The sequence below is a fragment of the Ancylobacter rudongensis genome (assembly GCF_900100155.1).
In the GTDB taxonomy this organism is placed as follows: Bacteria; Pseudomonadota; Alphaproteobacteria; order Rhizobiales; family Xanthobacteraceae; genus Ancylobacter; species Ancylobacter rudongensis.
Map to the genome: position 1 here is coordinate 57,672 of NZ_FMTP01000001.1, position 57,069 is coordinate 114,740.

The window sequence follows — 57,069 nt, forward strand, 5'->3', positions numbered from 1 at the left end:
GCGCTCATCCTCGGCACCAGCCTCGCCCTGACGCTCGGCTTCGTGCGGGCCGGCGCCGTACTGTTCTGGGCCAGCGGGCCGGCGGGCGAGGGGCCGCGCCGGCGGCTCGCCCCCCTGCCGCTGACCGCCATCGTTCTTCTTCTCGCCCTCACCGGCGCCTGGACGGGGGCCGCCGGCCCGGCCATGGTCTGGATGGAGGGCACCGCCCGGCAGGCGCTCGACCGCGCGGCCTATGTCGAGGCGGTGCTGGGCCCGACGAACCACCGTTCCGCCGGGCGTGGGGAGTGAGACGATGATAGCGCGGCTCCTTCCTCATCCGGTCCTGTCGGTCGTCATCGCCGTGGTCTGGTCGCTGCTGCTGAACGAGATCAGCGCTGGCGGCGTCCTTCTCGGCGTGGCGCTGGGCCTGCTCATCCCCTGGTACACCGCCCGTTTCTGGCCGGACCGGGTGCGGCTCAAAGCGCCGCTCACCATCGCCGAATATGTCCTCATCGTGCTGTGGGACATCGTGGTCTCGAACGTGCAGGTGGCCTGGCTCATCCTGTTCCGGCGCGGGGAGAGCCTGCACTCGCGCTATGTCACCGTGCCGCTCGACCTGAAGACGCCGGAGGCGATCGTGGTCTTCGCCGGCACCATCACCATGACCCCCGGCACGGTGAGCGCCGATATCAGCGCCGATGGCCGCGCGCTGCTGGTGCATTGCCTGGAGGCCTCGGACCCGGACGAGGTCGTCGCCACCGTCAAGAGCCGGTATGAGCGCCGGCTGAAGAGGATCTTCGAATGATCGCCACCGCCGCGATGATCGCCGTGGGCGCCGTCGGCCTGTCGCTGGTGCTGACGCTCTATCGGCTGCTCAAGGGGCCGCACGCTCCCGACCGCGTCCTGGCGCTGGACACGCTGGCGATCAACGCCATCGCCCTCATCGTCCTGTTCGGCGTCCTCTTCGCTACCACCATGTATTTCGAGGTGGCGCTGCTGTTCGCCATGGTCGGCTTCGTCACGACGGTGGCGTTCTGCAAATTCCTGTTGCGCGGCAATGTGATCGAGTGAGGCGGTGATGGCATTCGTGGTGGAACTGATCATCAGCGCGCTCCTCGTCATCGGCGCGTTCTTCCTTCTGGTCGGCTCGCTCGGTCTGGCGAAGCTGCCGGACACGATGCGCCGTCTGCACGGGCCGACCAAGGCGACGACGCTGGGCATTGGCAGCCTGCTCATCGCCTCCATGCTGTATTTCTTCACCCAGCACGGCCAGCTCTCCATCCATGAGCTGCTGATCACGCTGTTCCTGTTCCTCACCGCGCCGATCAGCGCCAACATGATCGCCAAGGCGCACATCCTGCGCAGCGCGCGCGAGCGCGAGGCGATCACCCCGGCCGGCGCCGACACCGGCTGGGCGACGCTTCAGCCGCCCGGCCCGGCCAAGGGGCACTGAGAACGGCGCCGCCCGGGCCCGGGGGCTCAGCCGGCTTTTCCCTCCGTTTCGAGGCGGGAGCGAAGGTCAGCATTCTCCGCTTCCAGCTGCGCCAGGCGGTCACGCAGCGGCCGAATGGCCTCCGTGATCTCCGCCTCGGTGAAGCGCGGGGTGATGTGCTGCGGGCAGTTCCAGTCGAAGGCGTCGAGCCGCAGCCGGAACAGCCGCTCCGGCCGGGCGCGGTAGCCCTGCGGGCTCACCTTTTCCGTCAGCTCAGGCACGGCGTCGAGCGCGAGCATCTCGGCATGGGCGTAGATCTTGAGCCGGGTGCGGCGGGGATAGTCCATCAGGAACAGGCAGGCCCGGCCATTGGCGGCAAAATTGCCGGTGCTGATGTACTGGCGGTTGCCGCTGTAATCGGCAAAGGCGAGCGTGCGCTCGTCGATGACGTTGAGAAAGCCGGCCGGCCCGCCCCGGTGCTGGACATAGGGCCAGCCGGTCTCGGACACGCTGGCGATGTAGAAGCTGTCGCGCGCGGCGATGAACAGCTCCTCGCTGCGGGTGAAGCGGTCGGAGGCGCGCTCGCCCCGGAAATCCACCCAGAGATGGTCGACGCCCATCTGCTCCTGCGCCGCGCGGACGCTGGGGGTGATCGCGATGTCGAGGAAGCCGTAGGACATGGGGACCCTCTCCGCCCATTTGAGCCGGGCGCGCAGGAGGGTGGGCGGGCCGAGGCCGCCCCGCAAGGGTGCCGGCTAGATTTATCCGCCGCGTCGCGTGGCTGTGACCGGCCATCCCGGCGCGCGCCCCGCACCGGATAACCCTTCCCGCAGGCTGGCGGGCGGGCCGGGTTGAGTTGTACCCTGCAGGAGATTCGAGGACCCCCTATGGCAATGACCCCCACGAGACGCACCATCGGCTCCGCCCGCGATGTCGCCGAAGCGGCGTTCAAGAGCGCCACCGCCAAGACCGCGCCCAAACTGCCGGAGGCCGCGCCGGCGGCGAAATCCCCGGCCCTGCCGAACGCGAAGGAACTGGTGTCGCTGCGGCTCGACCGGGAGGTGCTGGAGCATTTCCAGAAGGACGGCCCCGGCTGGCAGGAGCGCGTCAACGCCGCCCTGCGCAAGGCGGCAGGGCTTTAAGCCTCCCGCCGGCGCCGCGCGCAGGCCCCCGCTGGACCTCGCCTCAGGAGGGGTCCCGGACGATGACCGGCGGGGCGTTGCACGGCAAGGTGACGCAACTCGGATTGGGGTTGAGCTGACGGGCGGCCGGGGTCGGCTGCGCTGCGGGCTGGTAGGTCTTCGGCGGCTGGCCAGCCTGCTTCGGAGTGGGAGTCGTCGCGCCCGGATTGCGCAAGCCGGGATTGCCCGAATATTGCGCCGTGACGACGCTTGCACTGGCGCAGAGCGCCAGCGCGGTGAGGATGGCCGTGACGGGAAGACGGTTGTTCATGGCATGTCCTTGCACGGTACCCGCTGACTAATCAAGCGCGCCGGCCACCCGGGTCAAGGGCCGGGATAAAGGGGCCGTCGTCAAGGGCCCGCCGTCACCGCCCGTGGCGGATGCGCGCCCCGCGCGGGCCGGCTTTCCCGGCCGCGTTCCGCTTGCCTCATCGGCCTACCTTCCCGCTCCCTGAGCCTGCCCCATCGTCCGCTCCCGGCGTGGCGAGGCTACGGAACTGTTCTGCCTAAATGGCGTTCACTCTTCACATTTTGTGATCAGAGGGCCATCAAATGAAGCACGTTCTGCCCATTCTTGCTGCGGTTGCGATCGCTGTTCCCGCCTGGGCCCAGACCCCGCCGGCCGCTCAGGATCCCGCCACCCCCGCTGTGACCACCGAGAGCGCGGCCCAGCCGGCAATGCCCGCCAAGGGCGCCAACAGCTTCACCGAGGCGCAGGCCAAGGAGCGCATCGAGGCGCGTGGCTTTTCCAATGTGACCGGCCTCGCCAAGGACGCCGATGGCGTCTGGCGCGGCAAGGCCATGAAGGCCGGCGCCCCGCATGACGTCGCGCTCGACTATCAGGGCAACGTCTTTCCGAACTGAATGTAACCAGGATCCCCGACAGGATCCGCTGGGAGGACCCCATCATGGCGACCGTTTCCGGACTTTTCGACAATTATGACGACGCCCTCACGGCCGTGAACAAGCTTCAGGCGCTGGGCATCGACCGCGCCCAGATCAGCCTCGTCGCCAACAATGCCGACGACTGGTATGGCCGCGACACCACGGCCACGCGGACCGAGACCCGCACCGAGGCGCATGACGAGAGCCATGCGGGCGAGGGCGCGGCGACCGGCGCCGGCATCGGTGCCGTGCTCGGCGGCGCCGGCGGCCTGCTCACCGGCCTTGGCCTGATGGCCATTCCCGGCGTCGGCCCGGTGGTGGCGGCCGGCTGGCTGGTGGCGACCGGGGCGGGCCTGGTCGCCGGTGCGGCGGCCGGTGGCGCCGTCGGTGGCATGGTCGGCGCGATGACCTCCGAGGGCGTGCCCGAGGAGCGGGCGCATGTCTATGCCGAGGGCGTGCGCCGCGGCGGCACCGTCGTCTCCGCCCGCGTTCCCGACGAGCATGAGGCTGAGGCCCAGGCCATTCTCGACGACGAGGCCGCGGTCGACGTCACGGCGCGCGAGCGCCTGTATCGCGACGAGGGCTGGACCCGCTTCGACCCCGAGGCGCCGGCCTATACCGCGCCGGAAGTCCAGAAGGAGCGCGCCCGCTATCGCGCGTGACGCTCGCTTCACCGATCAGGATGCCGGGCTCGAAAGGGCCCGGCATTTTCTTTTGCGCGGTTGCTGCAAGGCCAAATCTGCATCCGATTTAGGCAGGCTTAATTCTAAAGCAGACAACCAAGCTTCGCCTCTTGGCGATACTCCCCCCGGGTGTCGCGCCCTTAACCTGCCCTGCGTGTCGATGGAAGTCGGCGCGCGGATCAGGACAAAGGTGCGTAAATGACGGCGAATCCCTTCCATCTCGCCTGGTTTCTCCAGGGCTCCAGCATCCAGGCCTGGGGCGAGCCGTGGACCGGCAATATCGGCCAGGACTGGATGGGTGCCGATCTCTTCGTCGACCTCGTGCGCTCGATGGAGCGGGCCTGCTTCGACTATCTCCTGATCGAGGATTCGATCTATGTCGGCGAGAACTGGCAGAATTCGCGCGACATCTTCCTGAAGGGCGGCATCTGCATTCCCCGGCAGGAGCCGAGCGTTGTCGCCACCCTGCTGGCCGCCTCCACCCGCAAGCTCGGCATCGTGCCGACCCTCTCCACCTTCGCCTACCACCCCTACCTGACCGCCCGCATCGTCTCATCGCTCGACCAGATTTCCGGCGGACGGGCCGGCTGGAACATGGTGACCGGCTCCTCCGATTTCTCCGCCCAGAATTTCGGCATGGACAAGCTGCCCGAGCACGACCAGCGCTATGTCATGGCGGAGGAATATATCGACATCGTCAAGGCGCTGTGGGGCTCGTGGGAGCCGGGCGCCATCATCAACGACCTTGAGAACGGCGTGCTGATCGACCCGGCCAAGGTCCACACCATCGACTATAAGGGCGCCCATTACGCCTCGCGCGGGCCGCTCAATTCCGGGCCCTGCCCGCAGGGGCTGCCTGTCATCGCGCAGGCCGGCGGCTCGAAGAGCGGCCGCAAGATCGCCGCCACCCATGCCGACACCATCGTCGCCGCGCCGAACGGCGTCGCCGCGATGAAGCAGTACCGCGACGATGTGCGCGCCCAGATGGCCGGGATGGGGCGCAACCCCGACGACTGCAAGATCCTGTTCCTGCTCTCGCCCATCGTCGCCGAGACCGAGGACCAGGCGAAATGGGCGGCCGAGCAGCGCCGGGTCTCCGCCGCGCAGAATCTCGACGCGCGCATGGCCCGCTTCGGCTGGAGCACCAATCTCGACCTCTCCAGCCTCGACCTCGACACGCCGGTGAGCCAGCTCAGCCTGACCACCAATGGCCACCAGTCCTCGCTCTCGCAATTCCTCACCCGCGCCGGCGACAAGCCGCTGCGCGAGGCGATGATCGACCATGTCAGCTGCGGCTATTGCGTCGATGTCGTCGGCACGCCGGACAGCGTCGCCAGCCAGATGGACGAGATCATGCAGGAGATCGGCGGCGACGGCTTCCTCATCGCGCTGTCGGATGTCTCGCGCCGCTCCGTCTCCACCATCACCGACGGGCTGGTGCCGGTGCTGCAGCGCCGCGGCCTGACCCGCCGCGCCTATGAGCATCAGCATCTGCGCGACACGCTGACCGAGTTCTGACCCCCCAGCACCGAACCCTCGCCCCTCACCAGGACACGACGCCGATGATCACATGCCTGCCGCATCATCCTCTCCGCCGGGTCCGCCGGGCCGGTGCCTTCGCCCTCGGCGTGCTCATCGCCAGCGCCGGCCTGTCGGCCGCCTCCGCCGAAAAGCTCAAGCTGGGCAATGAGGGCGTCTACCCCCCGTTCTCCATGGTCGAGGCCTCGGGCACGCTCACCGGCATGGAGCCGGAGCTGGCGCGCGAAATGTGCAAGCGCATCGGCGCCAACTGCGAGATCGTGGTCATGGACTTCAAGGCCCTGATCCCGTCCATGCTGCAGGGCAAGTTCGACGGCATCGTCACCCAGATCTCGCCGACCCCCGAGCGGGTGGAGAAGGCCCTCTTCGCCACGCCGATCGTCTATAATCCGGCGACCTTCATCGTGAAGAAGGACAGCAACTACACGCTCACCAAGGAAGGCGTCACCGGCAAGGGCCTGCGCATCGCCCTGCAGCGCGGCGCCTCGATGGTGCCCTACATCCACAAGCACTTCGGCAAGGACACCTTCGTCGAGGTCTATTACGACAATCCCGACCAGATGAAGCTCGACCTGCTCGCGGGCCGGCTCGACCTCGTCTTCGATTCCAAGATCAACTGGACGCTGGAGCTGATCGCCAAGCCTGAGGGCAAGGACTACATGCTCGCCGGCGGCGACCACTGGCTGGGCGACCCCGCCATTCCCGAGGCCGAGCGCGGCTATAGCTGGATCTTCCCGAAGAAGAGCGAAGCGCTGGTCGCGCGCGTCAACACCGCGCTGGCCGAGATGATCAAGGACTGCACCTACACCACCATCCGCAAGAAATACGTGCCGGTGGCCACGCTCGCGGCGGAAGCCCCTTGCGACAAGTGACCTGACCCGCGCGCCCACCGGAGAACGGCGGATGACGAACCTCTCCCTTGCCGATTTGGCAGGCTATCTGCGCCAGCTCGGCGAGGGAGCGCTCATCACGCTGGAGCTGTTCCTCGCCAGCTTCACCCTGGCCTTCGTGCTTGGCGTGCTGATCGGCGTCGCGACGCTCTCGCGCAACAGGATCATCCGCGCCGCCTGGCGGGTTTACGCCTCGATCTTCATGGGCGTGCCCTCGCTGCTGGTGATCTTCCTGATCTTCTATGGCGGCAGCGCCATGCTGGCGGCGGTGCTGGGCGAGTTCGGCGCCCGGATCGACATTTCCCCCTTCGGCGCCGGCGTCGCGGCGCTCGGCATCGTCTATGCCGCCTATGTCGCCGAGCTGGTGCGCGGGGCGATCGAGAACCTGCCCAAAGGCCAGTTCGAGGGCGCCCGCGCGCTCGCCATTCCCCCCTTCATCATGTGGGGGCGGGTGATCCTGCCGCAGGTGATGCGGCTCGCGCTCCCCGGCCTCGTCAATGTGTGGAGCTTCATGCTGAAGGAGACGCCGCTGGTCTCGCTCGCCGGGCTGCAGGATCTGGTGGCAGCCGCCAAGATCGCGGCGGGCGCGACCAAGGAACCCTTCATCTTCTTCATTGCCACCGCGCTGGTGTTCATCGCCTTCAGTGCTGCCAGCCTCTGGCTGGCCAACCGGCTGGAGACCCGGCTCGACCGTGGCCAGCGCCGCGCCCCTGTCCGCTCTCCCGCGCGGGCCGAGGCATGAACGCGCTGCCGATCGATCCCGCCCTTGCCTGGGAGAGCCTGCCGGCGCTGTTTGACGGGCTGGGGGTAACGGTGTTCCTCACCGTGCTGCCGCTCCTCATCGGGCTGGCGCTGGCCTTTCCGATCTGCTTCGCCCGCATGTCGCCCCGGCGGGCTTTGGCGCTGCCGGCGGAGATCTTCGTCGTGTTCTTTCGCGGCGCGCCGCTGCTGATCCTGCTCTATCTCGTCTATTACGGCCTCGGCCAGATCGAGGCGCTGCGCAATGGCCCGTTCTGGATCGTGTTCGGCTCGCCTTTCGGCTGCGCCATCGTCGCGCTCAGTCTCAACCATGCCGCCTATATGGTCGAGGTGCTGCGCGGCAGCCTGCTCGCCGTGCCGCACGGCATTGTCGAGGCCAGCGAGGCGCTCGGCATCACAAGGCGCAATATCTTCCTCTGGGTTCGGATGCCGCTCGCTTTGCGCTACGGGCTGAAGGCCTACCAGAATGAGGTGGTGAGCTTCGTCAAGGGCACCGCCATCGTCTCGGTGGTGACGATCACCGACCTGATGGCGGTGGCCAATTCGATTTTCGAGCAGACCTATGACCCGTTCACGCCCATTCTCTGCGCCGCCGCCTTCTACTGGGCTTTCGTCAACCTGATCCGCGTCGGCTTCACCTTCTGGGGTCGCTGGCTCGGCCGTCACACCGCCGAGGACGCTCCGGTCGCGCTTCCCGGCCGGCAGGGGCTGGGCGGTCTGGCCGGCCGGGTGAAGGTGACGCCATGAGCGCCCGCGCGCACGCTCCCGACCTCGCACCCGAGCCCGCCATTCTCCTCGAACAGGTGGTGAAGCGCTACGGCGCCCATCGCGCGCTGGCCGGTGTCGACCTCCAGGTCCGGCGCGGCGAAAGGCTCGTCATCTGCGGCCCCTCCGGCTCGGGCAAGTCGACCCTCATCCGCTGCATCAACGCGCTGGAGCGGCACGATGCCGGCCGGATCGTGGTCAACGGCATCGCGCTGACCAATGATGAAGGCACGGTGCAGGACATCCGCCAGGAAGTCGGCATGGTGTTCCAGCACTTCAACCTGTTCCCGCACCTCACCGCGCTGGAAAACTGCATGCTCGCCCCGCGGCTCAACCGCGGCCTGTCGAAGGCGCAGGCGGAAAAGCTCGCCATGGCGCATCTGGAGCGGGTGCATCTGGCCGATCAGGCCCGCAAATACCCCGCGAGGCTGTCCGGCGGCCAGCAGCAGCGCGTCGCCATTGCCCGCGCCCTGTGCATGGAGCCGCGCATCCTCCTGTTCGACGAGCCGACCTCGGCGCTCGACCCGGAAATGGTGAAGGAGGTGCTGGGGGTGATCGAGGAACTCGCCGCCAGCGGCGTCACCATGATCTGCGTCACCCATGAAATGGGCTTCGCCCGCCGGGTGGCGGATCGCTGCGTGTTCATGGACCGGGGCGAGATCGTCGAGGAGGGCGACGCGGCCGGCTTCTTCGAGGCGCCCGAAAGCGAACGCCTGCGCCACTTCCTCGCGCAGATCCTGCGCTGATCGGTACGTCATCCCGGCCGAACGCGGAGGCGGCGAGCCGGGATCCTCCTCAGGCAGACGCACGCGATCCCGGATAGGACCTGCCGTCCTTCCGGGATGACGCTGGTGGAAGAGTGGTCAGCCCGCCCTCAGAACTCCCGCAGCAGCTGCCGCAGCGTGGCGCCCTCGGTGTAGCGGGTACGGGCGAGGCCCCGGCGCTGCAGGGCCGGCACCAGCCCCTCGCAGATATCGGTGATGTACTGTCGGCTGATATTGGCGGTGAACGGGCGGGTGATGAGGAAGCCGTCGCCGCCCACTTCCGCCATCACCTCGCCCATGCGCTCGGCCACCTGGTCGGGCGTGCCGATCAGCCCGTCGAGCCCGCGCGAGAGCTGGTCGGCGCAGAGCTGGCGCAGCGTCTTGCCCGAGCCGGTCTGCTGGAAGGCGTCGAGCGAGCCCTGTTCGCCATTGGTGGTGAGGTGGGGCAGGGGGGCGTCGAGGTCGAATGTGGAGAAATCGATATCGGTGATGGCGGCGATCAGCGCCAGCGCCTTCTCGCAATAGTCCGGCGCCTCGATGATGCGCGCGGCCTTCGCCTTCGCCTCTTCCTCGGTCTCGCCGAGAATGGGGGCGACGACGAACAGCACCTTGATCTCGTCCGGGTCGCGCCCGCCGGCTTCGGCCCGTGCCCGCACGTCGTCGCGATAGGCCTTCAGCCCGGCGACGCCCATGGAAGGGGCGATGATGCTGTCGGCGGTCATCGCCGCGAATTGCCGCCCGCGCGGCGAGCCGCCGGCCTGCACGAAGGCGGGGCGCTGCTGCGGCGAGGGCACGCAGTTCAGCGGTCCTCGGCTCTTGAAATACTTGCCCTCGAAATGGATCGGCCGGACCTTGGAGGCGTCGGCATAGGTGCCGGTGGCCCGGTCGCGCACCACGGCATCGGCGTCCCAGCTGCCCCAGAGCTGCTTGCACAGCTCCACATACTCGTCCGCCATGTCGTAGCGCTCCTGGCGCGGCGGCAGCTTGTCCATGCCGAAATTCTCGGCAGCGAGGTCCTCGCCCGAGGTGACGATGTTCCAGCCGAAGCGGCCCTTGCAGAGGCTGTCCAGCGTCGAGCACAGCCGCGCCAGCATGAAGGGCGGGTAGGCCATGGTGGAGAAGGTCGCCACCACGCCGAGATTTTTGGTGTTGGCGCCGATCAGCGCCGCCATCGGCGAGGGGTCGGCCTTCGGCCCCATGATGTTGTGCTTGAGATAGACCTCGTTGGTGCCGCCATAGGCCTCGGAGATCATCAGCGTGTCTTCCAGCATGATGTAGTCGAAGCAAGCGCGCTCCATAGCCTGCGCCATGTCGATGTAGAATTTGCCGTCCCACGGATCGCCGCCGCCGCCGGTGAAGGGCCGCGTCCACTCGTCGACCGCGAAATTGGTGAACCACCCGAGGTGTAGCGGTCGTGGACTCATGACACTGCCTCATCTGCCTGCTCAACACGAGGTGGCAGCCTAGGCCGGGGCGCCGCGCCGCCACCATTGCGAAAAGCCCAAGCGATGTTCCGCTCAGCGGCGGCTCAACATTGGGCAGAGGACGTCCGGGTGGGCAAACACTGTGCAAACGGCCCCGCCGGCAAGCGGCGCGCCCGGCCGCCGCGCGCTGGAAGTTCAGCAACGGCGCGCCGCCGCAGCTGCGGCGCACAAATTGCTATGTGCGCTGCACCGGGGGGAAAGGGGCATCATCGACACGGAGCGAGGCCTAGCCATGTCGCACATCAGCCAGATCTACGATATCGACCTGAAGCTGCTGCGCTGCTTCTGCACCATCGTCGAGGAGAGGAGCTTCACCGCCGCGCAGGCGGCACTCAACCTCTCGCAATCCACCCTCAGCGAGAACCTGAAATCACTGGAGATCCGCCTCGGCACGCGGCTGTGCCGGCGCGGGCCGAAGGGCTTCAAGCTCTTCCGCGAGGGCGAGGTGGTCTACAAGGCGGCGAAGGAACTGTTCGCCTCGGTGGAGGCCTTCAAGCAGAAGGCCTCGAACATCAACCAGAACACCGTCTACGAACTCTCGATCGGCATTCAGGACGGCATTGTCGAGAACCCGTCGGCGCGCCTGCATGACGCCATTCGCCGCTTCTCCGACTATTACCCCAATGTCCGCTTCCGCATGGAGGTCATGCTCGGCTTCCAACTGGCCGGGCGGGTGGCCGACGGCATGCTGCATGTCGGCATCGGGCTGGTGAACGAGCATTACGCCCAACTGAGCTATGAGCACCTGTTCGACGAGCAGGGCTTCATGTGCTGCGGCCACCGGCATCCGCTCTTCGCCATTCCGGAGGAGGAGCTGACGCTGGAGGACATCGAATCCGCCGCCTATTGCAGCCGCGGGCACCTCGAATACTACCATCCCGAGCGCGCCCGCCGCCCCGACACCTGCGGCGACATCGGCCTCGGCATCCAGTCGCAGCTGGCGCTGATCCTGTCGGGGCGCAATATCGGCTATGTGCTCGACCACACGGCGCAGCCGCTCATCGCCAGCGGCGCACTGCGGGCGCTGCGGCCAGACCGGGTGCGGATCGTCAACCCGATCACCGCAATGATGGGTCCCGCCGCCGCCGACTTCAAGCTGGCCCGCCAGTTCGTCGACTGCCTGATCGACGTGCATATGGAACTCGGGCAGAGCCGCCTGCTGCCCCGGCCGGACTATGTCACCAGCTGCGGCACGGTGGTGGACCGGGACGGGGTGTTTCGCGTGCTTTCCACCGCCAAGGCGCCGGCCTTTGCCGGTGCGTGAAGGCGCCGGGCGCGCCGTCAGCCCGTCGCGGCCGACGCCGCCGCGCGGGCGATGCGCCGGCTAAACGTGCGGTTGCATCCTCTCCGCGACATTTTTGCCCGTGTGCGCCGGCGGCGGCTGCCGGCCCCCTGAAATAGCTGAACCTTTCCGGAAGCTTGGTCGTTCGGCCGAGACGGCAGGCGCGCGCGGCGGCGCGAAAAAACACTGATTGCAATCATTGACGATGCAACCTGTAGGTGTCAGGCTGCTGCTCGACTGTTGCAGAGGCTGGGGCCGTGCATGGCGAAATTTGTCATTGATGCCAAGAGCCGAAACGGGCTCTTGAAGTATAAAAGGCCCAACATTGCCGCGCCGGCTGCGCCCGTTCCGTTCGCGCACTGGTCGAACTACCAGTTCGAGGACAGGCATCTTCCGTCACCGGATGCGAAACATGGCTATGTCCCGGTCGAGGAGCCATTGTTCAATGCATCGATCGATTTCAAGGATTTAAAACAGGAGAGGGTCGGCGATTGCTACCTTCTCTCGGCGATCAATGCGCTGATACGCACGCGTCATCCCTCGTTCTTCCTCGCAATGATGGGAAGCACCAGGACGCATGTGCATGTGCGTTTCTTCGCGCCGCGCGGGGCGGGCTTCACGCCGGTGATCGTCAGCGTTCAGCGGACAATATTGAAGGAGATCCGAGGCAGCGGTCATGCCGACATGCAGGGGCATGGTGCGATCTGGCCGTATTTCATCGAGAAGGCCTATGCGTTCTTCCGCGTCTATTACCTCCAGTATCTGCTGAATCAGGACCTGATCCCGCTGCCGGTGCGTCCGGCGCCGCTGCCGGCGCCGCCGCCCTGGCCCTTTCCGCACGCGGTGCAGCCCGTCCCACCCGCGCGCCTGAATGCGCGCTATGCCGTCGACTATAAGGAGGCGCTGGAGGGCGGGTTTTCCGACCTCGCCTATACGCATCTTTGCGGCCGGCCGATGCAAGAAATTTCGGAGCGTTTTGACTTCGTCGACGCGCATGGTGTCGACAAAACGATTGATCAACGTGTTTATCGGGCACAATTACTGCGCTTTGTACTTGACGAGACACTGCCAAGTCCCTTTGCCGAAGCCTGGGACGTTACGCTGGGCCGGTTCCTCGCCCCGTTGCATCGCACGCTTGCGAATTTGACCACGCCATTGGTCGGACCCGCGCTGCCGCCTAACGCGGACATGATCCTGCAGGGCGCGATCCAGCAGCATATATTGCAGACGCGCGCCAATAACCGGCGAGCCATATCGCGTCTGGTGTCGATGCTTGAAAGCAACATTGATCTGATCCGAGAGACGCGGACAAGCGATATACGTCGTATTACGTCGACGATAATACGAAACAATATCGATCTTAGTCTGAATGGTATGGCAAATATCGATTTCGGCGATCTGATAGATCGCTATGTGGCAGTATCATTTCCAGGTAAGCGGGGTACGGGTGAGTACACGGATTATCAGCAGCGGATATTCGATCGTATCACCGCCGTTTGCGGCCCGAATGTTGGCAATAGGGCTGCATTCGCTTCAACGCGAAATATATTTAAGATAAATAATTACTACATAATAAGGAAGGCGATCGAAGGAATGCATAAAGGTCTCGCCTCCGGACATGATTATGAGGTGTCGGGCGTCGACACCATGAATATAAAAAGAAATGGAGCAGAGGCGAGGTTAAAATTCGTATTGATCCGCAATCCATGGCGCGACTACGTCAGAAGCTACAAGTTCAATATGAACGAGCCGGGTAATATCAACCCGACACGGTCGCTTTCCGGTGTCGAGGTGGCGAAGGTGGACGACCTCTCCGAAGACCCCCTGACAAAGCTGCGCAACCAGGCGAAGGGGCTGGCGGACGACGTCAGGAAAATGCAGGCGGAGCTTTCCAGAAGCGCCCGGACGAGCGCCGCATTCCCCGTCGAACTGTCCGACATCACCAAGTTCTTCGATCTTCTTGACGTTGAGGCGTGAGGTTTTCTGTCGCCGACCTCTCAGGCCGCGACGTTCTCAGTAAAGGGCAAGCAAGATGGCCGGGGGAAAAGAGGGGAAGGGCGCGCCGGTGCTTGTCCCCGTGTCCAAGGTCGATCCGGAGCAGTTCGAAACGCTGGCGCTGAAGGATCATGGCTGCGCCCAGCTGGAGCTGTGGCTGGCCGCGCTTGCCGAGGGCGGCGCCACGGTCTCGGCGCGCCAGTTCGAACTGCCGGTCTTCGCGGAAAGCGGCGCCCGCACGCTGGCGACGCGCCTCTTCGTTTCCTCCGCCGAGCGCCGCGACGTCTGGCGCCCGGGCGATGCCTATGCCGACCTCAAGCCGGCAAAGGCCATCATCGACAAGGCGCTGGGCCTGCGCGCGGCGCAGCTTTGCTATTCCTCCTATGATTTCGGCGCCATCCACGCTGCCGGCGGCAAGGTGAGTTCCGAAGATCTCGCCCTCGTCACCGGCACGGCTCGCGAACTCCAGCCGGACTGGCCGCACGATCTGGCGCCGCTGCGCGGCGGCATCAATTTCACCGGCGAGGCGACCCTGCTGCCGGAGATCGACCCGGCGCTGCGCACGCGCTTCGGCCTCGACGGCAGCGTGCGTGTCGCCGGCAATGTCGGCAAGCTCCCGCAGGGGGAAAAGCTCCCGCAGGGGGAAAAGCTCCCGCAGGGCTACCGGATCGAGGCCAGCGCCGCTTTGTCCGTCGCCCCGCTGCAACTGCTGGGCGGGCGCCTCACCATCGCGCTGCTCCGGGCCAGCGTCGGGGCGGAAGGCGTTGGCGTGGAAGGAGAGGGCGCGGACGGCGCGACCACGCCCTTCACGCTGGCGCTGCACGGCGCCCTCGCGCTCGACCAGCAGAAGCTGGCGACCTCGATTGACGTAAATGCCCGCAGCCGGCAGCTCACGCTCATTGCCGATGCGCCCGACCCGATCAAGGCCGGCGCGCTGATCAAGAGCCTCGTTCCCGAGCTGAGCGACAAGCTCAGCGATGCTCTCGGCACCATGGACAAGGTGGTTCCCGGCCTGCAACGGCTGGAAGTGGCCACGCCGCTGGACGGGTTGGAAGGCGCGCGGCTCGCACTCTGGCTGGGCTACAGCGAAGCCTTCCCCCTGCTCGATCTCATCCGCATCACCCCCAGCCTGTACATCACCAGCACCTATAGTGGCGGGGCCTTCACCTTCGAGGCCGAGCTGACCGGCCGGGGCGAGATCGGCAGCGGGCCGCAGGCGCTTACCTTCGAGACGACACTGTCCCTGCCCGAGGGTGCCTTCCGTGCCACGCTGGTCGAGGGCAGCAAGGTCGTCCTGCCAGCGGACATCGCCGGCAAGATCGACAAGGTGGAAGGGCGCGAAAGCCTGCGGCTGATCGACCTGGCGATCAGCGCGAACACGACGACGAAGGATTATTCGTTCTCGGTCATCACCATCGGCTTTCTCCAATACCGGATCGGCAAGGGTTCGCTGCTGATCGGCGATGTGCGCTTTGAAATCGACAAGAGCGCGGGCGGGAGCGTCACCGCCCTGCTGGAGGGCACGCTGGTCGTCGGCGATGTCGAGGCCGAGGTCTCGATCAACATCGACAACGGCCTGAAGGGCAAGGTGACGATCCCCCGCCTGCCGCTCGGCGCCATCGCCGCCGATCTGCTGCAGATCGAGGCCCCAGAGGAACTGGCGGCGGCGGAAATCAAGGACTTCGAGGTCGCGCTCACGCTCGGCAAGGAGACGGAGTTCGCCTTCAAGGCGGAATCGGACTCGGAATTCACCCTTGCCGGGCTGAAGGCGAAGCTGGCCAAACTTGACGTCAGCTATGCCGGGAAACTGACATTCGAGGCCGAAGGCCAGCTGCGCTTCGACACCACCGAGGTGGAGCTGAAGCTCGACTATGCCGAGGGAAGCTGGAACATCTCGGTCAACGCCCGGACCAGCTTCGATCTCGGCAGGGCGCTGCGGCCGCTGGCGGCGGAAATCGGCTTCGAGCCGCCCTTCCAGGACGGCAGCCTCACCGTCACCCGCATTGACGGCGCCCTGCGGCTGGGCACCGAGGGCACCCGCATCGCGCTCAGTTTCGGGTTCAAGACCAAGGACGGCGATTTCCGCCTGACCCTGGTGGCGGCGCGCCGGTCGTCCGGAGAGAAGGACGGCTGGGACTACAGCCTCACCATGGGGCCGGCGACGATCGACTTCCGCAGCCTGCCGGTCATAGGCGGGGCGATCGGCACGGCCGCCGATGCCGTCGCCAAAAGCCGGGACAAGGGCGGGGGCGAGGGCGCCGGCAAGACGGCGGTGGGCCTCGACGCGCTGCGGCTCGGGGTGCTGTCCACGCTGGCGGAAGACGACATCGCCGCGCTGTTCAAGAGCCTGCCGGAAAAGGCGTTCCCACCGCCGACCGAGCCGGCGGGCAAGCTCTCGCTGACCGGCACGCTGCGGCTGCTCGATTACGATAAGCCGATCCTCTATCCGCAGCCGAAAGAGAAAGCGCCGGACAGGGAGGCCGGTGAAGCTGACGGCAAGGCCACCAAGGCCGGAAAGGGCGAGGCGCCCGCCAAGATCGAAACGCCTGCCAAGATCGAAACGCCAGCAAAGGGCGCGGCGGGCGAGAAGGCGCCCACTGCCGCCGCGCCGGAAGACAAGCCGGCGGACGATCTGAACTGGCTGACGATCCAGCGCGATTGCGGCCCGCTGCACCTGGCTAAGCTGGGCTACGGCGTGCGCAAACTCGGCGCCAGCTGGGAGGTTTCCGCCGCGCTGGCGGGCAGGATCAATCTGTCCGGGGTGCAGCTGGAACTGATGGATGCCGGCGTCAGCGTCAGCCTTGACGCGCTCTCCGCGCCGCGCGGCCGGCTGAAGGGCATGAGCCTCAGCTTCAAGCGCGGCTCGGTGTCGGTCGAGGGCGGCTTCCTGCAGATGTCCGAGACGGCCTATGGCGGCCAGCTCAGCATCCAGCTTCCCAAAATGTCGATCGGCGCGGTCGGCCTCTATGGCACCTACAAGACCGGCCCCGCATCCAGCGCCACCTCGCTGTTCCTCTATGGCACGCTGAGCTTCACCGGCGGTGCCGGCATCAAGCTCGGCGCGGTCACGCTGACCGGCCTGGCGCTCGGCTTCGGCTATAACCGCCGGGTGGTGGTGCCCGGCATCGGCGCGGTGGCGGATTTCCCGCTGGTGGCGCTGGCGATGAAGGAGGCCGGGGCCGACGCGGACAAGCCCTCGGCAGGCGATATGCTCGCCGCGCTGGAAACGCACCTGCCCTTCGACGAAGGCCAGATGTTCGCCGCCCTCGGGCTGCGCTTGACCATTGCCGAGTCGATCGACGCCTTCGCGCTGGCCATCGCCCAGTTCGGCAAGGATGTGGAGTTCTCGCTGCTGGGGCTCGCCCGCTTCGAGAAGGCGGTGGGCGACCAGAAATTCTGCCGGGTCGAACTGGCGATCAAGATGACCCTGCGCCCGGACGAGGGCGTGTTCCTGCTGCAGGCCGAGCTGACCGCCAATTCCTGGGTGCTCGACCCGTCCTGCCGGCTCACCGGCGGCTTCGCGCTGGGCGTGTGGTTCGCCGGCGCGCGCAAGGGCGATTTCGTGCTCACCATCGGCGGCTATCACCGCGCGTTCAAGCCGCCGGCGCATTACCCCACCGTGCCGCGTCTCGGCCTTAACTGGGCGGTGACGAACGAACTGACCCTCACGGGCGAGCTCTATTGCGCGCTCACGCCGTCGCATCTCATGGCGGGCGGGCGTTTCGAGGCGTCCTTCATCCATAGCCGCATCAAGGCGTGGTTCGTGGCCGCCGTCGATTTTCTCATGCGCTGGGCGCCGCTGGAATATGCCTTGGACGCCGGCATCTCGATCCGGATCGAGGCCGACCTGTCGCTGTTCTCGATCAATCTCAGCCTCGACGTCCAGCTCAGCCTGTGGGGCCCGCCCTTTGCCGGACGGGTGAGGGTCAATCTCTCGGTACTGTCCTTCGAGATCGCCTTTGGCGGCACCAAGGCCGCGAGTGCGATCCGCAGCTGGGCGCAGTTCGGCGCGCTGTTCCTCGACAAGGCCAGCCCGCATTGGCCGGCAATACCCACCATCGGCACGCCGGTGGAGGCCCCGGCGCTTTGCGGCGCGGCGCTGGTCGGCGGGCGGCTGTCGCAGCCGGGCGACCGGCAGCCGGGCGGGCCGTGGCTGGTGCGCGGCGACGAGCTGGTGCTCTCGGTGGCGTCGGTCCTGCCGGCCACCACGCTTGCCTTCGGCACGGTGACGGGCGCGGTGCCGGCAAAAGGCCGCAGCGGCCGCTCCCTCGCGCTGGCCGCGCCGCTGGCGCTGGCGGCGACGGCGGGCCGCCATGCCGCCGAAAGCGCCGCCTTCGGCATCGTCCCGCTGGCGATCACCACGGCGCAGAGCACGCTCACCATTGCCATCGTCCAGGATCGTGCCGGTGGCGTCACCGTGCCGGTCGATCTGGCCGGCTGGGAGAGCGAGCCTGAGCGCCAGGGCATGCCGGCCGCCCTGTGGGACCGCGAGCCTCCGGGCACCACCCCCGCCGCCAGGATGACCGGCGCCTATCTCACCGGCCTCGCACGCCTGCGTCCGCCGGCCGGCCAGCGCCGCGGCGCGGGGACGGTGGTGGAGATCGCCCGCCACCGCGTCCGCGACCTGGTCTTCCGCGACGCCTCCGCCCGCGACCCGGCCGTGCGGGCGCCCGCCGTTCCCCACGCCCCGCATGACGCGGCGGCGCCGCGTCCAGAGCCGTCCGATCTCGCCAAGACGCTGGAAGAACTTGGATTTCCCATTGCGTTCGGCGCCGGCACCCGTGGCGGGGAGGCGCCGGCACGCGCCTTCCACGCCCCGCCAATGAGCCGAAGCTGGAGCGAAGGAGCCTGACCATGCCGAATGCCGGCTCCCCGCCCGACGCACTCAAGGTCGGCCTCTACGATGCCTACCTCCCGGCCCTCACCGCCGGCAGCCACCGCGTGCTGGTGCAGCAGTCGCTGACCTATCCCGACCCGGACGGGACGGCGAAGGCGCACCATTATTACCGCGACGAGGCCTTCCTCGTGCGCGGGCCGCGCGTCTTCCTCGACGAGAACGACATCCATGCCCGCTACCCCTCGGCCGGGGCGATGGGCGATTTCGAGCGCCATGTCCCCTCGATCGTCCTGCGCAAGCGCGCCTTGCCCTGGGAGCGGGAGCTGGCGCTGGGCGGAACGGCACGCCTGCCGTGGATGGCGCTTTTCCTGCTCACCGAGGCCGAGTTCCAGGCGCAGGGCGGCGAGGCGGCGGTGCAGCTGGTCGCGCCCGAGGCGCTGGTCGCGGCCGGCCGCCGCAGCGCCGACGGCGCGGTGCTGCTGCCCAGGCTCGACCCGGAGCCGGACAATGACGCCGGCACTCAGCGCGTCAGCGTGCTCGACCTGGAGCGCGATCTCGCCCGCGCCCTGTGCCCGTCGGCGGCCGACCTGCCGCTGCTGGCGCATATGCGCCAGGTCGAGATGGGCGACAAGCCGCGCGCGGCGATGCACGGGGCCGGCGAATTCCCTGTCATATGCGCCCGCCGGGTTGCCGCGCCCGGCGCCAATCTCGCCTTTCTGGTGTCGCTGGAGGGCTGGGAGGAACTGGTCGAGGGCACGCTGCCGGAAGGGCCGGGCCGTCTGCGGCTGGTGGTTCTGGCGCGCTGGCGCTTCACCCATGATCCCGCCTTTCCGCACAGCTTTTCCGGACTTGCCCGACGCCTCGCCGCCGACACGCTGCGCACGCACAGCCCGCCCGGCACGCCGGAAACGCTGGCCCGCCCGCTTGCCTGTGGCCACACGCCGATGCCCTGCCGAAGGGGCGAGGGCGCGGCGCGGCTGGCCTGGTATCGCGGGCCCTTCGCCCCGGCGCCGGTGGCGCCGCTGCCGGTGGATGAGTTCGCCCATGCCGACGCCGCGCTGATCGTCTCGCCCGAGGACGACGCGCTCACCCTGTCCTATGCCGCCGCCTGGCAGCTGGGGCGGCTGATGGCGCTGGCCTCGCCGAGCTTCCTCGCCGCCACAAGGGCCTTCATCACCGAGGATGCCGGCCCACGCGAAGTGGCGTTCCGGCTCGACATCTTCATGCGCAACCACCTGCTGGCGATCCGGCGGGAATGGGGCGCGCCCGCCCCGTCTCCCGCCGCCGACACCGAGCCGCCCGACGGCTTCCACGCCGCCCTGAAGATGATCGACTGGCTCAAGGGCCTGATGCTGCTGGACGGCGTGCCCTTCCCCTATCTGGTGGCGGGCGAGGCGCTGCTTCCCGTCTCCAGCCTGCGATTCTTCCATCTCGACGCCAACTGGCTGCTGGCGCTGGCCAATGGCGCGCTCAGCCTCAGCGGCAGCGCCACCCGCGCGGCTACCCGCGCCGGCCCACCCATGCGCCGCCTGCTGTCGCGGATCCTGGAGCGCTGCGCGGCGGGCCCGGCGGCCGAACTTGATCCGAAGGGCGAGCTGCTCGACCGGCCGCGCACCGGCTTCCTGCTGCGCTCGACCCTGGTGGCGGACTGGCCGGGGCTGGAGACGGTCGTCACCTCGGCGCCGGAGAGCGCCCGTCCGCTGCGGCTGGAGCGGCTGGCGCCGGATGTGCTGCTGGGCATCGCCGAGGGCCAGATCGTCCGGCTGACGCTCAAGGAGCCGCCCGAGGGGCTGGCCTTCCGCCTGCCGGAGCCGCGCGCCGACGTGCCGGAGCCGGATGCGCGCGGCCTGTTCAGCCCGCTGGCGCGGCTGCGGGCGGAGAGCGCGAACGGCCTCGCCCGCCTCACCCCCGCCGAGGCGTCCGCGCCGCCGCCCGACCCGCTTTCCGCCGCCGCCTTTGCCGCCGGCTGCCTGAGCAGCGGCAGCATCCAGGACGTTGTTTGGGAGATCGCCCGGTGAGCGCTGCCGAAACGGCCGCGAAGGCGGCCACCCCGCTGCTGGTGCCGATCCAGCTCGACGCGCTGGTGATCGAGGCCGATGCCGGCCCGGGCGGCGAGCTGCTGCTGGCGCGCCACACCGCCGAACGTGGCGCCTCGCTGCGCTGGAAGGCGACGCGCGCCAATTATGTCTCCGGCCTGCGTACCCTTGTCGATCCCAAGCTCACGCCCTTTCTCGGCGCGGTGCCAGAGGCGGGGGGGCGGCTGGCGCTGCGCGAGAGCGAGCGTCCCAAGGCCGCCGATCGCGGGGTCTATCTGCGCTGGCTCGTCCCCGCCGGCCTGCGAAAATCGCTGGCCGAGAACAGCCTGAACTTTCCCGCCTTGCCGGACCAGTGGCTGATTATGCGCCTCGTGCGGCGCGCGGCCTCCCGCCGCGAGGTCGAGCTCAAGGCCTGGGTGATCGACGGCTCGGCCTATCCCGGCGACGCCACCTCGGCCAGCCTGCCGGTGGCGCGACCCGGCAAGAGCGCCGCCGCGCCGCCGGAACTGGCGGCGACGCCGGTCGGGGTCGCCCGAACGATGGAAGCGTATGATGCCGCGCAACTGGCGCAGATGGCGCACACCACGCTCACCGCGCTCGGCACACCTTGGACCGGCTCGCCCACCTTCTCCACCTCGCTGGCGGAGAACCGCAATATCCTGTCCTGGCACGACGGGCTGGCCGATCTGCGCGACGGGCAGGGCAGGCTGGCGCTGGCCGCCGTCAGCTATGCGGTGGTCGGATGGTATCTCAACACCGGCGCCGACCCGCTGGCGGCCCTGCCGCAGATACTGAAGGATGCGGCGGGCCGCCCGGCCGATCGCGCCGCCGTGCTGGCGCATCTGGGCTGGACCGCGCCGCCCGGCCTGCCGGAGGCGGCGGGGCCCTGCCTGTTCCATGGCGCGCTCGCCCATATCAATTTCTGGGATGGCGAGCGCTATCGCGGGCCGCTGCTCGGCCACCCGCAATCGCCGCCCGCCCATGGCGGACTGGCACCGCCGGAGGCGCGGCTGGAGGTGGGGCTCGGCAGCTCGGCGCCGGCGGCGCTGGCCGCGCTGGTGTCGGACCAGTGGTGGACGGATGAGTTCGAGCCGAAGGATCGGCCGAAATGGGCGGTGCTGGAGGGGCATCTGCTGGGCGCGGCCGATCCCGCCGGGCTCGATCCCGGCACCCGCCGGCGGCTCGACCATCCGCTCGGCTTCACCTCGCTGGAGGCGGGGGTGCTGCACGCCCTGGTGCAGGGCGCCGACGCGGCGGACAAGGGCCCGGCGCCGACCGCCGCGCAGAGTCAGGAACTGGCCCGGCTCAACGGCCGGCAATCGGCGCTGAACGACGAGGTGCGCGGGCTGGTCGCGCGGGCGAACGCGCTGCGCATGGCCTGGCGCGAGCGCATTGTCGCGGTACGCACCGGCACGCTGCGCCTGAGCGCGCAGCCGGACCCGCTGGCCGGGCTGCAGGCCGAGCTCGACGCCTTCGCCCGGGCGGTGGAAGCGGCAACGGCCACCGCCGCCGCTGTTGCCGCCGAGCTGGCCGCCCTCACGGCCGGCCTGCCCAAGGGGTGGAGCCTGCAGGCCGCGCCGGAGCCCCCGTTCTGGGTGGCCGCCGATCCGGTGGTGATGCTGGCCGGGCTGCCCGGCGGCAGCCGGGGCGCGCTGCCGGAAAAACTGCCCTGCCGCACGCCCGCAAGCCTCGTCGCCAACGCGCCCATTGTTGCCGAGCGCGCCGCCTTTCCCACCGAGGCCCTGTCCGCGCTGGCGGCAACCCTCGCCGCCAAGGGGCTGCCCCTGGCCGGCACCCTCGCTGGCGTGCTGCGCGAGGCGGCGCTGATGGAGCAGGCGGTCGCTTCCACGGCCTTTGCCGACGCCGCGCCCTTTGCCGGGCAGATCGAATGGGAGCGGTGGAAGAACGCGCTGCAGGCGCGCTTCCGCTCGGGTGCGGGGGATGGGTCGCTCACCCTGGCCGGCGCCGATGGCAGCGCGGTCCTCCCCGAGGCGCTGGTCGCGGTCTGGGGCCAGCAGCCCTGGTCGCCGCTCTATATCGACTGGAACGTCAGCTGGCACGCCAGCCCGGCCGGGCTGAAGGACTGGACCTTCCCCACCGGCCAGCGCGCGCTGCACTACGACTACCGGCAGCCGGACGGGGTGCCGGCGGCCGGAGGTGAGGCGCCGGTGGCGGTGAAGGGCCGCAGCCTGATGGCGCCGATGGATGGCGGCTTCCTGACCACCGCGCTCAACGCCGCGATCGCCGAGTCTGCTCTGAACAATGGCGATTTCGCCACGCTGACCCGCGCGCCGCTGGTCGGCCAGACATTGGCGGGGCTGGGGGCGAGCCTGCGCCGCCTCAACGCCCAGGCGCTGACGCCCCGGCCCGATGCGGCGCTGCCCTGGCTCACCCCGGCGACGGACGAGCGGCTGCAGGCCGGGACCACCGCGCTGGCGCGGCTCGCTGCCGGCCTGCGCATCGCCATGCCCGCGCCGCTGCCGCCGCTCGCTCCCGCGCCGGGCGAGACGCCCCCGCTTGAGGCCGGCTGGTTCCGCCTCGACCATCTCTGGGTCGTCGATGATTTTGGCCAATGGGCCGAGCCGGTTGCCCGGCCCGGCACACGGGTGCAGCCGCATCCGCGCTCGCGCCTGCGGCCCGGCGCGGCGGTGGACGACACCCAATGCGGCCCCTTCGCCCGGCCGCCCCGCCTGAATGAGGGCGCGCGGCTCGATGTTTCCTTCGTCGGGCCGCAGGCGCCGATCCGCGGCTGGGTCTATCTCAACCGGCTGGACCATGCGCTGGTTGTCTGCGCCGGCGATGGACGGTTGCTGGGCGAGCTGGCGCTGCGGCCCGCCGGGCCGGGCGGGGCTGGGCGCGTCGTCTGGCACAGCCTGGCCGAGGCGGCCCCCGTCGCCGTCACCGGCCTAGGCGATCCGGTGCTCGCCCATCTGGTGGCGTGGCTGGCGGACCCGGCCGAGGGCGCCGACCGGCTGGCGCGGATGCTGGCGATGGTGGCGGAGGCGCTCCCCGGCATCCGGGCGCGCGAAGCCGCCCCCGAGCAGATGCTGATCGGCCGGCCGCTGGCGGTCGTCGTCGCTCAGGCGCGGCTGCAGTCCTTTCGCGGCGCGCCGGGGGAGGCCGCCCGCGCGCTCGCCCTGCCGCTGCGGCTCGGCAACCGGCAGGACCCGCAGGACGGCCTGGTCGGCCACGCGCAGGGGCTGACCTTTGCCGCCTTCGCCGGGCTCGACGGGGCGCCCGCGCCGCGCGCGGGCTTCGCCACGGCGAGCGAGCTGGTGCTGCTCATGGACCCGACAGCCTCGGTGGAAGTCGCCTGCGGCGTGCTGCCGGCGCGGGCGGTGAGCCTGCCCGCCGACGAGGTGCGGGCGGCGCTGGCCCGGCTGGAGATCGGCTTCGGCGTCGGGCCGGTGCTGTTTCACGGCGCGCTGCCGGTCCTGCCGCCGCCGGCCAGCACCGGCGGGACGTGGGAACTGCGCGCGGCCGATGGCGCCGTCGCGGCGGTGGCGGCGCTCGGCATCGAGCCGCGCTTCGACGGGGCGCCGCCTTCGGCGGGCGAGGGCTGGTTGATCCTGCGCCGGCCCGAGCCGTCGGCGACGACCGTGCCACAGGCCTGAAACAGGGGATCGGGATGACATATCGCACGAGGTTCTCCACCCTGCTGGCCGCCGCCCTTCTGGCGGTCCTTCCCGGCCTTGGCGGTGCGCCCGCCACCGCCCAGAGCCCGGCGCAACTCCCGCCGCCGCTGATCGAGGCGCGCGTGGTGCCCGGAAGTCCTGCGACGCTGCAACTGGTCGTGCCGCCCCAGCTGGGGGCCGACGGCCCGCCGGGCCCGCGCGTGGTGCAGATCCTGCTCGATCGCGACAGCCTCGCCGACGACCTCATCCGCGACCCGTCCGACGACCTCTGGCAGGATATCGGCTCGGTCAAGGCGGTGCTGCGCGACCCGGTGGGCGACCCGCCCTGGTTCCTGATGCGCAGCGACGCCGCCGATCCGAAGAAAGTCCGCATCGGCATCGCCAACTACGATCTCAACCAGAGCGACGCCGGGCCGCTGAGCCCGGTCGGCTCGGCCCTGCGCATCTTCCTGCCGCTGCGCGCGGGCGACAAGGACCTGACGCTGGAGGTCAGCGCCGGCGCCAGCATCGACACGCTGTCCGCGCCCATTCCGCTGGAGGCGCCGGCGCAGCCGTCTCCCGTGGTCGATCCCGAGGCCAAGGTCGCGTTCGGCGTCGATGTCGCCGCGCCGAACGCGCTGGCGATCGGCACCCCCGTCACCCTGAGCTGGAGCATCGCCGACTGCGTCCAGGCGACGCTGAGCGGCCCGATCGATGTGCGCCAGCCGGTGCTGGCCCTCAAGCCCTCCAATGGTGTGTGTGCGGGCTCGAAGAAGGTGCTGGCGCTGGGGAGCGCCACCTATCAGCTGACCGCCGAGCTGTCCGGCGGACCCGACAGCCCCGCCAGCGTCGTCGTGACCCGGACGGTGGGGCTCGATGTCGTGCGCTTCGAGAATCTGGCCAATCTGACCCTCACGCCGCCCTCGGTGCTGCCCGGCGGCCGGGTGCGGGCGCGCTGGTACATCAGCGAACTGCCGGCCGACGATCGGCGCGAGGCGGTCCTGTCCTGGACCGATGCCGATGGCAACCGGCGCCTGCAGCGCCTGCGGGCCTCGGCGAGCCAGACCACCTCGGGCGAGATGAGCTTCGCCGTGCCGCTCCGGCCGGGCGAAGCCGACACCGCCGTGCGGCTGCACTATGGCGAGGAAACCATCGAGCGCTCCTTCGCGGTCGAGCGCTGGCAGGTCGCCGGGCGTTCCTCGCTCGAGACCGGGCGGTTGCACGGCATGGCCTTCGCCGGCGGCCGGCTGGTGCTGTGCAGCGAGAAGGGCCTGTTTTTGTCCGATGTCGGTGCCGGCGGTGGCATCGGACCGGGCGGCATCGGCAAGGTCAACGACCCGTTCCCGGATTTTGCGCGCGTTCCGATTGCCATTGGCGAGCGCCCGGCGGCGGGCGGGCCCGGTGCCACCGCCGGCCGGCCCTCGATCGAGCAGGCCCCGTGCCTGGCGGTGCGCGCCATCGACGCCGAGCGGGTGGCGGCGCTGGTCCAGATCGAGAAGCCGGCCGCCGGCAGCCCCGGCTATGCCGAGCTGACGCTGCTGTCGCCGGCCAAGCAGCTGGCAAGCTATCCGGTGACCCTGGCCGATGGCCCGGTCGACCCCGGCGCCGCGCAACTGCGGGACTATCAGATCGGCATGCTGCGCGGGCGGATCATGGTGCAGGTGCAGATCGGCCCGCGCGACCGCACCACCGATCTCAATCCCCGTTCCTCCATCAAGGCCTTCTCGATCGGCGAGGGCGACATCCGCGCCAGCACTGCCGGCTGGCGGGCCGAGCCCGCGCTCGCCACCGACGAGCTGAGCCCGCGCTATGGCTGGTACCTGGCGGACGGCTTCGGCGCCGACAATGCGGCGCTGTTCCTGGTGAACGCGATCACCGGCGCGACCGCGCGCTACGAGGCGAGCACCGCCAGCATCCAGGGGCTGGACGAGGCCCGGGCCAGCGGCTCCCCGGTCCGGCTGGCGGCGGCGCGCGAGGCGGTGGAGATCGATTTCCCCACATCGGCCCGCCCTCTGGGCAAGGTTCAGGCCGGCGCGCTGGCGGACGGGCCGCTGCTCAATGTCGGTGGCGTGCTGGTCGCGTTCGGGGCAGGGGCGGCCTACAACCCGCAGACCAATGAGTGGCAGCCGGGCTCCTTCGGCGAGGCCGGCGGCAAGGGCAGCGTCGCCGCCTATCGCGGCGACAACGAGCCGCGCCTGTGGCTGATGAAGGCCAATGGCGAAAGGCTCAGCCTGCCGGTGGAAAGCCCGCGCCTGTTCGTCGCCGATTATTTCGAGAACGGGCGTGCCGCCAGCCTTCCCTATCTGGTGCTCGGCGCCAGGGTGACGGTCCGCAGCCGCGAGGCGCTGAAATGGCGGACCGACCGGCGCACCCGGCTGGTCGACAAGGCCGCGGGCCAGGAGACGGTGGAGTGCACCGCGAAGGGCGTCACCCGCTCCGTTCCGATGGTGGTGAGCACCTACGAGCTGCTCTACCCCGATCGCGGCTTCGATCTCATCGGGGTGTCCGCCGACGGCAGGACCAGCGTTTCCAAGGCGCACAAGGGCAAGGGCAGCTGGGATGTCACCGTCAGCTCCGACCCCTGCGTCACGGTTCGGGTCGAGCCGGTCGCGGTGCCGAGCCGGTGAGCCCTTCACAGCAGCCCGCCCCTCGGCAGTCCCAAGGCAAGGAACAGGACGATGAGCGAAGACACCGTGACGCCGCGATGGACGCTGACCCGGGTCAGCCAGATCGACGGCGAGAATCTGAGCCTGACCCTCGACGGCGACAGCGCCCCGAAGGTGGAGATCACGCCTGAAGGCAAGGCCACTTTCAACACCTCGCTGACGGTGGTCGGCGCCGTGATCATGGAATCGGCGGCGACGGCCCGGGCCGGCCTCACCGTGGACAACAAGCTGACGGTGAACGGCTCGGCCACGGCCACCGGCACGCTCGCGGCGGATCAGGGCCTCACCGGCCTGGGCGCGGTGCCGGTCGGCGCCATCCTCCTGTGGTCGGGCGACCCGGCTAAGCTGCCGGCCGGCTGGCTTCTGTGCAATGGCGGCGGCTGGCTGGCCAATGGCGACCCGGTCCCGGACCTGCGCGGCAGCTTCATCGTCGGCCATGATCCGCGCAGCGATGACTACAAGCTCGTCCACAATCGCGGCGGCGCCGCCACCCGCGTCCTGAAGGCCGCCAACCTGCCGAAGGAAGAACTGCTGAACCTGAAGCAGTTCATCGCCGCGCGACCAATCATCGACGGCGACACCTATGGGCTGTCGCGCAGTGTCGGGCGGGACGTGGAGGTCGGCTCGAAGGGCATGAGCGAACCCTTCGACATCCGCCCGCCCTGGTATGCGCTGGCCTACATCATCTATGCCGGGCATGGCGCCGTCGTTCCCGCCGATCCCAACATGCGGGCGGTCCTGCGCAATGGTGAAACGCTCAAACGGGGCGAGGGCGTGGTCTCTCCATCCGCGCGCTACACCCTGCTGTTCGAGGCGACGGGAAAGCTGGTGCTTCTCGACAATCTGGACCCGCTCAAGCCCCGGCGGCTCTGGGTGGCGCAGCAAAATGGCAGCGACAGCGTTGGCGACACCGCCATCCAGCAGGCTGACAGCAATTTCGTTATGTACACCGCCAGCGGCGCGGTCGCCTTCGCGTCGGACACCTACAAAAAGGGCGGCATCCTGCTCCGCGTGACGGACGACGGCAAAGTCAGAATCGACGGCGCCGACGGCAAGCCCGTCTGGTCGAAGCCCTGAAACGATCCCATCCCGCGATCATCCCAACAGGAGCGGCCCCATGAACGACCAGACCGTGACGCCGAATTGGACCCTGACCCGGGTGAGCCAGGTCGACGGCCGCAACCTAAACCTCACCTGCGAGGGCAAGAGCGAGCCGGCGCTGGAGATCACCACCGAGGGCAAGACCACGCTCAACACCCCGCTCACCGTGAACGGGCCGCTCGCCGTCACCCAGGCCGTGACCGCGACCGGCGGCGTGAGCGTGGGCGGTGCCCTGAAAGTCGGCGGCGGCCTTGCTGTTACCGGCGCGATCGAGGCGGCGGGTGGGATTGCCGGCCCGGGGACGCTGCCGAAGGGGGCGGTCATCATGTGGTCGGGCGACCCGAAGGATGTCCCCGCCGGCTGGGCCCTGTGCGACGGTAGCAACGGTACTCTGGACATGCGGGCGAGGTTCCCCGTCGGGGCGGATGGCGGCTCGTTCGGTCTTGGCAAGCCGGGCGGAAGCGCCAGCCACAATCATGCCATCGTGCATAACATCGAGCTCAAGGCCACGCGGTTGGCGGATGGCAAACTCTTCGAGGTCCTTTCCCCGGGCATCCTTGAGATCAGATGTGTCACGGACCATGCCTCCAACCTGCCGCCCTATAGGTCGCTGCATTTCCTCATGAAGCTGTAGAGGGCCCGCGCGGGCGGCCGGCGGTGCCGAAGGCGAGCCGGCGCGGCTTTACAGCGACCGGATCGAGACGATAGAAACCGCTCGCATGCGGCGCGGGGGCGGATGTCCCGCATCCCGCAGCGATTGGGCGGGAATGAGCGGAACGTCAGGGCACGCCGTGCGCGAAGCCGACCCAGCCTTTGCGCTGCTGCTGCGGCTGTGCGCGCGGGCGGCGCGGCATGGGGCGCCGGACTCTGCGGCGACAGCAGGCCGTGTCGATTGGGAGGCGTTCCTCCGCCTGGTCGAGCGGCACCGCGTGGCCGGCCTCGTCCATCTGGCGCTGGGGCGCGTAGGTGGAGACGCCGCGGATGCGGTTCCAGAGCCGGTGCGCCAGTCCATCGCCCAGAAGGCGGGAGGGCTGGTCCGACACAACCTCGCCATGGTGGCCGCCACCGTACGCCTGCAGAAGATGTTCGACGCCGCCGGCATCGAGGTGGTCTTCTTCAAGGGCGCGCTGGTCGGCCAGCGGGCCTATGGCTCGATAGGTGTCAAGCACGGCAAGGACATCGATTTCCTGGTGCGGCCGGACGATCTGGCGGCGACGTTCGGCCTTCTCGCCGGCGAGGGCTACCGGCCGGTCTTTCCCAAGGCCCCGTTGACCCCGGCCAAGATCGACGCGCTGCGCGCCTTCCAGATGGAGGCGGTCATGGCCGATCCGGCGCGCGGGGTGCAGCTGGAGCCGCATTGGCGTCTCACCGAAAACCGCCGTCTGTTGCCGCTCGGGCCGCTTCTGGCGGCCGCGGACAAGCGCGAGAGCCTGGGCGGCGTGCCGATCCGGGGCTTCCATCCCGATGACGAGTTCGCCTATCTCTGCGTCCACGGCGCTCGCAGCGGCTGGTTCCGGCTGAAATGGCTGGCGGACTTGCACGCGCTGCTGGCGGGGCGGCCGGAAGAGGAGCGGCTGCGCCTCTATCGCCACGCCGAGACAAGGGGCGCCGGGCCCGCCGCCCTTCTGGCCTTCGGCCTGTGCCGCGATTTGTTCGCGCTGCCGGTGCCGGCGGCGCTGGCAGGTCCGGTCGAGGCGCCGCTGCAGCGGGCGATGCGCCGCCTTGGCGTCACCGCCCTGCATGATGAAGACCCGCAATTCTCCATCCGCCGGGTGGTGGTGCTGCCGATGCTGCACGCCCTGGCCTGCGGTCCCCGCCATGTGATGGCGGAGATCCTGCGCTGGTCGGTCAACTGCCAGGACGCGCTGGACGTGCCGCTGCCGCGCGCGCTGTATTTTCTGTACCCGCTGCTGCGGGGGCCGCTCTGGCTCTGGCGGCTGCTGGGGGGCAAGGGCCGGCTGGGCCGCAGGGTGGCCCGCCCGTGAAGAGGCTTCCCGTCGACACGGCGCTGCTCGCCGCCTTCCTCCGGGCCCTGGCGCATTCCGCCCGCGGCCGGGGCGCGCTCAGCATCGCGGTCATCGTCGCCGGGGCGCTGGTGGAGAGCGTCGGGCTGGTGCTGCTCATTCCGGTGCTGCAGGTGCTGACCGAGCGCGAGGGCGTCGTGCCGGCCTGGTTCGCCGGCTGGAATCCCGACCACCTGCTGCTGTTCCTGCTCGGCTCCTTCCTGCTGGCGATGACCCTGCGCGGGTTCATCCTTTATGCGCGCGACCGGCTGTTGTGGCGGGTGGAGGATGATTTCGTCGACGCCCAGCGCGAGCGCCTGATGCGCGGGCTGGCCTCGGCGCGCTGGGCCTCGCTGGCCTCGCTGCGCCATGCCGAGGTGCAGAACGTGCTGTCCTCGGAAATGGTCCGGCTGGCGATGGCGGTCCGCTTCTTCGTGCAGATCGCGGTCGGCGCCCTGCTGGTGCTGGTGCAGGGCGGGCTGGCGGTCTACATGGCGCCGGCGCTGGCCGGCACGCTATTGGTCGCGGTCGCGCTCGCCGCCATCGCCTTTTCCGGCCTGGAGCGGGCCGGGGCGCTGGGGCATGATTTCGCCCGCGCCGGCCTCAACCAGATGCAGGTGATCGGCAATCTCCTGTCGGGTCTCAAGGCCGCGCTGGCGCAGAACCTGCAGCAGCGCTTCGTGCGCGAGTTCCGCCAGACGCTGCACGAGGCGCGGGAGAACCGCCGCCGCTTCACGGAACGCCAGGCCCGCACCCGGCTGGTCTTCGCCATCGGCTCGGCCGCCTGCGCCTGCGTGGTGGTGGCGGGCGGCGCGCTGGTGCTGCAGGTGCCGACGCCGGTGCTGATCCTGCTGGTGCTGATCTTCGCCCGGCTCGCCGGCCCGGTCGCCAGCCTGCAACAGGCGTTGCAGCAATTCGCCTATAGCCTTCCCGCCTACGCCGCCGTCGCCGCGCTGGATGCGCAGATGGAGCAGGCCGGCGCCGCTATCCCGGGCGTGCCGCAGCCGATCGCGCCGGGCCCGATCGAGCTGCGGGCGGTGCGCCTGCTTCATGGCGCGGGCGCCGGGGTCGCCGGCGTCGATCTCGTCATCGCCCCCGGCGAGCGGATCGCGATCAGCGGCGCGTCGGGGTCGGGCAAGACAACGCTGCTCGACGTGCTGGCGGGGCTGATGGTGCCGGACGCCGGCGGGGTTCTGGTTGGGGGCGTCGCGCTCGACGCCGTCGCCACCCCGGCCTGGCGCGAGCACGTCGCCTATGTGGTGCAGGAACCCTATCTGTTCCGCGACAGCGTGCGCGCCAATGTGGCCGGCGACACGCCCTGCGACGACGACGCCATCTGGACGGCGCTGGAACAGGTGGGTGCGCACGCGCTGGTGCGGCGGCTGGAGCGCGGGCTCGACACCGTCATCGGCGAGCGCGGCGCCATCCTGTCGGGGGGCGAGCGCCAGCGCCTCGCCCTTGCCCGTGCCCTGCTGCGGCGCCCGCGCCTGTTGATGCTCGACGAGGCCACCAACGCCCTCGATCTCCCCTCGGAACGGCGGCTGCTGCAACAGCTGGCCGCGCTCGACGCCCGCCCGGCGCTGGTGATGGTCACGCATCGGCGGGAGAATCTGGACCTGTTCGACCGGATTCTGGAGCTGCGCGAGGGCCGGCTGCACCCGGTATCCTAGCCGGGGAGGGTAGCCGGCTTCGATGTTGCGATGCAGCATCGGCATCGCTACGGTAAGGGCGCCCGGTTCCGAAAGGTGCGCCAATGCCCTCCAAGGTCCTGCCTCCCGCCGCCCCTCCTGCGTCCTCCGCCGCGAAGACGCCTCGGCGCGGGCCCCGCAAAGGCGCCGGAGCCTCGCCGGTTGCGGCTCCCTTGCCCGGGGGGGCGTCCGCGCCCGCGCGGTCCGGGCCGGTTCCAATTGATCTCGCTTTGCAGGGCGGCGGCTCGCATGGCGCCTTCACCTGGGGTGTGCTCGACCGGCTGCTGGAAGAGGATTGGCTACGGATCGAGGGGATTTCCGGCACCTCCGCCGGGGCGATGAACGCCGCCGTTCTGGCCGATGGCTTTGCCGCCGGCGGGCGTGCGGGGGCGCGCGCCGCGCTTGATGCCTATTGGGGGCATGTCGCCGAGGCGGCACGCTTCAGCCCGTTCCAGCGCGGCCCGCTCGACGTGCTGCTCGGGCGCTGGACGCTCGACCATTCGCCGCTCTTCGTCACCATGGACCTGATGTCGCGGCTCTATTCGCCCTATGACCTCAATCCGGGCGGCGCCAATCCGCTGCGCGCCATTCTGGAGAAGGCGATCGACTTCGAGCGGCTGCGCGCCTCGCCGGTCAAGCTGTTCATCACCGCCACCAATGTGCGCACCGGGCGCGGCCGGGTGTTCCGCAATGCCGAGATCACGCCCGAAGTGCTGATGGCCTCGGCCTGCCTGCCGACGCTGTTCCAGGCGGTGGAGGTCGACGGCGAAAGCTATTGGGATGGCGGCTATTCCGGCAACCCGACGATGACGCCTTTGGTGCGCGAGCTGGAATCCGACGACACGATCCTGATCCCGATCAACCCGGTGGAGCGCCCCGGCACGCCCCGCACCGCCTCGGAAATCCTCAACCGGCTCAACGAAGTCTCGTTCAACGCGGTGCTGCTGAAGGAATTGCGGATGATCGCCCTGCTGCGGCAGGTGGCCGATCCCGGCAATTGCGAGGGCGCGCAATGGGCGCGGATGCGCATCCATCTGGTGCGCAACTCGATCATGGACACGCTCGGCTATTCCTCGAAGCTCAATGCCGAATGGGAGTTCCTCTCCATGCTGCGGGACGAGGGCCGCAAGGCCGCCGACGCCTTCCTTGCAGTCGATGCCGGCAATATCGGCAAGCGTTCCTCGGTCGATCTCGACGTGCTGCTCGAAGGGGTGTGAGCCATGGGCCTCATTGGCATCCTGCTCGGCCTTGGCCTGCTGGTCGGGTTCGCCTATCGCGGCTGGAGCGTGCTGCTGCTGGCGCCGCTGGCGGCGCTGCTCGCCGCCCTGCTGTCCGGCGAGCCGCTGCTGGCCAGCTGGACCCAGACCTTCATGGGCAGCGCGGCGAGCTTTGTCGGCCAGTTCTTTCCGCTGTTCCTGCTCGGCGCGCTGTTCGGCAAGCTGATGGAGGACAGTGGCTCGGTCGCCGCCATTGCCGATTTCATGACTGAGACGCTGGGGGCGCCGCGCGCCATCCTCGCCGTGGTGCTGGCCGGGGCCATCGTCACCTATGGCGGCGTCAGCCTGTTCGTGGCGCTGTTCGTGCTGGCGCCGATGGCGCAGGCGCTGTTCCGCGCCGCCGACATTCCGCGCCGGCTGATGGCGCCGGCGATCGCGCTCGGCACCTTCACCTTCACCATGATGGCGCTGCCCGGCACGCCGGCGATCCAGAACGCCATTCCGATGCCGTTCTTCGGCACCACGCCTTTCGCCGCGCCGGGGCTCGGCATCATCGCCTCCGCCATCATGCTCGGCTTCGGCCTGTGGTGGCTCGCCCGCGCCGAGGCGGCCGCGCGCCGGGCCGGGGAGGGGTTCGGCGATGGCACCGCGACGGTCAACGCCGCTCTCGACGATCCGGTGCTGCGCGAGCGGGCGACCACGGCGCGCGAATTCGACCCGGCCGAGATCGCCCATGGCCACCAGAGCGAGGCGCGCCCCTCCATCGTGCTGGCGGCGCTGCCGCTGGGGCTGGTGATCCTGGTGAATCTGCTGATGTCCTTCCTCGTGCTGCCGCGCCTCGATTTCGGCTTTCTGGCCGAGCCGCGCTGGGGCGGGGTGCCTTTGTCGGCGGTCAGCGGCGTGTGGTCGGTGGCGGTGGCGCTGATCGTGGCGATCGTTGCGACGCTCGTCATCAACTGGCGCCGCCTGCCAAAACTGCGCGAGACCATGGATGCCGGCGCCAACGCCTCGGTGCTGCCGATCTTCTCGGTGGCGAGCCTTGTCGGCTTCGGCGCGGTGGTGGCGGCGCTGCCGGCCTTCGCGCTGGTGCGCGACTGGGTGCTTTCCATTGATGGCGGGCCGCTGGTGTCGCTGGCGGTGGCGGTCAATATCCTGGCCGCGCTCACCGGCTCCGCCTCGGGCGGGCTCACCATCGCGCTCGACGCGCTCGGGCCGGTCTTCCTGGAGCGGGCCGGGGCGCTGGGCATCGAGCCGGCGCTGCTCCACCGGGTGGCGGTCATGAGCGCGGGCACGCTGGACAGCCTACCGCACAGCGGCGCGGTGGTGACGCTGCTCGCCGTCTGCGGGGTGACGCCGCGCCAGAGCTATCTCGACATCGTCATGGTTGCTATCGTCGGTGCCCTGGTGGCGCTGGTGGCGGTCATCGGGCTCGGCTCGGTGCTGGGGAGTTTCTGAAGGCTGCGGGCCCCGGGACGGGGTTCACGGCCGTGGCGATGACGGAGTGACGATGTCGGCGATTGAGATTTCGGGCCTTTTGACCTTCACCATCGCCATCGTCGTCTTCTTCGTCGGCTCCGGCATCAACAGCGCGATTGCCCCGCTGCGCCAGTTCAACATTCCAGAGGCCGTCACCGGCGGCCTGCTGGCGGCGCTGGCGACGCTCATCGCCTACCGCTTCTTCGATGCTGCCATCGTGTTCGATCTCGGCGCGCGCGACCTGCTGCTGCTCTATTTCTTTACCGGCATCGGCCTCAATGCCCGGCTGGACGACCTGCTGGCCGGCGGGCGGCCGCTGGTGATCCTGCTCGGGCTAACGGTGATCTATCTGGCCATCCAGAATGTGATCGCCATCGGTGCCGTCAGCCTGCTCGACCTGCCGGAGGGGCTCGCCGTCTTCCTCGGCTCGGCCTCGCTGATCGGTGGGCACGGCACCACCATCGCCTGGGCGCCGCTGATCGCGGAGCGTTTCGGCGTCGCCAACGCGCTGGAGGTCGGCATCGCCGTGGCGACGCTCGGTCTGGTGCTGGCGAGCCTCGCCGGTGGGCCGATCGCCCGCTACCTCATCACCCGCCACCATCTGAAGAGCGGGCCGGGGCAGGAGGCCGTGGTCGGCCTGCCCAAGGCGGTCAATGAGCGCACCGACGACGACATCAGCCATGTCAGCCTGCTGCGCACCGTTCTGGTGCTCAATGTCGCCATCCTCATCGCCTTCGGCCTGGAGGAGGCGGTGGAGTGGACGGGTCTCAAGCTGCCGATGTTCGTGGTCTGCCTGCTGGTCGGCATCGTGCTCACCAACACGGTGCCACGCCTGCTGCCGCGCCTGCACTGGCCCACCCGCACCCGGGCGCTGGCGCTGGTGTCCGATCTCGCGCTGAACGTCTTCCTCGCGATGTCGCTGATGAGCATGCAGCTGTGGAGCATTGGCGGGCTGGGGCTGGCGCTGGTGGTGGTGCTCGCGGTGCAGACGGTGGCGGCGGTGGCCTATATCGTCTTCGTGGTGTTCCCGGCGATGGGGCGCGACTACCAGGCGGCGGTGATCTCGGCCGGCTTCACCGGCATCAGCCTGGGGGCGACGCCGACCGCCATCGCCAACATGACCGCCGTCACCAAGACGCACGGCCCCTCGCCGCGCGCCTTCATCATCCTGCCGCTGGTGTCGGCCTTCTTCATCGACATCATCAACGCCGCCGCTATCGGCTTCCTGGCGCGCTAATCGGCGCCGGGGTCCTCGACCGTCTCGCTGACCGTCTGGCCGAAGCGCTCGACCTGGCCCTGATAGGTGCGCCGGGTCGCCGGGTCGACGACGGCGAGCGGCGCGCTGAGGGCGAGGCCGGCGGCGCTGCCGACCGTCTGCCCGACGCCCATCGCCCCCGCCGCGATGCGGTCGCCGAGGCTGACCTCGGAATCGGTCACGGTCTGGCCGTTCACCAGCCGCTGGCCGATCAGTTGCACCACCTCGGGCGAGGAGGCGAAGCGGCCATGGTTGAGCGCGTCGCCGCTGCGCATGGCGGTGAGGTCGATCACCACGATGCCTGACTTCTCCAGCTCGCCATAGAAATGCTTGGTGTCGATCAGCCCCAGCCGGTCCACCCCGCCGGCGATCCGGCGCGAGACCTGCAGCGCCCGGTCGTCCTGCGAGACGAACAGGGTGAACCGCGCCTGCGGCCCGTTCAGCGCCCGCCATTGCGAGGCGAACACGTCGACATCGACATCGGGCGAGGCGAGGATGACGTTGCGGATCTTGGCCGGCAGCTTGCCGTGGCGGATCGCCATCTGCCGCAGGCTCTCCATCGCCAGCCACGCCCCCATGGAGTGGGCCATGATGGTCACGTCCTCCACCCGCGGGTCGCTGGTGACCTGCCAGACCGTGTCCTCGAAGGCGTCGCGCGAGACGATGGTGCTCTCGCGGTCGAACAGATAGTCGAACACCCGGGCACGCGAGGGCCAGGTGAACAGCACCGGCGCCACGTCCGACCCCGAATCATGGACGATCTGGGCGAAGCGGTAGACCGCATCTTCGAAGCGGTTGTTGAAGCCGTGCACGAAGATCAGCACCCGCCGGCTCTTCGGCAGATGGCTGTCGAGCCAGCTTCTCGCCGCCTTCACATTCGGCAGCGGCTCGACGGCGAGGGTGGCGAAGTCGGTTTCCGGGTTGGGCGGCAGGCTGCGCGGCCACTGCACCTCGCCGATCTGCCGCCGGCTGTCGGGCGGGATCGAAACGGTGAAGGCGTCGAGCGACACGCCCGGGCCGCGCTCGCCGGTGTAGAGAATGCCGGAGTCCGTGGAGGCCTCGCGGGTGGTGGCGACGAGAAGGTCGACCTTGGTCGTGTCCGGCACGGCGGCCTCGACAGGCGTGAGCACGCCCACCGGCCGGTTCGAACATCCCGCGCACAGGGCGAGGGCCAACGCAACAACGACCAGACGCATTCCGCCTCCGTAAGACCCCCGCCCCGGTGAGAGCGCCAGCATTAGCGCGCCACTGCGGCAAAGGCGAGTCGCCCGCCTCTCGCCCCGCCCCGCGCACAGGAGGTTTGCGCCGGGGTGAGTTACGTAATGTCATCTGCCTCTGTAAGCTCGGCGGTAGGATCGGGCCGGCAGCGCGCATCCTGGCGGCGGAAAGGCGCCGTTCGGGCAGGGCGCGCCGCAGGGGCAGGCAGGGGAGTGAGCGGCGATGAGGACGACCAGGCCATGGAGGGCGGCCCTCGCGCTCGCGGCAAGCCTCGCTCTCGCCGGTTGCGGCGAGGAGCCGGAGGCGCAGGCCCCGGCACCCCGGCCGGTGCGGGTCGTCACCGTTGAGAAGGGCGTCGGCGGGCAGGTTGCCTCCTTCACCGGCGATGTGCAGGCGCAGGACGAGGCCGCGCTGGCCTTCCGCGTCTCCGGCCGGATGATCGAGCGCAGCGCCAATGTCGGCGATCAGGTCAAGGCCGGGCAGGTCGTCGCCCGGCTCGACCCGCAAAACGCGCTGAACGCCCTGCGCTCGGCGCAGGCGGCGCTGGCGGCGGCGGAAAGCCAGCTCGTCACCGCCGCCAACACCTTCGAGCGGCAGGAGCGGCTGCTCGGCAATGGCTTCACCACCCAGGCCAGTCACGACGCCGCCCGCACCGCGCTGCAGGCGGCGCAGTCGGGGGTGGACGATGCCGAGGCGCAGCTGAAGACCGCGCAGGACAATGTCAGCCACACCGACCTTGTCGCCGATGCCGCCGGCACGGTGACGGCGCGCGGCGCCGAGCCGGGCGAGGTGGTGCAGGCCGGGCAGATGATCCTGCAGCTGGCCCGGCAGGGCGGGCGCGACGCGGTGTTCGACGTGCCGGCGAACGTGCTGCGCGCGGCGCCGGCCGATCCGGTCATCACCGTCACCCTGAGCGACGATCCCAGCGTCACGGCCATTGGGCGGGTGCGCGAGGTGGCGCCGCAGGCGGACCCGGTGACGCGCACCTTCCGGGTCCGGGTCGGCCTGGACAATCCGCCGGCGGCGATGCGCCTCGGCTCCACCGTCATCGGCCGGGTGGAGCTCGGCAGCGACGCGGCGATCGAGATCCCCGCCTCGGCGCTCACCGCCGTCAATGAGCGACCGGCCGTGTGGGTGTATGACCCCGCCAGCCAGACGGTGGCGCTCCGCAATATCGAGCTGCGCCGCTTCTCGCAGGCCTCCGTCGCGGTCGAGACTGGGCTCAGCCCGGGCGAGATCGTGGTGACGGCCGGTGTGCAGGCGCTGCATCCCGGCCAGAAGGTGCGCCTGCTCGGGGCGGGGTCGTGATGCGGTTCAACCTGTCGGAATGGGCGGTCCGCGAACGGTCGCTGGTGCTGTTTTTCATGCTGGCCGTGGTGGTCGCCGGCCTGTTCGCCTATACCCGCCTCGGCCGGGCGGAAGACCCGTCCTTCATCATCAAGACCATGGTGGTGCAGGCAGCGTGGCCTGGCGCCAGCATTGAGGACACGCTGCAGCAGGTCACCGAGCGGCTGGAGCGCACGCTGCAGGAAACGCCGCATCTCGACTTCATCCGCAGCTATACCCGCCCCGGCGTCACCACCATCTTCGTCGCCCTGAAGGGCAGCACCCCCGGCGCCGAGGTGCCCGATGTCTGGTATCAGGTGCGCAAGAGCATCGGCGACATGGCTCATACCCTGCCGCGCGGGGTGGTCGGCCCGGGCTTCAATGACGAGTTCGGCGACACGTTCGGCCTGATCTACGGCTTTACCGCCGATGGCTTCACCCATCGCGAGCTGCGCGATTATGTCGAGCAGGCCCGTTCCAAGCTGCTGCATGTGCCTGACGTCGCCAAGATCGAGCTTCTGGGCGAGCAGGATGAGCAGATCTTCGTCGAGTTCTCGGTGCGTGAACTTGCCAATCTCGGCATCAACCGTTCCGCGCTGGTGGCGGCGCTGCGGGCCCAGAATGTGGTGCAGCCTTCCGGCACCATCCAGACCGGCGACGAGGCGCTGGTGATCGACGTCTCCGGCGCCTTCGGCTCCGAGCAGGACGTGGCCAACATCAATTTCGCCGTGAACGGGCGCATGCTGCGCCTCGCCGACATCGCCACCGTGCGGCGCGGCTATGTCGATCCGCCGCGCCCGCTGTTCCGCACCAATGGCGAGCCCGCCATCGGCCTCGCCATCTCGATGCGCGAGGGTGGGGACATTCTCCAGCTTGGCCGCAACATCGACACGGCGATGGCGGCGATCACGGCGGAGCTTCCCGTCGGCATCGAGCCGCATCTGGTCGCCGACCAGGCGGTGACGGTGGCCGAGGCGATTTCCGAGTTCATGGCCTCGCTCTGGCAGGCCATCCTCATCATCCTCGTGGTGAGCTTCATCGCGCTCGGCGTACGCGCCGGCCTGATGGTAGCGCTGACCATTCCGCTGACCCTCGCCGGCGTGTTCGCGCTGATGTGGCTGCTCGACATCGACATGCAGCGCATCTCGCTCGGCGCGCTCATCATCGCGCTGGCGCTGATGGTGGACGATGCGATGACCACCACCGACGCCACGCTCGGCCGGCTTGCCGCCGGCGAGAAGAAGGAGGTGGCGGCGGTCTACGCCTTCAAGACCTACGCCTTCGCCATGCTGGCCGGCACGCTGGTGACGATCGCCGGCTTCGTGCCGGTGGGCTTCGCCGCCTCGTCGGCGGGCGAATACACCTTCTCGCTGTTCGCGGTGGTGACGATGGCGCTGCTGGTGTCGTGGCTGGTGGCGGTGCTGTTCGCCCCGCTGATCGGCCTCGTGATCCTGAAAGCGCCGAAGAATGCCGGTGGTGAACCGGGCCGGGTGATGCGGCTCTATCGCTCCCTCCTCTCCGTCGCGCTGGGCGCGCCCTGGGTGACGGTCGCGGTCACGCTCGCCCTGTTCGTCGCCGCGGTGCTGGCGCTGCCGCTGATTCCGCGCCAGTTCTTTCCCGCGTCCGACCGGCCGGAACTGCTGGTGGACCTGCAATTGCCGCAGAACGCCTCGATCTTTGCCACCGAGCGCGCCATGGCGCGGCTCGACGACGCCCTGAGGGACGACCCCGATGTCGAGCGCTGGAGCGGCTATGTCGGGCGCGGAGCGATCCGCTTCTACCTGCCGCTCAATGCCCAGCTGCCCAATGCCTTTTTCGGCCAGGCGGTGGTGGTGGCGAAGGACGTGCCGGCGCGCGAGCGGCTGGAGGCCAAGCTCGACACGCTGCTCGCGAACGATTTTCCCAATGTGGTCAGCCGCGTCTCGCCGCTGGAACTGGGGCCGCCGGTGGGCTGGCCGATCCAGTACCGGGTGGTGGGGCCGGAACTCGGCCCGGTGCGCGACATCGCCTTCAGGCTGGCCGAGGTGATCGCCGCCGACCCGCTGACGCGCACGGTGAATTATGACTGGATCGAGCCGGCGCGCGAGATCCGCATCCGGGTCGACCAGGACCAGGCGCGCCTCCTCGGTCTCTCCACCGAGGCGATCGGCTCGGTGCTGAACACGGTCGTGACGGGCGCGCCGGTGACGCAGCTGCGCGACGACATTTATCTGATCGACGTGGTGCTGCGCGCCACCGACGAGCAGCGCGTCTCGCTCGACACGCTGCGCACGCTGGAAGTGCCGCTGCCGGGCGGGCGCACCGTGCCGCTGAGCCAGTTCGCCAGCTTCGACTATGAGCAGACCTATCCGCTGGTGTGGCGCCGCGACCGGCTGCCGGCGCTCACCGTGCAGTCGGACATCGCGCCGGGCGAATTGCCCGAGACGGTGGTGGACCAGCTGGCGCCGAAGATCGAGGCGCTGGCGCAGACCCTGCCGGCTGGCTACCGCATCGAGACCGGCGGCACGGTGGAGGAGAGCGCGAACTCGCTGGCTTCGGTCATGGCGGTGGTGCCGGTCATGATCCTCATCATGCTCACCGTCCTCATGCTCCAGCTGAAGCGCTTCTCACTGGCCTCACTGGTCATAAGTGTCGCTCCACTCGGTCTGATTGGTGTTGTGATCGCACTGCTGGTGTCCAGCCGCCCGCTCGGCTTCGTCGCCATTCTCGGCGTGCTGGCGCTGATCGGGATGATCATAAAAAACGCTGTGATTCTAATAGGTCAGATCGAATCCGAGCGGGCCGGCGGCAAGAGCGCGCGCCAGGCGGTGATCGACGCCTCCTGCGCCCGCTTCACCCCGATCGTGCTGACGGCGCTGTCCACCGTCCTCGGAATGATCCCGATCGCACCCACGGTCTTCTGGGGCCCCATGGCCACCGCCATAATGGGCGGCCTGCTGGTGGCGACGCTACTCACCCTGGTGTTCCTGCCGGCACTCTATCTGGCGACGGTGGGACAGGAGCGGCCGGCAGGCCCGTGACCGGCCGTGCTTAGGGCGCTGGTGAGGCCGGGGCCGGCTGGATCCGGTCATTCATGTAGGAAAAGAACGGGTTGGACGACATCCGCACTAGTGCGTCGAGGCTGACGATCAGTGCGCCGCGTTCGCCGCGCACCGCCATGGCTCCGAGCTCTAGCCCGAAATTCTCGTCCGGGTCTGGATGTGAGCCATAAAGCGCATCTTCCGGCGGGAAGGGCAGGGCGACATGGGAAAGCGAATAGACGTCGTTCGGATAGGCGAGCCCCAGCGGACGTACCGTCTCCTGCATGCTGCCGGCGGGGATCGAGCGCTCTACCACTTGGTCGCTTCCGGCATCTTCATTGGTGATGATCACGGTGCGGAAGTCACGCGGCAGAGGAGGCAGCAGGCGCAGCAAAGCGGAATAGGAGGTCGCGCGTAGAAGCGGGCCGAGCTTGGTGTTACGGTTGATGTCGAACAGCACGAGTTCGCTGCCGTTTGCCGGCAGCTGGCGATAAAGGGCGTCGACAATCGCGCGGGTCGACACGGTGAAGTCCATCACTGATTGGAAGGTCAGGACCGGTGCCAGCTCCTCTAGGCGGCCGGCGCGCGCCTGGGTGGTGATGGAGGCCTGCAGCGCCCGCGTCAACCTGTGCGACTGCACGGCGCCGTTTACCGGGAAACTATTGTATTTGAACGGGTTGAATTCCGGCACCAGGCCCAGCCACGCTGCCTTGTCGAAGGCCGGGAGCCAGGCTGGCAGTGCTGCCAGCCCGGCAAAGCGGGCGAAGCGGGTGATGCCGATCATCGGCGAGATGAGCACCAGCCGGTCGGGGCGGACGAGCGCTTTGTCGCTGAGAGCGTCGAGCGCGTATTTCAGCGCCAGCGCCCCACCATTGGAAAAGCCGACGATCTCCAGCTTCTTGCCCGGGGCGCGGGCGGCCGCCTCGCGCACGGCAAGGCGGGTGGCGGCCAGCCAGTCCTCCCATTCGACATCGGTCAGTCCGGCCGGCACCGTGCCATGGCCGGGCAGGCGCGGGGCGACGACGAGAAACCCGTTCGCGAGGTAGCGGCCGGCGACATGGCGCAGGCTGTAGGGGGAGTCCGTGAGCCCGTGCAGCAGCACGACGACGCCGGCCGGCTCGCCCGACGGTGCCAGCTCATAAGAACGGTTCCAGTCACGGGTGAGGTGGGGCGGGTAGACGACACTGCCAGCAAAATACCGGTTGGAGGGGACGCGATCCTCCTCCGGCAACTGCTGGACCACCTCACGGGTGACGTCGGCGAATAGCTTGTCCTCGTGGGCGAGATAGCCTCGCCAGTCGGCCGCGTCGAGCTCCGAGACGCTCATCTCTTCCGGTACGAAGGTATGCCAGGGTTCCAGCGGCGGGCCGCTCTGCGCGAACCAGACGCGCGAGCCGAGGAAGGCGACAAAGAGCACCAGTGCCAGCACCGCCAGCCATTTGAGGGCCCTGCGCAGCGTCACGAAAAGAGCGGTCATGGTCAGGTGGCGGGCTCCTTACGGCCGGACAACAGGCGGGCGATCCAGCGCGTGCCCTCGCCCTCTTCGCAGAAAGTGAGGGCCGCGATAACCAGCGGCACGCCGATGAAGGCGCCGGACAAACCCCAGATGAAAGCCCAGAAGAACACGGCGAACAGCACGAGGAAAGGCGAGATCGCCAGCGCCTTGCCGGCCACGCGCGGCTCGATATAGCTGCCGCTGAAGAACTGGATGACGTTCATGGCGAGGAACACCACCACCGCCGTCTCCCACGAGCCGAACTGCGCCAGCGCAAAGAAGGTGGGCAGCAGCGTCGCCACCAGCGGGCCGATGAAGGGAATATAGTTCAGCGCGAAGGCGATGACGCCGAAGGCGAGCGCCAGATCGAGCCCGATGGCGGCGGAAACGCCCCAGACGAAGACGCCGGTCAGTACGCTCATCACCGTGCGTACCATCATGTAGGTGCGGAACTTCGCCGCCGTCGCCGCGCTCGCCCGCACTAGTCGCTGACCGGTCGCGCCGGCCTCGGCGATCAGCTTGGCGCGCACAATCTCGACCTCCAACAGGCCGAGCATGACGAAGATCAGCGTCACCACGCCGAAGCCGAGCATGCCGTTGAGCCGTCCGGCTAGGCCCTGGAAGGCGCCGATGAGCCAGCCGGAGTTGAAGGTGTCGGCCAGCATGCCGGCCGAATAGAGGCCCATTTCCTCCAGCTGCGCCGCAGTCTCGCTGTAAATCGCCTGGAATCGCCCGGCATTGGTGATCAGCCAGCGCCCCGCCTGGCTGAAGCCCCAGATGGTGACATAGCCGAGCAGCGCCAGGGCGAGGACGGTAAGCGCGAGCGTCGCCATCATCGCAAGCAGCGCCGGCAGCCGATGCTGCAGTCGAATCTGCAGCGGCCAGACGAGGGCGATGATGAACAGGGCGAAGGCAACCGGCGCCACCACCGACCGTGCGAGATAGACCGCCCCGACCGCGAGAATGAACGCGCAAATGCCAAGAGGGAGACGGAGCGCGCTGGAGCTCATGGGGACTTTCGCGGGGCCGGGCGGAAGGGTTAGCGTGGGATAACACGCCACGGCTTCCCGGCAAATCGCGCCGGTGCTAGGGCGCCGGCACAACGGCCACACCGCAGCAGCTTTTGCCGCCGGCGCCGCCGCCTCGGCGGCAGCGGGTTAATTTGCGTGAGACGATGGTCTATCTTGCCGCGATTGGCAGGGGCAGCGATTGGGGCGCCCCAGCCGCAACGATAAAAGCCGGCCAGAACGAGGGGAAATGCGATGGGAGGGCTGCTCGCCTTCAGCCGCGTCATCGACGGATTGAACGAGAGATTCGGTCGTATCGCGGATTACTGCGTGCTGTTCGCCTGTCTCGTCAGCGCCGGAAACGCGACGGTGCGCTATCTGTTCAGCTACAGCACCAATGGCCTTCTGGAAGTCCAGTGGTACCTGTTCGGGGCCGTCGTGCTACTCGGTGCACCCTATACGCTGAAACGCAACGAGCATGTGCGGGTCGATCTCGTCTATATGTCGGTGTCGCCCCGCGCCCGGCTGTGGATCGACACACTGGGCTTCACGCTCATCCTCATTCCCGCCGGCCTCTATCTCACCTGGCTCAGCTTTCCGTTCTTCTGGCAGTCTTTCCTCTCCGACGAGGTGTCGCAGAACGCCGGCGGGCTGATCCTCTGGCCGGCCAAGCTGCTGCTGCCGCTCGGCTTTGCGCTGCTCACCGTGCAGGGGTTGTCCGAGCTCATCAAGCGCATCGCTGCGCTGTCCGGTATCCTCGAGATCGCGACTGACTACGAGAAGCCGCTCCAGTAGGGGCGCCGCGCCGACCGGACCTCCCCCTGACCGCCTGCCCCTTTCCCGACGCGCGAGCCCTGCATGTTCTCCTATGGCGTGATGCCCCCGCTGATGTTCGCCGGCATGATCTGTTTCATGCTTGCCGGCTTTCCCGTCGCGTTCTCGCTCATCGCGGTGGGCCTGTTCTTCGGCACACTCGGCATATTGACCGACCATTTCACCTTCAGCTTCCTGCAGGCGCTGCCCTTCCGGTTCTACGGCATCATCTCCAACGATCTGCTGCTCGCCATCCCCTTCTTCACCTTTATGGGCGCAGTACTGGAGCGCTGTGGCCTCGCCGAGGACCTGCTGGAGGGTACCGGCAAGCTGTTCGGCAAGGTGCCGGGCGGGCTTGCCTATGCGGTGATCGTCGTCGGCGCCATCCTCGGCGCCATTACCGGCACGGTGGCAGCGTCGGTCATCGCCATGGGGGTGATCTCGCTGCCGGTGATGATCCGCTACGGCTATAATGAGCGGCTGGCGACGGGTGTGATCGCGGCATCGGGGACCATCACTCAACTCATACCGCCTTCACTGGTCCTTATCGTCCTGGCCGAACAACTCGGCCGCCCGGTGGGCGAGATGTATTTGGGCGCTATCGGCCCCTCGCTGCTGCAGGTGCTGATCTTCATTACCTATGTATTCGTGCTCTCGCTCATCAAGCCCCAGCACATGCCGCCGCTGCCGCCCGAGGCGCGCGGGGAAGGCGGCTGGCCGCTGATCCGGCAGGTGCTTTGGGGCATGGTGCCCTCCATTGTGCTGATCCTGCTGGTGCTGGGCACGCTGGCAATGGGTCTCGCCACCCCGACCGAGGCGGGTGCGATGGGGGCCGTCGGCGCGATCGCGCTCGCGGCACTGCATGGCCGCCTGACCTGGACGCATCTGCGTCAGGCCATGGCCTCGACCGCCCGCCTCACCGCGATGGTGGTGTTCATCCTCATCGGCGCCACCGTGTTCAGCCTGGTCTTTCAGGGCATGGACGGGGCGTTGTGGATCGAGCATTTGCTGTCGCAGCTGCCTGGCGGGCGAGCCGGATTCCTCATCTTTGTCAACGTGTTCATCTTCTTCATCGCCTTCTTCCTCGATTTTTTCGAGATCGCCTTCATCATCGTGCCGCTGCTGGTGCCGGTGGCGATGAAGCTCGATATCAATCTCGTCTGGTTCGGCGTGCTGCTGTGCGTGAACATGCAGACTGCGTTCATGCACCCGCCCTTCGGCTTCGCGCTGTTCTACCTGCGTGGAATTGCGCCGAAGTCGATCCGCACCTCGCAGATCTATTGGGGCGCAATTCCCTGGCTGCTGATGCAGTTGGTTCTCGTCGTCGTGGTGATCCTGTGGCCGGAAGCGGTGACCTACTGGATCAGTGCGGGTCCGACGGTGGATCCTTCCACCATCGAGCTGAACATTCCCCAGTTCGACGCGCCGCCGCTCGACATGGCGCCGCCTCAGTTCTGAGGTCAGGCGCGGAGGGCGGCTTGCCGGCCGCCGCGCAGGGTCGCGACGCCGGCAAGCACGAAAAGCAGCAGGACGACGCCCTGCGCGATGGCGAAGGGCGGTTCCGACTGGGTGGGGGCGAGGGCGTGCAGCACCGGCACCTTGGCGAAGGCCTGGGCGAGGGCGACGAAGACGAGCAGCCATTGGCTGACGACGATCCCTACCGCGTAAGCCGTGTTCCAGCGTCCGGTCCGGCGGAAATGATAGCGGGCCGGCACAGTGACGGCGAGCACGACGAGCGCGACCATGCCAACGATATGCGAGGGCAGTATACCGTTAAACGGAAAGCCGAAGCCGGTGGCGCTGGTGGCGAATGCGAGGGCGAGGAAGGCCGCCGTCCACCCGCCCCGATCACGCCCTGCGATGAGGCCGGCCAGCACGACGAAGCCAGCGGCAATGGCGATGAAGCTCAGCCAAGTGTGGAATCCGGTCCACGTGGTCGGATCGAACATGCAGGTGCTCCCCCGTAGCGCTCCGCTCGACGCGGCGGGCGGCATCGGTACGGCATTCGCTGGCAGAATTGATGATAATCATCATTTTAATTGAAGTCACTGCCAAGCGTTGGGACAGCTGGATTTGCGGCATAGGCGCGGCGAAAGTCGTCCGGCTGTGTCTTTCGGCCTATAGGCCCAGCTACCGCTGCGCGCTAAGGCGAACATTGAAGACTCTCGCCGCCCTCTCTGCCGCCGCCCTTCGGCGCTCCCGCCGCAATGGATAGCCTATGTCCGCCCCTCTCTCCACGCCGGGACATCCGATTCCGGGAAATCCGCATCCCGGTATGGGATTCCGCGAATTCGTGCTGTTCATCGCTGGCCTCATGGCGACAAATGCCATCGCCATCGATTCCATGCTGCCGGCGTTGCCGGAGATTGGTGAGTCGCTTGGCATCGACACGGCGAATCACACGCAGCTCGTTGTCACGGCGTATCTGCTAGGCTTTGGCGGTGCCCAGCTCATCTATGGCACGCTGGCCGACCGTTTCGGCCGTCGCACGATCCTTCTATTTGGCCTCGCCGTCTACACAGCGGCCTCGATCGGCGCCATCTTTGCCGGCACGCTGGAGGTGATGCTGGCGGCGCGCGTGGCGCAGGGCATCGGCGCAGCGGCGACGCGGATTCTCGCTATCACCATTGTGCGCGATTGTTATTCCGGCTCTCACATGGCGCGGGTGATGTCGCTCGCCTTCCTTGTCTTCCTGTCAGTGCCCATCGTGGCCCCGTCCATCGGGCAGGCGATCATGCTGGTGGCGCCATGGAGGGGCATTTTCCTGATGCTGTGTGCGCTCGGGGCCGTGCTGTTCGTGTGGACGCTGGGCCGCCTGCCGGAAACACTTCACCCGGAAGATCGTTCGCCGATTTCCTTCGCTGGCATTTGCCATGCGTTCGGCCTCATCGTCCGCAGCCGTGTGACAGTGGGCTACATGCTGGCGATCACCATGGTGATGGGAGGTCTTTTCGGGTTCATCAACTCGGCGCAGCAGGTGTTCGCCGACGCCTTTGATGCGGAGGAACTGTTCACCCTGATCTTCGCGCTGATCGCAGTGTTTATGGCGGCTTCGTCGCTGCTCAATGCGCGCGTCGTCGAGAAACTGGGCATGCGGCGTGTCTCGCATGTCGCGCTCTGCGGCTACCTCGCCGTTACGCTGGTCCACGCCGGCATCGTTCTCGGCGATGTCGAAAACATCTGGACGTTCTCGATCCTGCAGGGCGCGATGATGTTCTTCTTCGGCCTCATGGTGTCGAATTTCAATTCCATGGCGATGGAGCCGGTCGGCCATGTCGCGGGCACGGCCTCCTCGGTGCTTGGCTTCGTGAGCACGGTGGGGGGTGCGCTCGCGGGCTTCGTGCTGGGGCAGAATTTCGACGGGACCACGCTGCCACTGACCCTGGGCTTCGCCGGCCTCGCCGGGGCGGCTCTTTGCTGCGTGGCCTTCGCCGAAAGCGGGCGTCTGTTCCGCGCTGATATACGGGTCTCCGATACGGCGACCTGACGGGAGGGGCTTCCGCCGCCGATCGCCGAGTTCGATGAAGCCTCAGGTAGGCGAGCCCCCCAGACTTGGCGCGGCGGGTGCGGCCATCGCTTGGCGCCCGCCCGCCTTTGAGTCAGCGGCCAGCAACCCGGCTGCGCGCGATTGGGCAAAGTCGAGAATGATCGCGCCGAGTTCCGGCTCGTCGACCAGCAGGGCGGCGTCCTCGGCGGAAATCCAAGTCTGCGCCCGTTCGTGACGCTCGGGCCAATCGGCCAGCTGGCGCCGGACGGCAAGCGGATAGACCGCCACCTTGACCAGCGCAAAATGGCTTTCCAGCCGTTTCCAGTAGAGATACTGGCCAAGCCTTTTGCGGCCGATATCGCCAATAACCCCGGCCTCCTGGCGGGCCTCGATCTGCGCCGACTTCCAGTCCTTGCGGTTCTTCATCGGCCACCCCTTCGGGATGATCACCCGCTGGGTTTCTCGTGAGGTCATTACGAGCACCTCGACGCCGCCATCCACCACGCGGTACGGCAGTGCCGCCACCTGGCTGAGGGGGCGGCCGTCGGTGGCTCGACGTTTGATTTGCTTCGGCTTGGCCATGATTGCCAAATGTAGGGCATCGCGTAGGAATAGCGACGCCTCGCACGGTGTTTTTCACCTTTTGGGACCTCGCATGACCATCGAGCTGACGCTTCTCGCCTGGACGCTGGTCCTCGCCCTCGTTCAGGTGCTGCTTCCTGCGATGTGGCGCAACCGGGAAACCGGGATCGACTATAATACGGGGCCGCGCGACGAGCCGGGTCCGCCGGTGGGAATCGTCACCGGCCGGCTCCAGCGGGCGCAGGCTAACCTGTTCGAAACGCTTCCGGTGTTTGCCGCCGTGGTTCTCATCGCCCATATCGCCGGCCGGGAAGGCGCGCTTACCCTGTGGGGGGCGGGGCTCTATCTGGCTGCCCGGATCGTCTATGTGCCGCTCTACGCCATGGGCGTGCCCTATCTGCGCTCGCTAGCCTGGTCCGTCTCGCTTCTGGGTCTTGTACTGATCCTCTTCGCTGTGCTGGCGCCAGCGTGAGACGAGGCGCGGATATGGCGGTCGATTTTTCCTCCTTCGATTTCCTCGTCGTCCCCGGTCGCGAGAACGCGCCAGCGGAGCACTGGCAGTCGCACTGGCTTGGGGCCTTCCCCAATTCGAGCCGGTTGATCCAGTCCGATTGGAGCCGACCCGAGGTCGGCGCCTGGACCGCGCGGCTTGATGCGGCGGTCGAGGCCGCACCGCGCCGGGTGGTGCTGGTCGCTCATTCAGTCGGCGTTGCGACGGTGCTGCGGTGGACGGCGGCACAGCCGGGCCGGGCGCGCGCAAAGGTGGCGGCCGCCTTCCTGGCGGCGCCGACCAATGTCGACGATCCCGATTCTTCCTTCGACCTGGTCCGTAATTTCGGTCCGATGCCGCTCTTGCCCCTGCCGTATCCGGCGCTCGTTCTGTCCTCCCGGGACGATCCGCGAGTGACGCCGGCGCAAGCGGGCGCATTCGCGCAGGCATGGGGCGCCGATATGGCCGATGTCGGCGAACTCGGCCATATCGGTTCCGCCGCGCGGCTTGGCCTCTGGCCGGCGGGCCTTGTGCTGCTTGGTAGCCTGCTGGCGCGGCTTTAGGGGGCGACTGCCCGACCCGTCAGTGCTGGGCGAGGATGGCGGCGATGGCCTGCGCGACGGATTTGGTCACGCGCTTGCGGTAGCGCCGGTGGACGAGCTGGCCGTTGTGAAAGACGTCTTGCTCGACATAGAGATTAGTGCCGTCCCAGCGCAGGACGTTGTCGGACTCGACGGTCTCGATGACGCCGATCCCCGGAATGAGATGTCCTTCCGGCGCGGTAGTGGTCATGGGCTTTCTCCTGCGTTGGCGGCACGCTCTGCGGCGGCCTGAGGGAATGATAGCCGAGCACGAGACGAAAGCCATCGGGGGCTTTGCGGGGATTACGAGGGAGGGGGCGGGCTGCCCGAACCGTTGCTGCCGGCGCTCTCGACCTTGCCTCGGCGTTGCAGCAGCAACACGACGATCCAGCACAGGAGCGCCCACGCGCTGCCCGCGCACCAGCCGGCGAGGACGTCCGTCGGCCAGTGGACGCCGAGATAAACGCGGCTGAATCCGACCAACAGGGTGAGGCCAACCGCGACGGTAAGGGCATAGGCCTTGAGCCGCGCTTTTCGCTCCGTGCGGACGATGAGGACGCCGAGGGTGAGGAAGGTCACGGCCGAGCCCATGGCGTGCCCGCTCGGAAAGCTCAACGTGCTGACGTCTACAAGATGGGCAACGAGGTCCGGCCGGGGGCGTTCGAAACCAAGCTTCAGCGCATAGCTCAGCAGGCCGCCGCCGGACGTCGCCACCAGCACGAACAGGGCAGCGGCACGTTTGCCGTCCATGGCGAGGAAGCCGGCGACGATGAGGGTGATGAGGGTCAGCACGGTGGTGCCGCCGAGAGCCGTCACATCGCGCATGATGATCTCCAGCCAGGGCGGGCCGAGAGGATCGGCAGGATCGCCAGGCGCGCGGAAGGCCAGCAGTACTGCTTCGTCGAAGGCATGGGTTTCACCCTCAGCCACCTCGTCGGCAATGAGAGCGAAGGCCAGAAGCCCCAGAGCCGCGCCGAGCAACGCCAGTAGCACTGCAAGCTCGGGTAGGGGGGGCGCAAGCCGGCGCAGGCGAAGCGGCAGGCGCTGGATGAGACTCTTTGGGGAAAGGCTGCTTGGAAGTCTGGACGACATCGTTCACCGGCATTGAGAAGGCGGAACCGGGCAGCACCGGCGGAAGGTGGAACCGATCAGGGCCCTGCGGTGTTCCCCTGCTACATTCGCAAGGAGGTATTCATGCTTAAGGGTGGCGCTCTCTGGATGCTCGGTATTCCGCTGCCGATCATTCTTATTCTGTGGTTCCTGGGTTATCTCTGAGGGGCGCGCAGGCGACCCGCGATCCTTGCGGGAAGCCGACGCGACGATCATGCATCGCGATACTGAGCGCTGTGCGCAAAATGTGAGATATATTCGGCGATCATGAATATTGTCGGGAGCCACAATAGTGCGCTAGTGGCGCTGTCGATCCTGATCGCCGTCGCGGCGTCCTACACTGCGCTTGACCTCGCGGGACGCATGACGCGCGCGGGTGCCGCGCGGCTTGTGTGGCTTGCGGCATCGGCCCTTGTGCTGGGTGGTGGCATATGGGCCATGCACTTTATCGCCATGCTGGCCCTTCATCTCGGCATGGACGTTTCTTACGGGATCGGGTTGACGCTGGCCTCGCTGCTTCTGGCGGTGCTTGCCACAGCGGTGGCGCTGATTGGCGCCAGCCGACCGGGTGTGGGCTTCGAAGGGATTCTGCTGAGCGGAATCTTCATGGGGCTGGGAATTGTCGGCATGCACTATACCGGCATGGCGGCGATGCGGATGCCTGGATCCATGACGTTCGACATGATCTATGTCGGCGCCGCCATTGTCCCCGCCATTTCCGCCTCGATTGTGGCCATCTGGCTGGCCTTTCGGAATCACTCCGTCTACCAGCGCGCCGGTGCAGCCTTGGCTCTCGGCTTTGGGATTGCCGGGATGCACTACGTCGCCATGATGGGGGTGACGTTTACCGGCCATGGCGACGCCCATGACGCCGTCCAGGCTGCCGATGCCGCCTTGGCGGACGGCATTGGCAGTGCTTCGCTGGTCGCTGTGGTGACGGCTGCGACGTTCGCCATCTTCATCGCTCTTCTGCTGGCTGCGGCCTATGATCGCCGCGTCGCGATGCTTGCCGATCGTGAGGCCGGCATGTGGCGCGAGAGCGAAGAGCGCTACCGCAAACTCTATCGTCGCACACCCTTGCCGCTGCATTCGCTCGGGCCCGATGGCCGCATCGCGCAGGTGAGTGACCGCTGGCTCAGCCTACTCGGTTACGCGCGCGAGGAAGTGATTGGGCGGCCGCTGACCGACTTCATGGCCGCCGACTCGGCGCGGCGCCGGACCGAAGAGCACTGGCCGCGCCTGCTCGACACCGGCGAATTGCGTGAAGCGGAATACAAGCTTATCGCCAAGAATGGTCGCGTGCTCGACTGCCTGCTCTCCGCCGTCGCGGAGCGGGACGTCGAGGGCAATCTCCAGAATACGCTGTGCGGCCTCGTTGATGTCACTGAGCGCCGCGCCACCGAGGACGCCCTGCGTCAGGCTCAGAAGCTGGAGGCAGTCGGGCAGCTCACCGGCGGCATCGCCCATGATTTCAACAATCTCCTCGCCGTTGTCCTTGGCAATCTTGAGCTTGCCGCCAAGCGCGCGCCGGACGATGCGCGGCTGCGATCGCTGCTTGGCAATGCGATGCAGGCCGCCCAGCGCGGCGCCGCGTTGACCCAGCGCATGCTGGCCTTCGCCCGCCGGCAGGACCTGAAGCCTGCCGCGGTCGATGTCCCCGAGCTGGTGCTTGGCATGGCCGAGATGATGCGCCGCTCGATCGGCCCAAGTGTCCGCATTGAAACACGTTTTCCGCTCGGGTTGCCGCTGGCACGGGTGGACGCCAACCAGCTTGAACTCGCCCTGTTGAATCTCGCGGTGAATGCGCGGGACGCCATGCCGGAGGGCGGTGTGATCACCATCGCCGCGCGCGATGATTTGATTCCCGCCCCGGCGCCGGGCGAGGTGCCGGAACCCGGAGGATTGAAACCGGGCCATTATTTCTGCCTGTCGATCGCCGATAGCGGCAGCGGCATGGATGCGGAGACGCTGGCACGCGCCGCCGAACCGTTCTTCACCACCAAGGGGGTGGGCAAGGGTACGGGCCTCGGCCTCGCGATGGTGCACGGCCTTGCCGCGCAGTCGGACGGAAGGCTCGTGCTGGCGAGCACGCCCGGACACGGCACGACGGCAACGATCTATCTGCCCGTGGCGCAGGTGGCGCGGGCGGCCTCTGCCGTCACGCTTGACGAGGACGAGGGTGTGCCGGATGGCGAGGACGGGGCGCGGCGCGTTTTGGTGGTCGATGACGATCCGCTGGTGCTGTCGGCTACGGGCGCCATGCTGGAGGATCTTGGCTGCGCGGTGACGGAAGCGTCGTCCGCGCGCGAAGCATTGGATCTGCTGGAATCGGGCGTGGCGTTCGACGTGGTGCTGACCGATCAGGCCATGCCCGGGATGACCGGCGTGCAGATGGCGGCGGTGATCGACCAGCGCTGGCCAGGGCTGCCGCTCATCCTCGGCACCGGCTATGCCGAGTTGCCCGCCGACGCCAAGGCCGGAATGCCGCGCCTTGGAAAACCCTTTAGCCGCGAGGCTTTACGCCGTGCCATCGTGATGGCGACGCGCAAGACGCCCGACAATGTGGTGCCGCTGCCGCGCCGCGTCTGAGTCTCCGCCCCAGCCTCGGCGAGCGGCGGAATGTTGAACGCGCGACGGTGACATTCGCCGGCTGAGTGATTATATCCGGAGCGTCCGGGGGAGCCTCGTCAGGAGGCTGAGAGGCCATCGGCGCGTTCTGCGCGGCATGGCGACCCTTTGAACCTGATCCAGTTGACACTGGCGGAGGGAGGGAGTGCATGGCTTCCACGCAGACTGAATCCACTGAAAATACAACGCCTTGGCAGGGCGCCAACGCCATGCGCGTGCGGGTCATTGGCGCCGGCGTCGCCGGGTTGACCTGCGCCCACGCCTTTGCCGCGCGTGGTGCCCAAGTCACTGTAATCGAACGTAAATCCGGTTCCGGACAGGGCTGCTCCTGGTATGCCGGCGGCATGCTGGCGCCGTGGTGCGAGCGCGAAAGCGCGGAACCGATCATCGCCGAACTGGGCCATGAATCGCTCGCCTATTGGCGCGCGGCGGTGCCCGACGTGCCCAATGAGGGCTCGCTGGTGCTGGCGCCGCCGCGCGATCTGCCTGATCTCAAACGGTTTTCTCGCCGCACCGAGGCGTTTGAATGGGTCGACGGCGCGCGGATCGGCGAACTCGAACCGGATCTCGACGGGCGTTTCGACCAGGGGCTGTTCTTCCCCACCGAGGCGCATCTTGAGCCGCGCAAGGCGCTTGCGGCCCTCACCCAAAAGCTGGTCGAGGAGTATCAGGTTGCCTTCCGCTTCGCGGCCGATGGGTTCGATGAGGTGGACGATCAGAGCGGTGAGACCGAACAGGCCGATTTCGTCGTCGACTGCCGTGGGCTCGCGGCGCGCGACGCGCTCGCCGACCTGCGCGGCGTGAAGGGCGAGATGCTGGTGCTCTATTCCACCGAGATCGCGCTCAAGCGCCCGGTCCGCCTGCTGCACCCGCGCATCCCGGTCTACATCGTGCCGCGCGGCGACGGGCATTTCATGATCGGCGCCACCTCGATCGAGAATGACGAGCGCGGCCGCGTCACCGGGCGGTCGATGCTGGAGCTGCTGGGCGCGGCCTATGCGCTGCACCCCGCCTTTGGCGAGGCGGAGATCGTCGAGATCGGGGCAGATGTGCGCCCGGCCTTTCCCGACAATCTGCCGCGCCTGCGCCGGCGCGGTACCACGCTCTATGTGAACGGTCTCTACCGGCATGGATTCCTGGCCGCGCCGGCGTTGGCGCGGCGGGCGGCGGAGGTCGCGTTTGACGGGGCCTATTTCCCGGAGGTGATGGATGAAGATCATCGTCAATGGTGAGCCGGCCGATACCGCCGCCGCCACGCTGGCCAGCCTGCTGGCCGAACTCGAACTCGCCGACGCCATCGTGGCGACGGCGCTGAATGGCGACATGGTCCGTGCTGCCCGGCGCGAGGCGACCCCTCTCGCCGAGGGCGACCGGGTGGAAATTCTCGCCCCGATGCAGGGCGGATGAGAGGGAGGTCCTCATGGATGCGATGACCCATAAGGCGACGACGGCGGCGGCCGATCCGGTGACGTTCTATGGCACCGAGGTGACCTCGCGCCTGCTGCTGGGCACGGCGCAATACCCATCGCCGGCGATCCTCGCTGAGGCGATCCGCGCCAGCGGCACCGAGATCGTCACCGTCTCGCTGCGGCGGGAATCGGGGGCGGCGAAGGCGGGCCAGAGTTTCTGGCAGCTGATCCGCGACCTCGGGGTGAAGGTGCTGCCCAACACCGCCGGCTGCCGGACGGTGAAGGAAGCCGTGACCACGGCGGAGATGGCGCGAGAGTTGTTCGGCACGCCTTGGGTGAAGCTGGAGGTGATTGGCGAGGACGACACGCTGCAGCCGGACGTTTTCGGGCTGGTCGAGGCGGCGCGGATCCTCTCGCGCGACGGCTTCCAGGTGTTTCCCTACACCACCGAGGATTTGGTGGTGGCGGAAAAGCTGGTGTCCGCCGGCTGCGAGGTGCTGATGCCGTGGGGGGCGCCGATCGGCTCGGGGCGCGGTCTCAACAACCCCTATGGCCTGCGTTCGATGCGGGCGCATTTCCCCGGCATTCCGCTTGTGGTGGATGCGGGCGTCGGCCTGCCTTCGCATGCGGCGGCAGCGATGGAGCTGGGCTATGACGCGGTGCTCTTGAACACGGCGGTGGCGAAGGCGGGCGACCCCGTCCGCATGGCCCGCGCCTTCGCCGCCGCCATCGCCGCCGGGCGCGAGGCGGTGATCGCCGATCCGATGGAGGTGCGCGACATGGCGGCACCTTCGACCCCTGTCATGGGCCGGGCCCTTTTCGGTTCCTGACCTCTCAGCGAGTGCAGCATGAAGCTCGATCCGTTCTATCTCATCGTCGACCGCGCCTCCTGGCTGCCGCGCCTGCTGCCGCAGGGGGTGAAGCTGGTGCAGCTGCGCGCCAAGGACATGGACGAGGCCGAGCTGCGCCGGGAGATCGCCACGGCGCGCGATGTCTGCGCCCGCTTCGGCGCCCAGCTGATCATCAATGATTACTGGAAGCTGGCGATCGAGCTCGGCTGCGATTTCGTCCATCTCGGCCAGGAGGACCTTGCCGAGGCCGACGTGCCGGCGATGCGGCGGGCCGGGCTCAAGCTCGGCATCAGCACCCATGACGAGGCCGAGCTGGAAGCCGCGCTGCTGGCCGGGCCCGACTACGTCGCGCTCGGCCCGGTCTACCCCACCATACTCAAGAAGATGCGCTGGGCACCGCAGGGGCTGGAGCGGGTCAGCCAGTGGAAGGCGCGGATCGGCGACCTGCCGCTGGTCGGCATTGGCGGCCTCACCATCGAGCGCGCGCCGGGCGTGCGGCAGGCCGGGGCGGACAGCCTCGCCGTCGTCACCGATGTGCTGCTGAACGACAACCCCGAGGCCCGCGCCCGCGAATGGGTGCTGGCGACGCGGTAGGGACTTCCTCGCTTTTACCGCCCCTCATCCCCGGGCTTGACCCGGGGACCCAGACTTGTTCGCGGGCGCATCGGGCCGCTGGGTGCCCGGGTCAAGCCCGGGCATGAGGGGGCCTACTCGGGCGGCGCTGCCCCGCCAAAGGGGGACCTGCCTGTCCTCCTTGCGCCCGTGGTTCCGCCCTCATCCCCGGGCCTTGACCCGGGGACCCAGCTTTTCCGTGGGCGCATTGGGCCGCTGGGTGCCCGGGTCAAGCCCGGGCATGAGGGTTCTGGGTAGGGCGCGGCCTCAGCCGGCGGCGCGGCGCTGGCGCAGCAGGGCGGCGAGCTTGGCCATGTCAGGCGGCGGCTCGCGCTCGATGCGGCTGTACTCGCTGCCGTCCGGCGTGCGGCGGAACAGGCCAAATTCCACCATCTCGCGGCGCAGCAGGGCGTAGTCGCCGAACAGGTGCTCGGCGTTCAGCAGCTCGTTCATCCGACGCTCGTTGAACACCTCGCCGCTCGGCAGGCGCGACCACAGCAGCCACAGGCAGAGGATCTGCTGGTTGCGCTTCTTCGGCCAGCGCACCAGCCGGCCCTGCGGATCGAACAGGCGCAGCGCCTTCTCGCAGCGCGTGTGGTCCGCCGGTGCCGGCGGTTCGGCCGGGGCGGCCGACAGCCGGCCGCGCGCCTGCGCATCCGCCCGCAAATGCTGGAAGTTGCGGTAGCCGGCGCCGCGCGCCAGCAGGTTCAGCAGCTCGACATGGCCTGGCGGGCGGTCGAGCGCGGCGATGCCCTGATGCAGGGTGCGGGCGAGCGCCGAAATATCCGGCGCCTCAAAGGCCAGAGTGAGTCTGGACATGACCTATCCTCGTTGGTGCCCTTTCGCGAGGAAATGTCGGGGTTGCCGTCTTGCGACCGGGCACAAGGACAAGTGCAGGGTGCGAAAATC

At 68.4% G+C, this 57,069-nt stretch carries 48 protein-coding genes and 1 riboswitch (1 of these 49 cut by a window edge); of the genes, 37 read left to right on the top strand and 11 right to left on the bottom strand.

Features of this window, described 5'->3' with window-relative positions:
- The 4 genes in view from BLO63_RS00230 to BLO63_RS00245 are tightly spaced (at most 7 nt apart) and all read left to right on the top strand, a layout consistent with a single transcriptional unit that may run on beyond the window.
- Positions 1-288: the 3' end of a monovalent cation/H+ antiporter subunit D gene (locus tag BLO63_RS00230; protein WP_091435739.1), read on the top strand. It extends 1,242 nt beyond the left edge of the window; 288 of the gene's 1,530 nt are visible here — the last part of the coding sequence; the start codon falls outside the window, past its left edge; the stop codon is at positions 286-288.
- A 4-nt stretch (positions 289-292) separates the two neighbouring features.
- Positions 293-784, top strand: a complete 492-nt coding sequence (locus BLO63_RS00235; RefSeq protein WP_091435741.1) for a Na+/H+ antiporter subunit E — start codon at positions 293-295, stop codon at positions 782-784.
- Positions 781-1,050: a K+/H+ antiporter subunit F gene (locus tag BLO63_RS00240; protein WP_091435742.1), complete on the top strand. Its 270-nt coding sequence runs from the start codon at positions 781-783 to the stop codon at positions 1,048-1,050. Before BLO63_RS00235 ends, BLO63_RS00240 begins: the two co-directional genes overlap by 4 nt.
- Before the next feature lie 7 nt (positions 1,051-1,057).
- A complete protein-coding gene (locus tag BLO63_RS00245; RefSeq protein ID WP_091435744.1) occupies positions 1,058-1,432 on the top strand; it encodes a Na+/H+ antiporter subunit G in 375 nt (124 codons plus the stop codon).
- A 26-nt stretch (positions 1,433-1,458) separates the two neighbouring features.
- Here BLO63_RS00245 and BLO63_RS00250 read toward each other — a convergent pair whose 3' ends face one another.
- A complete protein-coding gene (locus BLO63_RS00250; protein WP_091435746.1) occupies positions 1,459-2,091 on the bottom strand; it encodes a pyridoxamine 5'-phosphate oxidase family protein in 633 nt (210 codons plus the stop codon).
- A gap of 207 nt (positions 2,092-2,298) precedes the next feature.
- On the opposite strand from BLO63_RS00250, the gene BLO63_RS00255 reads away from it, so the two are divergent.
- Positions 2,299-2,553, top strand: a complete 255-nt coding sequence (locus tag BLO63_RS00255) for a BrnA antitoxin family protein (protein ID WP_205409234.1) — start codon at positions 2,299-2,301, stop codon at positions 2,551-2,553.
- A gap of 43 nt (positions 2,554-2,596) precedes the next feature.
- Here BLO63_RS00255 and BLO63_RS00260 read toward each other — a convergent pair whose 3' ends face one another.
- Positions 2,597-2,863: a hypothetical protein gene (locus tag BLO63_RS00260; protein ID WP_091435749.1), complete on the bottom strand. Its 267-nt coding sequence runs from the start codon at positions 2,861-2,863 to the stop codon at positions 2,597-2,599.
- A gap of 281 nt (positions 2,864-3,144) precedes the next feature.
- Here BLO63_RS00260 and BLO63_RS00265 point away from each other — a divergent pair, with 281 nt between their 5' ends.
- The 7 genes from BLO63_RS00265 to BLO63_RS00295 all read left to right on the top strand — a co-directional run bounded on the left by BLO63_RS00265 (position 3,145) and on the right by BLO63_RS00295 (position 8,859).
- Positions 3,145-3,456, top strand: coding sequence for a hypothetical protein (locus BLO63_RS00265; protein ID WP_091435751.1), 312 nt, complete (start codon positions 3,145-3,147; stop codon positions 3,454-3,456).
- Positions 3,457-3,500: 44 nt separating this feature from the next.
- Positions 3,501-4,139, top strand: a complete 639-nt coding sequence (locus tag BLO63_RS00270; RefSeq protein ID WP_091435753.1) for a hypothetical protein — start codon at positions 3,501-3,503, stop codon at positions 4,137-4,139.
- Between the two features lie 219 nt (positions 4,140-4,358).
- A complete protein-coding gene (locus BLO63_RS00275; protein ID WP_091435754.1) occupies positions 4,359-5,678 on the top strand; it encodes an NtaA/DmoA family FMN-dependent monooxygenase in 1,320 nt (439 codons plus the stop codon).
- Positions 5,679-5,722: 44 nt separating this feature from the next.
- Positions 5,723-6,571: a transporter substrate-binding domain-containing protein gene (locus BLO63_RS00280; protein ID WP_091435756.1), complete on the top strand. Its 849-nt coding sequence runs from the start codon at positions 5,723-5,725 to the stop codon at positions 6,569-6,571.
- Positions 6,572-6,602: 31 nt separating this feature from the next.
- Entirely contained in the window at positions 6,603-7,331 is a 729-nt protein-coding gene (locus BLO63_RS00285) for an ABC transporter permease (RefSeq protein ID WP_091435758.1), read from the top strand.
- Entirely contained in the window at positions 7,328-8,095 is a 768-nt protein-coding gene (locus tag BLO63_RS00290; RefSeq protein WP_091435760.1) for an ABC transporter permease, read from the top strand. Before BLO63_RS00285 ends, BLO63_RS00290 begins: the two co-directional genes overlap by 4 nt.
- Entirely contained in the window at positions 8,092-8,859 is a 768-nt protein-coding gene (locus tag BLO63_RS00295; RefSeq protein ID WP_091435762.1) for an amino acid ABC transporter ATP-binding protein, read from the top strand. The genes BLO63_RS00290 and BLO63_RS00295 overlap by 4 nt, the downstream gene beginning before the upstream one ends.
- Positions 8,860-8,987: 128 nt before the next feature.
- On the opposite strand, the gene BLO63_RS00300 is transcribed toward BLO63_RS00295, so the two are convergent.
- Positions 8,988-10,301: an NtaA/DmoA family FMN-dependent monooxygenase gene (locus BLO63_RS00300; RefSeq protein ID WP_091435764.1), complete on the bottom strand. Its 1,314-nt coding sequence runs from the start codon at positions 10,299-10,301 to the stop codon at positions 8,988-8,990.
- Between the two features lie 292 nt (positions 10,302-10,593).
- On the opposite strand from BLO63_RS00300, the gene BLO63_RS00305 reads away from it, so the two are divergent.
- The 13 genes from BLO63_RS00305 to gltS all read left to right on the top strand — a co-directional run bounded on the left by BLO63_RS00305 (position 10,594) and on the right by gltS (position 35,513).
- Positions 10,594-11,625, top strand: a complete 1,032-nt coding sequence (locus tag BLO63_RS00305; RefSeq protein ID WP_091435765.1) for a LysR family transcriptional regulator — start codon at positions 10,594-10,596, stop codon at positions 11,623-11,625.
- A gap of 279 nt (positions 11,626-11,904) precedes the next feature.
- The gene (locus tag BLO63_RS00310; protein WP_143007040.1) at positions 11,905-13,620 is read left to right on the top strand and encodes a hypothetical protein; all 1,716 of its coding nucleotides are present in this window, start codon (positions 11,905-11,907) and stop codon (positions 13,618-13,620) included.
- Between the two features lie 88 nt (positions 13,621-13,708).
- Positions 13,709-18,490 (top strand): DUF6603 domain-containing protein, encoded by a 4,782-nt coding sequence (locus BLO63_RS00315; RefSeq protein WP_244517531.1) that lies wholly within the window; start codon positions 13,709-13,711, stop codon positions 18,488-18,490.
- A gap of 2 nt (positions 18,491-18,492) precedes the next feature.
- Positions 18,493-20,493 carry a hypothetical protein gene (locus BLO63_RS00320; RefSeq protein WP_091435772.1) on the top strand — a complete coding sequence of 667 codons (2,001 nt, stop codon included), beginning with the start codon at positions 18,493-18,495 and terminating at the stop codon, positions 20,491-20,493.
- On the top strand, positions 20,490-24,125 hold the full coding sequence (locus BLO63_RS00325) for a hypothetical protein (RefSeq protein WP_091435774.1): 3,636 nt from the start codon (positions 20,490-20,492) through the stop codon (positions 24,123-24,125). Before BLO63_RS00320 ends, BLO63_RS00325 begins: the two co-directional genes overlap by 4 nt.
- Before the next feature lie 14 nt (positions 24,126-24,139).
- Positions 24,140-26,752 carry a hypothetical protein gene (locus tag BLO63_RS00330; RefSeq protein WP_091435776.1) on the top strand — a complete coding sequence of 871 codons (2,613 nt, stop codon included), beginning with the start codon at positions 24,140-24,142 and terminating at the stop codon, positions 26,750-26,752.
- A 51-nt stretch (positions 26,753-26,803) separates the two neighbouring features.
- On the top strand, positions 26,804-27,868 hold the full coding sequence (locus BLO63_RS00335) for a hypothetical protein (RefSeq protein ID WP_091435777.1): 1,065 nt from the start codon (positions 26,804-26,806) through the stop codon (positions 27,866-27,868).
- 40 nt (positions 27,869-27,908) lie between these two features.
- Positions 27,909-28,526 (top strand): phage tail protein, encoded by a 618-nt coding sequence (locus BLO63_RS00340; RefSeq protein ID WP_091435779.1) that lies wholly within the window; start codon positions 27,909-27,911, stop codon positions 28,524-28,526.
- Positions 28,527-28,659: 133 nt separating this feature from the next.
- Positions 28,660-29,877, top strand: a complete 1,218-nt coding sequence (locus tag BLO63_RS00345) for a nucleotidyltransferase domain-containing protein (RefSeq protein WP_244517533.1) — start codon at positions 28,660-28,662, stop codon at positions 29,875-29,877.
- The gene (locus BLO63_RS00350) at positions 29,874-31,565 is read left to right on the top strand and encodes an ATP-binding cassette domain-containing protein (protein WP_091435783.1); all 1,692 of its coding nucleotides are present in this window, start codon (positions 29,874-29,876) and stop codon (positions 31,563-31,565) included. Before BLO63_RS00345 ends, BLO63_RS00350 begins: the two co-directional genes overlap by 4 nt.
- A 248-nt stretch (positions 31,566-31,813) precedes the next feature.
- Positions 31,814-32,800, top strand: coding sequence for a patatin-like phospholipase family protein (locus tag BLO63_RS00355; protein WP_091435785.1), 987 nt, complete (start codon positions 31,814-31,816; stop codon positions 32,798-32,800).
- A gap of 3 nt (positions 32,801-32,803) precedes the next feature.
- Positions 32,804-34,255 carry a GntP family permease gene (locus BLO63_RS00360; protein ID WP_091435787.1) on the top strand — a complete coding sequence of 484 codons (1,452 nt, stop codon included), beginning with the start codon at positions 32,804-32,806 and terminating at the stop codon, positions 34,253-34,255.
- A gap of 52 nt (positions 34,256-34,307) precedes the next feature.
- Positions 34,308-35,513: a sodium/glutamate symporter gene (gene gltS / locus BLO63_RS00365; RefSeq protein WP_091435788.1), complete on the top strand. Its 1,206-nt coding sequence runs from the start codon at positions 34,308-34,310 to the stop codon at positions 35,511-35,513.
- Here the strand turns inward: gltS and BLO63_RS00370 are convergent.
- Positions 35,510-36,727, bottom strand: coding sequence for an alpha/beta hydrolase (locus BLO63_RS00370; RefSeq protein WP_091435790.1), 1,218 nt, complete (start codon positions 36,725-36,727; stop codon positions 35,510-35,512). The two genes, gltS and BLO63_RS00370, sit on opposite strands and share 4 nt — an antisense overlap.
- Positions 36,728-36,971: 244 nt before the next feature.
- Here BLO63_RS00370 and BLO63_RS00375 point away from each other — a divergent pair, with 244 nt between their 5' ends.
- Both BLO63_RS00375 and BLO63_RS00380 read left to right on the top strand, forming a co-directional pair.
- The gene (locus BLO63_RS00375) at positions 36,972-38,057 is read left to right on the top strand and encodes an efflux RND transporter periplasmic adaptor subunit (RefSeq protein ID WP_091435791.1); all 1,086 of its coding nucleotides are present in this window, start codon (positions 36,972-36,974) and stop codon (positions 38,055-38,057) included.
- Positions 38,057-41,095 (top strand): efflux RND transporter permease subunit, encoded by a 3,039-nt coding sequence (locus tag BLO63_RS00380; RefSeq protein ID WP_091435793.1) that lies wholly within the window; start codon positions 38,057-38,059, stop codon positions 41,093-41,095. Before BLO63_RS00375 ends, BLO63_RS00380 begins: the two co-directional genes overlap by 1 nt.
- A gap of 10 nt (positions 41,096-41,105) precedes the next feature.
- On the opposite strand, the gene BLO63_RS00385 is transcribed toward BLO63_RS00380, so the two are convergent.
- Positions 41,106-42,572, bottom strand: coding sequence for an alpha/beta hydrolase (locus BLO63_RS00385; RefSeq protein WP_091435795.1), 1,467 nt, complete (start codon positions 42,570-42,572; stop codon positions 41,106-41,108).
- A 2-nt stretch (positions 42,573-42,574) separates the two neighbouring features.
- Positions 42,575-43,600, bottom strand: coding sequence for an AI-2E family transporter (locus tag BLO63_RS00390; protein ID WP_091435796.1), 1,026 nt, complete (start codon positions 43,598-43,600; stop codon positions 42,575-42,577).
- A gap of 252 nt (positions 43,601-43,852) precedes the next feature.
- Between BLO63_RS00390 and BLO63_RS00395 the strand changes: the two genes are divergently transcribed.
- Both BLO63_RS00395 and BLO63_RS00400 read left to right on the top strand, forming a co-directional pair.
- A complete protein-coding gene (locus tag BLO63_RS00395; RefSeq protein WP_091435798.1) occupies positions 43,853-44,392 on the top strand; it encodes a TRAP transporter small permease subunit in 540 nt (179 codons plus the stop codon).
- Positions 44,393-44,455: 63 nt separating this feature from the next.
- Positions 44,456-45,868, top strand: a complete 1,413-nt coding sequence (locus tag BLO63_RS00400; protein ID WP_091435800.1) for a TRAP transporter large permease — start codon at positions 44,456-44,458, stop codon at positions 45,866-45,868.
- 2 nt (positions 45,869-45,870) lie between these two features.
- On the opposite strand, the gene BLO63_RS00405 is transcribed toward BLO63_RS00400, so the two are convergent.
- Positions 45,871-46,359 carry a hypothetical protein gene (locus tag BLO63_RS00405; RefSeq protein ID WP_244517535.1) on the bottom strand — a complete coding sequence of 163 codons (489 nt, stop codon included), beginning with the start codon at positions 46,357-46,359 and terminating at the stop codon, positions 45,871-45,873.
- Positions 46,360-46,685: 326 nt separating this feature from the next.
- Between BLO63_RS00405 and BLO63_RS00410 the strand changes: the two genes are divergently transcribed.
- Positions 46,686-47,897 (top strand): multidrug effflux MFS transporter, encoded by a 1,212-nt coding sequence (locus BLO63_RS00410; RefSeq protein ID WP_091435803.1) that lies wholly within the window; start codon positions 46,686-46,688, stop codon positions 47,895-47,897.
- 42 nt (positions 47,898-47,939) lie between these two features.
- Here BLO63_RS00410 and BLO63_RS00415 read toward each other — a convergent pair whose 3' ends face one another.
- Positions 47,940-48,479, bottom strand: coding sequence for an NUDIX hydrolase (locus tag BLO63_RS00415; RefSeq protein WP_091435805.1), 540 nt, complete (start codon positions 48,477-48,479; stop codon positions 47,940-47,942).
- 73 nt (positions 48,480-48,552) lie between these two features.
- Here BLO63_RS00415 and BLO63_RS00420 point away from each other — a divergent pair, with 73 nt between their 5' ends.
- Positions 48,553-48,951: an MAPEG family protein gene (locus BLO63_RS00420; protein WP_091435807.1), complete on the top strand. Its 399-nt coding sequence runs from the start codon at positions 48,553-48,555 to the stop codon at positions 48,949-48,951.
- A 14-nt stretch (positions 48,952-48,965) separates the two neighbouring features.
- The gene (locus BLO63_RS00425) at positions 48,966-49,532 is read left to right on the top strand and encodes an RBBP9/YdeN family alpha/beta hydrolase (RefSeq protein WP_091435809.1); all 567 of its coding nucleotides are present in this window, start codon (positions 48,966-48,968) and stop codon (positions 49,530-49,532) included.
- A gap of 19 nt (positions 49,533-49,551) precedes the next feature.
- Here BLO63_RS00425 and BLO63_RS00430 read toward each other — a convergent pair whose 3' ends face one another.
- Positions 49,552-49,761 carry a hypothetical protein gene (locus tag BLO63_RS00430; protein WP_026221089.1) on the bottom strand — a complete coding sequence of 70 codons (210 nt, stop codon included), beginning with the start codon at positions 49,759-49,761 and terminating at the stop codon, positions 49,552-49,554.
- A gap of 92 nt (positions 49,762-49,853) precedes the next feature.
- Positions 49,854-50,642, bottom strand: a complete 789-nt coding sequence (locus tag BLO63_RS00435) for a phosphatase PAP2 family protein (protein ID WP_342028838.1) — start codon at positions 50,640-50,642, stop codon at positions 49,854-49,856.
- A gap of 318 nt (positions 50,643-50,960) precedes the next feature.
- On the opposite strand from BLO63_RS00435, the gene BLO63_RS00440 reads away from it, so the two are divergent.
- The 5 genes from BLO63_RS00440 (at position 50,961) to BLO63_RS00460 (ending at position 56,142) form a co-directional block, all read left to right on the top strand.
- Positions 50,961-53,249 (top strand): MHYT domain-containing protein, encoded by a 2,289-nt coding sequence (locus tag BLO63_RS00440; RefSeq protein WP_244517537.1) that lies wholly within the window; start codon positions 50,961-50,963, stop codon positions 53,247-53,249.
- A 76-nt stretch (positions 53,250-53,325) separates the two neighbouring features.
- Positions 53,326-53,446, top strand: a riboswitch (TPP riboswitch).
- 51 nt (positions 53,447-53,497) lie between these two features.
- Positions 53,498-54,520, top strand: a complete 1,023-nt coding sequence (gene thiO, locus BLO63_RS00445; RefSeq protein WP_091435814.1) for a glycine oxidase ThiO — start codon at positions 53,498-53,500, stop codon at positions 54,518-54,520.
- Positions 54,498-54,695, top strand: a complete 198-nt coding sequence (gene thiS / locus BLO63_RS00450; RefSeq protein WP_091435815.1) for a sulfur carrier protein ThiS — start codon at positions 54,498-54,500, stop codon at positions 54,693-54,695. The genes thiO and thiS overlap by 23 nt, the downstream gene beginning before the upstream one ends.
- 22 nt (positions 54,696-54,717) lie before the next feature.
- Positions 54,718-55,527, top strand: coding sequence for a thiazole synthase (locus tag BLO63_RS00455; protein ID WP_205409253.1), 810 nt, complete (start codon positions 54,718-54,720; stop codon positions 55,525-55,527).
- A gap of 18 nt (positions 55,528-55,545) precedes the next feature.
- On the top strand, positions 55,546-56,142 hold the full coding sequence (locus BLO63_RS00460) for a thiamine phosphate synthase (protein ID WP_091435819.1): 597 nt from the start codon (positions 55,546-55,548) through the stop codon (positions 56,140-56,142).
- Positions 56,143-56,427: 285 nt separating this feature from the next.
- Here the strand turns inward: BLO63_RS00460 and BLO63_RS00465 are convergent, their stop codons facing one another.
- On the bottom strand, positions 56,428-56,979 hold the full coding sequence (locus BLO63_RS00465) for a DUF2087 domain-containing protein (protein WP_091435822.1): 552 nt from the start codon (positions 56,977-56,979) through the stop codon (positions 56,428-56,430).
- Positions 56,980-57,069 lie beyond the last annotated feature (90 nt).

Excerpts from the sequence above, each read along its gene's own strand:
- BLO63_RS00320 (WP_091435772.1), top strand. The coding sequence starts at position 18,493 with ATGCCGAATGCCGGCTCCCCGCCCGACGCACTCAAGGTCGGCCTCTAC.
- BLO63_RS00255 (WP_205409234.1), top strand. The coding sequence starts at position 2,299 with ATGGCAATGACCCCCACGAGACGCACCATCGGCTCCGCCCGCGATGTC.
- BLO63_RS00460 (WP_091435819.1), top strand. The coding sequence starts at position 55,546 with ATGAAGCTCGATCCGTTCTATCTCATCGTCGACCGCGCCTCCTGGCTG.
- thiO (WP_091435814.1), top strand. The coding sequence starts at position 53,498 with ATGCGCGTGCGGGTCATTGGCGCCGGCGTCGCCGGGTTGACCTGCGCC.
- BLO63_RS00410 (WP_091435803.1), top strand. The coding sequence starts at position 46,686 with ATGGGATTCCGCGAATTCGTGCTGTTCATCGCTGGCCTCATGGCGACA.
- BLO63_RS00430 (WP_026221089.1), bottom strand. The coding sequence starts at position 49,761 with ATGACCACTACCGCGCCGGAAGGACATCTCATTCCGGGGATCGGCGTC.
- BLO63_RS00235 (WP_091435741.1), top strand. The coding sequence starts at position 293 with ATGATAGCGCGGCTCCTTCCTCATCCGGTCCTGTCGGTCGTCATCGCC.
- BLO63_RS00375 (WP_091435791.1), top strand. The coding sequence starts at position 36,972 with ATGAGGACGACCAGGCCATGGAGGGCGGCCCTCGCGCTCGCGGCAAGC.
- BLO63_RS00295 (WP_091435762.1), top strand. The coding sequence starts at position 8,092 with ATGAGCGCCCGCGCGCACGCTCCCGACCTCGCACCCGAGCCCGCCATT.
- BLO63_RS00335 (WP_091435777.1), top strand. The coding sequence starts at position 26,804 with ATGAGCGAAGACACCGTGACGCCGCGATGGACGCTGACCCGGGTCAGC.
- BLO63_RS00405 (WP_244517535.1), bottom strand. The coding sequence starts at position 46,359 with ATGTTCGATCCGACCACGTGGACCGGATTCCACACTTGGCTGAGCTTC.
- BLO63_RS00285 (WP_091435758.1), top strand. The coding sequence starts at position 6,603 with ATGACGAACCTCTCCCTTGCCGATTTGGCAGGCTATCTGCGCCAGCTC.
- BLO63_RS00280 (WP_091435756.1), top strand. The coding sequence starts at position 5,723 with ATGATCACATGCCTGCCGCATCATCCTCTCCGCCGGGTCCGCCGGGCC.
- BLO63_RS00455 (WP_205409253.1), top strand. The coding sequence starts at position 54,718 with ATGACCCATAAGGCGACGACGGCGGCGGCCGATCCGGTGACGTTCTAT.
- thiS (WP_091435815.1), top strand. The coding sequence starts at position 54,498 with ATGAAGATCATCGTCAATGGTGAGCCGGCCGATACCGCCGCCGCCACG.
- BLO63_RS00290 (WP_091435760.1), top strand. The coding sequence starts at position 7,328 with ATGAACGCGCTGCCGATCGATCCCGCCCTTGCCTGGGAGAGCCTGCCG.
- BLO63_RS00310 (WP_143007040.1), top strand. The coding sequence starts at position 11,905 with ATGGCGAAATTTGTCATTGATGCCAAGAGCCGAAACGGGCTCTTGAAG.
- BLO63_RS00300 (WP_091435764.1), bottom strand. The coding sequence starts at position 10,301 with ATGAGTCCACGACCGCTACACCTCGGGTGGTTCACCAATTTCGCGGTC.
- BLO63_RS00465 (WP_091435822.1), bottom strand. The coding sequence starts at position 56,979 with ATGTCCAGACTCACTCTGGCCTTTGAGGCGCCGGATATTTCGGCGCTC.
- BLO63_RS00420 (WP_091435807.1), top strand. The coding sequence starts at position 48,553 with ATGACCATCGAGCTGACGCTTCTCGCCTGGACGCTGGTCCTCGCCCTC.
- BLO63_RS00380 (WP_091435793.1), top strand. The coding sequence starts at position 38,057 with ATGCGGTTCAACCTGTCGGAATGGGCGGTCCGCGAACGGTCGCTGGTG.
- BLO63_RS00240 (WP_091435742.1), top strand. The coding sequence starts at position 781 with ATGATCGCCACCGCCGCGATGATCGCCGTGGGCGCCGTCGGCCTGTCG.
- BLO63_RS00305 (WP_091435765.1), top strand. The coding sequence starts at position 10,594 with ATGTCGCACATCAGCCAGATCTACGATATCGACCTGAAGCTGCTGCGC.
- BLO63_RS00265 (WP_091435751.1), top strand. The coding sequence starts at position 3,145 with ATGAAGCACGTTCTGCCCATTCTTGCTGCGGTTGCGATCGCTGTTCCC.
- BLO63_RS00360 (WP_091435787.1), top strand. The coding sequence starts at position 32,804 with ATGGGCCTCATTGGCATCCTGCTCGGCCTTGGCCTGCTGGTCGGGTTC.
- BLO63_RS00390 (WP_091435796.1), bottom strand. The coding sequence starts at position 43,600 with ATGAGCTCCAGCGCGCTCCGTCTCCCTCTTGGCATTTGCGCGTTCATT.
- BLO63_RS00250 (WP_091435746.1), bottom strand. The coding sequence starts at position 2,091 with ATGTCCTACGGCTTCCTCGACATCGCGATCACCCCCAGCGTCCGCGCG.
- gltS (WP_091435788.1), top strand. The coding sequence starts at position 34,308 with ATGTCGGCGATTGAGATTTCGGGCCTTTTGACCTTCACCATCGCCATC.
- BLO63_RS00415 (WP_091435805.1), bottom strand. The coding sequence starts at position 48,479 with ATGGCCAAGCCGAAGCAAATCAAACGTCGAGCCACCGACGGCCGCCCC.
- BLO63_RS00270 (WP_091435753.1), top strand. The coding sequence starts at position 3,501 with ATGGCGACCGTTTCCGGACTTTTCGACAATTATGACGACGCCCTCACG.
- BLO63_RS00260 (WP_091435749.1), bottom strand. The coding sequence starts at position 2,863 with ATGAACAACCGTCTTCCCGTCACGGCCATCCTCACCGCGCTGGCGCTC.
- BLO63_RS00425 (WP_091435809.1), top strand. The coding sequence starts at position 48,966 with ATGGCGGTCGATTTTTCCTCCTTCGATTTCCTCGTCGTCCCCGGTCGC.
- BLO63_RS00435 (WP_342028838.1), bottom strand. The coding sequence starts at position 50,642 with ATGTCGTCCAGACTTCCAAGCAGCCTTTCCCCAAAGAGTCTCATCCAG.
- BLO63_RS00275 (WP_091435754.1), top strand. The coding sequence starts at position 4,359 with ATGACGGCGAATCCCTTCCATCTCGCCTGGTTTCTCCAGGGCTCCAGC.
- BLO63_RS00245 (WP_091435744.1), top strand. The coding sequence starts at position 1,058 with ATGGCATTCGTGGTGGAACTGATCATCAGCGCGCTCCTCGTCATCGGC.
- BLO63_RS00395 (WP_091435798.1), top strand. The coding sequence starts at position 43,853 with ATGGGAGGGCTGCTCGCCTTCAGCCGCGTCATCGACGGATTGAACGAG.
- BLO63_RS00345 (WP_244517533.1), top strand. The coding sequence starts at position 28,660 with ATGAGCGGAACGTCAGGGCACGCCGTGCGCGAAGCCGACCCAGCCTTT.
- BLO63_RS00385 (WP_091435795.1), bottom strand. The coding sequence starts at position 42,572 with ATGACCGCTCTTTTCGTGACGCTGCGCAGGGCCCTCAAATGGCTGGCG.
- BLO63_RS00400 (WP_091435800.1), top strand. The coding sequence starts at position 44,456 with ATGTTCTCCTATGGCGTGATGCCCCCGCTGATGTTCGCCGGCATGATC.
- BLO63_RS00340 (WP_091435779.1), top strand. The coding sequence starts at position 27,909 with ATGAACGACCAGACCGTGACGCCGAATTGGACCCTGACCCGGGTGAGC.
- BLO63_RS00370 (WP_091435790.1), bottom strand. The coding sequence starts at position 36,727 with ATGCGTCTGGTCGTTGTTGCGTTGGCCCTCGCCCTGTGCGCGGGATGT.
- BLO63_RS00330 (WP_091435776.1), top strand. The coding sequence starts at position 24,140 with ATGACATATCGCACGAGGTTCTCCACCCTGCTGGCCGCCGCCCTTCTG.